Consider the following 50421-nt stretch of genomic DNA (forward strand, 5'->3'; position numbering starts at 1 on the left):
TGCTATACTATGAGGTATTAATCCAAATTTCTCTGGGCTATCCCTCTGTGAAAGGCAGATTGCATACGCGTTACGCACCCGTGCGCCGGTCTCAAGTTCCGAAGAACCCTACCCCTCGACTTGCATGTGTTAAGCCTGCCGCTAGCGTTCATCCTGAGCCAGGATCAAACTCTTCATCGTATATTTTAATATTATATTGCGATGAATACTTATCGGTTCTTTTCGAATCTATCGATTCTATTACTCTTATTCTTTTTGTCTCAATCTTTCGATTAAGACGGCTGTCAATTCAATATGTCTACGAACGTGTATTTCTTTTTGTTTTCGCTTGTTTCTCAAAGCGGGTGCAAAACTACAAATCTTATTTATAACTGGCAAACTTTTTTTGAAGTTTTTTTTAAGAAATTTTTCGTTCTTAATTTTCTTCTTTTGTTACCAGTTTGTCAATGAACTTGCTTGTTTAGCGGGGTGCAAAGATAGGTTCTTTATTTAGATTTCCAAGACTTTTGAGAGCGTTTTTTTAATCTTTTTTCACTCTTTTTTGTAACTCACTGATAACCCAAAACTTATATTTGAATCTTTTTTAATTTTTTTGGCAATTTTCTCAATGTTGTGGTTTTTTCATAATATCTTAAGTTAATAAATGATGGTTTTTAGAAACTTCTTAGCTTTATCTGCTACTTTATAACAATTATTCATATTCTATATATCCTTCTTTATATAGTATAAAATGTATGTATCTCTAGAAAGCTCTAAAGTTACCTACTATATATATGTAACAATAATAACATACGTTCCAAATGATTTACTTTTACTAAAAAAACAATAAAATACTGTAAATTAATAGATTAGGTTTTGTAAATTTAACCAATAATCAAAATTTATGCTGTTACAGGAAAATACAGGGTTATTACTTATTGATGTTCAGGGCAAACTTGCCCGTATTGTGCATGACAGTGAAAAATTGGTTTTCAATCTACAGAAACTTATTCGTGGGTGTCAAATATTAAAATTACCTATAATTTGGGTAGAGCAAAATCCTTCAGGACTTGGGTGTACGATTCCGGAATTGGAAATACTATTGCAAAATCTTAAACCAATTGAAAAATATTCTTTTAATGCTTTTGATAATGAAAACTTTCAACAAGCCATTAAAGAAACTCAGAGATCGCAATGGCTTGTCTGTGGCATTGAAGCTCATATTTGTGTTTATCAAACGGCTCTTGGCTTATTATCTAATAAGTTTGAAGTTGAAATTGTATCTGATTGTGTCTCTTCACGATCTGAAGACAGTATTTCTTTAGCATTGAAAAAATTAGAAAATAAAGGAGCGAGTTTAACCAATATTGAAATGTGTCTTTATGAATTGGTTAAAAATTCTAAAAATGAAATTTTCAAAGATATTCTAAACCTAATCAAATAATAATCATGGCAAAATCAAAAACAATAGTACTTATTCACGGAAATTTTGTAAACAGCGACACTTGGCAAGAATGGAAACAACATTATGAAGCAAAGGGCTACATCGTATATACACCTACAAACCCAGGTCACGAGGGTAATCCAACGGAACTTAGAACAAAGGTACATCCTGATCTGGTTAAAACAGGTTTTATTGATGTTGTAAACAATATCAATAGTTTATTAAATACTTTAACGGAGAAACCTTTAATTATTGGTCACTCTATGGCTGGAATGGCTGTATTGAAATTGGTTGAAATGGATAAAGCAGCTGCTGGTGTAAGTATTGATGGTGCACCGCCTAAAAATGTTTTTCCTCCGTTTCAGACTCTTAAAACTGTTTTACCTGCTTTTGGCTTTTTCTCTTCTAATAAATATTTTATGGGAAGCCGTGACTGGTATGATTATTCTTTTTTTAATACATTGCCTGAAATAGAGAAAAGATTAGCATTTGAAAAATTTGCTGTTCCTGAAAGTTATAAAGTGAGTCGTGAGCTGGTTTTGAATTCATTTTCGAATATAGACTTCAAAAAACCACACGCTCCTATTTTGTTTATTGGTGGTGCCAATGATAATATTTTCCCTCCTAGTCTCACAAAAACAATAGCTGGGAAATATAAAGATGCAAATAGTAAAGTCGATATAAAAATATTTGATGGTAAAAGTCATTTTATTTGCGGGCAACCAGGGTGGGAAGAAGTTGCCGACTATATTTTGAATTGGTATGAGGCTTTATAAAATGCTTATATTATAATAATTATACGAGTAAGCAGATTCTTTTAAATTTAATCTGCTTACTTCTTTATATAATTTACTTTTTAATAATTTCTGGAGCTATAATTTGATAGTTTCCGCTAAGGTGCATTAAACTAAAGAGATACATTAGCCCATCATAATACGGATCGAAATAGCCGTCTTCATAAGGTTCGAGTTTGGCATTCCAGACAGCACGAACAAAATCTATACTTTCTTTATCTGGATTAACTAATGATGCTGTTGCTGCTGTAGCTACTAACCCTATTGAATGTCTGAGTTTTTTGACTGGACCGGCCTGAAGAATAAAATCGGGAGTTGAGCCGTCTAGATTGAATTGATCTTCGTAAGTTTCTAAGCCTTTCGATCTTAGAAAATTTTGAAATTTTCTGGCATACTCTTCCTGCCACTTTTTATCTTTTCCATACCAAGTGTAATCCATAGCTATATTCATAGGAACGCGCCAGGAATCATAACGAAATCCTGCTGGCATCCAAGGTGTTGGATGTGGATCGCCATTAAATTCGGTATAATCTGAATTTAAACCTGTAACTGGATGACACGCTTTATGTAAAAAGTTACGAGAAACAGTAGCACATTCTTTATAAAAATTCTCGTGTCCATCTTTGGCGTAAAGTGCCCAAATTTCATAAAATGCAGGAACATGATACGAAGGGTCTGTCCAATTGTAACCGGCACCTTCTGGTACAAATGATATTAGTTTATGTTCGGTGTTTATAACATTATATATATTACCTGTGCCGTCTTTTTTCCACATGGCATCTAATATTTTTCTTGCTTCATTGTAATAATGTATTCTGGTGTTATTGCCCCATTTGTTTGAAGCAAAAAGCAGACTTGTTATATAATACAATTCTCCATCTGAAGCAGAACCGGGAGAATTTTGCTTTTTGGTCTGTGGGTTTACGCTCCACGCAAAATAGCCTTCTCTAGGTCCATCTTGATGTTGCATGTATTTTACAGACCATCGCCCGATACGATCAAAAACTTCTTTTTTATTGAACTGCACAGCGATCATCATTCCATAAGACATTCCTTCGGTACGTGCATCTTTGTTTTTGATATCAGAAACATATCCTAAAGAATCACCTTCTTCAAAATACACTTTGTTTGGTCCTTCAAAAACATCATAATAAGCTTTGGCTAATTTTTCATCAATCTCTTTTTGGCTATAACCTGCTTCTTTAAAAAGATTTCGGTATTGCGTCGTTTTTAATTCTGATTTTTCTGTTTTCTTTTTATTCTGGCTAATCATCAATAAAGGAATTATAAATAGGACTATCATTATTATAAACTGAGTTCTAATCAAACCTTTACTTCTGTACTTTATATTTATCATATTGGTTGTTGTTTTAATTATTAGAAAGCAGAACAAAAGTTTACTTGATTTTATTGACTCCTTTTGTAGTTTGTTTTATTTTTTGAATGCTGCCGTCTTTATTGTAATACATATAATCTACACAAATTGAGCGTCTGTAGCTTCCTCCTGTTGGCAGGCTTCCGTTGTGATAAAAAAAGTATGACTTTCCTTTATAGTCTATAATTCCGGGATGTGTTGTAAAGCTGTTTTGCACATTTTCCTGAATAATTCCCTGGTAAGTCCACGGTCCTTCTGGATTTTTGGCGGTACAGTATTCTATCATTTCGGGTTTTGTTCCTTCGCTTGCGTATACTAAATAGTAAATTTCTTTTCTTTTATAAACCCAAGGTCCTTCGATATAATTTTTAGGTTTGAATGTTGTGATAGCGCCATCGATTTCTGTCATATTATCCTTAAGTCTTACCCATTTACAACTTCCATTACCCCAAAACAGATAAGCTTTTCCATCATCATCAATAAATACGGTAGGGTCAATATCATCCCAGCCGTATTTCATATCTGTTGTCATTTCATTAATTATAAGCGCTTTACCAATTGCATCTTTAAAAGGACCAATAGGACTGTCTGAAACCGCAACTCCTATTGCGGCGCCTCCTTCGCTTACATTGTCTTTTTTATGAAACGTAGAAACAAACCAATAAAACTTTCCGTTTTTCTCTATGCATTGAGCTGCATAAGCATCACCTGTTGCCCAGGCAAATGTACTTGGCGAAAGTAATGCTCCATGATCTTTCCAAGTCTTCATATCTGTTGTGGAGAATACATGCCAATCTGCCATTTTATAATTTGTATCTTCTGGGGTTGCTACATCATGTCCGGTATATAGATACAGCGTATCATTATGTACTAACGGCGCTGGATCTGCAGTGAAAATGTTTTGAATTATTGGATTTTGAGCTTTAATCGCACTAAGTGATAAAATACAAATTAGCGTATATAGAATTTTGGTTTGGTCTTTCATTTTATTTTTTGACTGGTTATTAAAATTATCTGAAATTATACGATCAGGATTTATGCTTTAATTCTAAAAATTAGATTGGGAATTTTATCTAAATAACTTATAAAGCTTTTTCTTAGATAAGTGTATTTCAAACAAATATAATTAAAAATTAAAATACGCAACCGGTTGTAAAATTATTTTTTATCTGATATTAAAAATTAATCATCGTTGAAAATATTGTTGCATCAAATATGCTATTATAGGCTTCAAAAGTGATAATGTTTATATCAGCTTTCGGTCTATTTTTACATTTATCATTTGATTTAAATTGGATAAAACGGAAAATAGAATTATGTAATTAAAATGAATTCTAAAACAAGTTCAGGTCAGTTAGAATCAATAAAAGCAACTAAAAAGAATCAATCTATTTTTATGAGTAATACAACACAAAAACTTTCTGTTCTAGAAAAAATTGGTTATGGTTTGGGTGATTTTGCGGCGAATTTGATTTTTCAAACTTTGCTGACATTTTTAGCTTTTTTTTATACGGATGTTTATAAAATTCCTGCTGGAACGGCAAGTGTTATTATTTTTATTGGTGGCTTTCTCGGGGCTTTCTTTAATATTATTATGGGCGTTATTGCCGATCGTACGCATACACGATGGGGAAAGTTTAGACCGTGGCTATTATGGACGGCTTTTCCTTTTGGTATTGTTGCTGTACTTTCTTTTTTAACTCCGGATTTTGGAGCAAACGGAAAAATAATCTACGCATTGCTCACTTACTTTTTTCTGATGCTGTTATATGCTGCCAACAATTTGCCGTATGTTGCTTTAAGCGGTGTTTTAACTGGCGATATGAAAGAAAGAAATAGCCTTTCCTCCTATCGTTTTGTTGCGGTAATGATTGCTCAATTTATCATTCAATCGCTTTTACTTCCTTTGGTTTTAATTTTAGGAAATGGAGACAAAGCAGCTGGTTTTAAAAATACAATGATCGTATTTGCTGTTGCTGGCGTTATTTGTTTGCTTATTACTTTTTTTACGACTAAAGAAAGAATTATTCCCGCAGAACATCAGCAATCTTCGGTTAAACAGGATATTGCTGATTTGTGTAAAAATGGTCCGTGGCTGGTTCTGTTATTGGTTACTATTCTGGTGTTTATAACTTTGGCTCTAAAAGGCGGGATGTATGTTTTCTATTTTAAATATTATTTAGATCCTGCTGCGCAGATGGCATTTTTGAATGATATTGGTTTTACTTCATTTATTGAAATGATTAATAATGGATTATCAAAAATGGGATTTGTTGATTTTCAGTGGCCAAAAGATGCGCCAACCTCAGCTTTCAGTTTGTTTAATGCTGGCGGTATTCTTTTTATGATTTTTGGAATTCTGTTTTCAAAACCACTTGCCGATTCTTTCGGTAAAAGAAATATTTACATCACTTTTATATTTTTATCTGCTGTCAGTTTACTTCTTTTTAATTGTTACAGCAGAACGGCTATTGCCTTAGTTTTTTTAACGCAGTTATTACATGGGTTTATTTATGGAGTAACTATTCCTTTATTATGGGCCATGATTGCTGATGTGGCGGATTACAGCGAATGGAAAAACAATCGAAGAGCAACGGCTACTGTTTTTTCGGCTATGATTTTCGGATTAAAAATGGGAATTAGCATTGGCGGTGCATTGGGCGCGGCTTTTTTATCGAAGTATGGTTATGTTGCCGAAGAAGTTAATCAGGTGCCTGCTGCGGTAGAAGGAATTAAGCTTTCAATAAGTATCTATCCGGGTTTTATATTCATTATAAGTGCCATTTTGCTTTGTTTTTATGTTATTGATAAGAAAATGGAAATGGAAATCGAAACCGATTTATTAGAAAGAAGAAAAAGCTAATTAAGGAATTAAGCTTCTAGTCCAACTGCTTTACAATCCTTTCACAAATATTATTATCAGCTATATTTTATGGTCATTATTTTAAAAACATCAACGCTACACAATTATATAGAATAAAAAAACAGCGCATTATTAATGCGCTGTTTCTCAAAAATACTAACTAAAACTACCAAATTCAATTATCTTAATAACCAGGGTTGTTATCACTTGGTTTTATATTCGGATTTGAAGAGGTTTCTCTGTTTGGTATTGGCCATAATTCGCTTTTACCAACCGTAAAACCTGTCCCTTGCAGTTCGGTATTTGCAATACCCCATCTTACAACATCATCAAAACGAGATTGTTCGCCTGCAAATTCAACTTTACGTTCGTGAACAATTGCAGTAAAAACACCGTCTTTTGTAGCCGCAATATTAGTCGTTAAATTAGCTCTGTCCCTAACTTCTTTGATGTATGCAATTGCTGCTGTTTGAGAACCTCCAGTTCTTTGGTTTTCGCATTCGGCTTTCATAAGCAGTACATCAGCGTAACGCATCACTTTGAAGTTAATACTTGAGCGTGTCGCTTCATCTTCTCTGATATAATAATTTTGATATTTTTTCCAGCCTGCTCTTCTAATGCCTGCTGAAGTCGTAAAATTACTTGCCAGCATTACTTTCGTTCCTTTCAAATAGGTTGAGCCCGGTACATAAAAAGTGTCCCCAAAACGGTTATCGCCTACTTCGTATGAGTCTAACAAATTGTCTGACGGATATACATTGTACCAGCTTAAGTTACCATATTCCTGCCCTCTAAGTGTTGATTCTTCAAAACCAGTTCCTCCACTGTTACCAATATCAGCCCATTGATCTCCTGTTCCATTTTTTTCGTCAAACTCAATTTCAAAAATTGACTCTTTACCATGTTCTGTTTCTGCCATAAAATTGTTGTAAAAACTGCCTTTATCTTCAAGGCTGAATCCGGTTACATTATTAAAAGCAGCAAGAGCAGCGTCATATTTCTTTTCGTATAACAATACTTTACCCAAATAGGCATAAGCGGCTTCTTTATTAGCTCTTCCTGCTGCTTCTGCTCCTTTAGCCAAAAGATTTTGAGAAGCAAATGTCAGATCTTCTTCAATCAAAGTATAAACTTCTGCTTTAGGGCTTCTTGCATTCCCTACAATAGTACCCGTTTTATAAATTGGTATATCTCCAAAACGTTTCACTAAAAGGAAATAATAATAGGCTCTTAAAAAATGGGCTTCTCCTAAATATTTGTTCTTTTTCTCTTGTGATAAAACAGATTCTGGAAGTGCATTGATTTTTGCTTCATTATCCAGCACAAAATTAGCTCTGGATATTCCTATGTAACAAGATTCCCAATAATATTGAATGATGTCGTTACCTGCATTAAAAGAAAAATCCTGAAAAGGTTTTTTGTTTCCTTCTAACTGAGGGTTTCCCAAAGCATCCTGAGCCATAAGATCCATAGCAAAAGAAAAATTTCTTCCGTAAAGTCCTCTTGTCTGCAAATTTGCGTATGAAGCATTTACAGATGACTGCACCTGTGCTTCGGTTTTAAAGAAAGTGTCAGGTGATAAAGTGTTGGGATTAGTTAATTCTAATTCACCGCTGTCACAAGAAGTAATGGTTAAAACTCCGGACAGTACTATAAGTATATATTTTATTTTTCTCATTTTCTTTATATATTAAAATGTAACATCAAGTCCAAAAATTACAGATTTTGGCTGTGGGTATCTTCCTAAATCAATACCTGCAGAATTTGCGTTGGTATCTGCACGTGCAATCTCAGGATCTAAACCGTCATATTTTGTAACTGTAATAAGGTTCTGTCCGCTTACATAGAATCTTATTTTTGAAAAATAGGCCTTAAATGCATCGCCGGAAAATGTGTATCCTAAAGCTATATTTTTTAGTCTTGTATACGATCCATCCTGAATGTAGCGCTGGTTTGCAGAAGACCAGTTGATATCTGCTCCTTGTGCTCTTGGTAAAGTTGCAGACGGATTTGTAACAACGCCGTTGACCACAATTGCTCTGTCTAATACAGCAGTACTGGCATTAAACAAACGGTTCATTCCTTCTAAATCAAAGGTATTTGCGTTGTAAATATCGTTTCCTTGAACTCCAGATATAAAGCAGTTAAAATCAAAATTTTTGTAAGCTGCAGTAAGGTTTAAACCATAAGTAAAATCAGGGTATGGATTTCCGATATTAGTTTTGTCACCTGAATTAATAATCTTATTACCATCGCGGTCCACAATTTTAATATCACCTGGTTTTATAGTAGTTTGACCCGGACCAAAAACGGCATCTACTTCTGCTTGGTTTTGATAAATTCCGTTGGTTTGATATCCGTAAAAATAAAATAATGGCTGTCCTACTTCTAGTCTTGAGAAGTTTTCCAGACCCGCTCTTGCTACAGGCCCGCCTAAAACACTGGTTACTCCCGGAGCTAAACTTGTTACTTCATTTTTACTTGTTCCTAAGTTAGCTATAGCAGACCAGGTAAAATCTCCTTTTCTGTCGTTGTAACCTAATGAAACTTCAAATCCGCTTACTTTTACATCGGCAATATTTTGAATCTGAGTTCCACCACCGGCAGATCCTACAGAAGCAGGAAGAGGCACAGCAAAAAGAATATCACTACTTTTATTATTGAAATATTCAAAAGATCCTGTGAATTTTTCATCAAACAAACCAAAATCCAAACCTATATTTCTGTCTTGTTTTGATTCCCATTTTAGATCAGGATTTGAAGCAACTCCTAAAGAAACTCCGGGTGCATTTGCGCCGCCAATTGGATAATTATAATCTGCAATTAATGTCGCGCTGTATTGGTAATTGTCTATTCTGTCATTTCCTGTTGTTCCGATACTGGCTCTAAGCTTTAATGTGCTGAAAATAGAATTTGCCATGAAAGATTCTTTAGCAATATTCCATCCTAAAGCAGCGGAGTAGAAATTACCCCAACGGTTATTAGATCCAAAACGAGAAGAAGCGTCTCTTCTTCCAGAAAGAGCAAGCAGGTATTTTTCGTTATAATCATAATTGATACGGGCGATATAACCAATGTTTTTTTCTACAAAATTGGTCGAACCTAAACTTCCTTCATTATATCTTAACTGATCTACTTCGTCTGAAATACTATAACGGCTTCCTGCTGTTAAAGTTTGCGATTTGCCATCAATTTTAGTAATAACTCCTAATACTTCTATATTGTGTTTTTCTGCAATAGTAGTTTTATAGGTTAAACTGTTATCAAAAACAATGGTCTGACCCTGTCCGTTTATTTCATTTGTTGTAGAAAATGCTTGTTTATGATAAGAACCATCCTGATAACTAGGAATAAAAGTATGATCCTTACTTGTAAAATAATCTAAGGAAACTTGTGATCTGAATTTTAATCCTTTGTAAATTTCTAATTCTGCAAAGATGTTTCCTATTATAGATAATCCGTTTATTTTTTGATACCCTAAATTGGCTACACGTACAGGATTTTCTGCATCATTACCATCAATAGCACTTGGACCCTGATAGCCACCTAGGTTACTTGCATTATAAATGGGTAAATAAGGTGCTGATTTTATAGCGTGTTCTAATAATGTTCTACCTCCTGAGGCACGCTCCGGATTTGTTGTACTAAAGGATACTCCGATATTACTTCCTATTTTAAGTTTCCCAATATCCTGTGTGTTATTTGCTCTAAAAGAATAACGCTCGAAACCAGTGTTAACAATAGCGCCTTCTTGTTTCATATATTCAGCAGAATAACGGCTTGTAGAAGTTTCTGTACCATTAGAAAAACTTAAATTATAATCCTGCATTACACCAGTTTGAAAAATCTGATCCTGCCAATTGGTATTTGTATTTCCAAATTCAGCGGCTCTTGCTGTTAAATCACTTCCTAAATCTTTAGCATACTGAAGATACTGCTGTGTATTCATAACATCGTATCTTTTTGTAACGGTCTGTCCTCCTACATAGGTACTGAAACTTAGTTGTCCCGGGCCTTTTTTTCCTTTTTTAGTCGTTACTACAATAACTCCATTAAAAGCTTTTGAACCGTATAAAGCTGTTGTTGAAGCATCTTTTAAAACGGATATACTTTCAATATCATTAGGACTTAAACCCGAAAGATTACTAGTTAGAACTCCATCAATTACATACAATGGCGCACTGTTTCCCATTGTGGCTAAACCACGAATACTAACAGTAGGATTTGTACCTGGTGCTCCATTTACAACGGTAACACCCGCGGCGCGACCTTGTAAAGCAGATTCTGCATTCGTAATAGGTACAGCCGCAATATCTTTTGAAGTTACTGTTGAAATTGCTCCGGTAACTTTAGCTCTCTTTTGAGTACCATAAGCTACTACAACTTCATTTAAGTTTTGTGTGGATTGTACTAATGTTACATCAATTAAGCTTCTATTACCAGCGATAATGGTCTGCGAAATTAAGCCTACATAAGAATAAGTAATTTTATCTGTAGCGTTTACTCCTTTTAAAGAGTATTTACCATCAAAATCTGTTGATGCGCTATTTTGTGTTCCTTCTACATTGATACTGGCGCCGGGCAAAGGAAATCCTGAGGGATCTGTAACCACACCCTGTATGGTCTTTGATTGTGCCATTACATTCTGAATGCTAATTATTAGCAATGCGATAATTGCAAATTTTAATTTTAACATAATGTTAATTGGTTTTTTGATTAGTTAAATAGTTAAGTGGTTGTAAGTTTTTGTTATTTCATGCATTATGAAAATTAGCTTGGTAAACTAATTTTGGTTTTTACTTCATACTTTAAATGGTTTTAAAATGTTAATAATTCTTTCTAGATTATTAGAAATTGATTCATCCAAAAATATAGTGTTGGCTTAAATTTTAGGTATTAAAAATGATGCAAAAACTATCAATTTTGTAGCATGACAGCTACAAAAACCAGTAAATTCGGGATTTAAGGATGATTTAATGAGAAAAGCAAAAATTTGATATTGCTAATTTTGAAGCATAATTTTTTAGGATTTAAAAAATTGAAATATGCTTTTGTAAAGATTTAATAACTACTTAATTAAATCCTACGAGTAGTTTTTGTCATTTCGACAAAAGGAGAAATCACACTAGCTATTCCAGCGTTTGGGTTACGAGTGTGATTTCTCCTTTCGTCGAAATGACAAAGATTGGGAATATTTGGAATTTAAAAATTTGAATATTAAACCTTATTGCTTTGTGTAGGCAGAAACCCGTACTTTTCTTTGTAGCATTTTGTAAAATAAGAAGGCGAACTAAAACCGGTTTTAATACTAATTTCGGTTATATTATCATTGCCGAGTTCTATTAATTCCTTTGCTTTTTCTAAACGAACATTTCGGATAAACTCATTTACAGAAACTCCTGTAAGCGTTTTTATTTTTCGGTACAATTGACTTCTGCTCAAAAATACTTTCGAAGCCAGAACCTCGACGCTTAATTCGTATTCACTTATATTTTCATTAATGAAATTAAGTACATTTTTTATAAAATCATTATCCAATGTCGTCGTTTTTTCTTTTGCTTTTGGAGTAATTCCGTTATAGAATTTATTAAACATAATCTGCCTGCTGTTAATCAGCTGTACCAAACTAGATCTTAAAATATCCATATCAAACGGCTTGCTCAGATACATGTCTGCGCCAGAATCTATTCCCTCTATTCTATCTTTGATTAATGCTTTTGCAGACAGCATCATTAACGGAATATGACTGGTTTTTAAATCTGCTTTGATATTTTTACATAATTCTAAACCGCCCATAACCGGCATAATTACATCCGTCAGAATCAAATCAGGTAATTTCTGCATGGCCAGTTCTAAACCAATTTGACCATTTTCTGCTGTTAAAACTTTGTATTCTTTTTTGAGTTCATTTTTTAAATAATTCCGAAGTTCTACATTATCTTCAACAATTAGAATCGTATGAATTCTTTCTTGTTTTTCCTGATCTTCATTTGGCAGTATTTCTTCTTTATCTAATATTGGCGTAAAACTTATTCTTTTTTCTTTTTTAAATTCCTCAGGCAGTATTTCATTTTCATTAAAAAAATCTTTTCCAATAGGAAATAATAATTTAAAAGTCGTGCCAACTCCCAATTCGCTTTCTACTTCTATAATTCCTTTGTGCAATTCTACAAAACCGCGAACGACTTCCAGCCCAATCCCTGTACTTCCGTAATACGCTTTATTTAAATTATTTACCTGATAAAAACGATCAAAAATTCTCTTAATGTCTTTTTTATCCAATCCTGCGCCTGTGTCTTCCACAATAATTTCAAAAGAAGGATAAGTATTCTTTGCATTTATTAATGGAAAATAAACCAACTCTTCATTCACGACTAATTTTAAACTTATTTTTCCATTATCGGGAGTAACTTTAAAAGCATTCGAAACGACATTAAAAATTATTTTTTCAAACATTTTAGGATCTATCCAATCTTTTAATGTTGTTTTATTCGAATCAAATTTTAGCTGAATGCCACGGCTAAAAGCTTCTTCATCAAAATAACTCACAATTTCTTTTGTAAAACCTACAACCTCAATCAACTGCACTTTTAATGGCATTTTATTAAACTGAAGTTGATTAAAATCCATTAACTCATTGATTAATCTGGAAAGTCGGTCGGAGCTTTTCTGAATGGTTTGAAGTTTATTCAATACGCCTTCTGATAATTCCGAACAATTGTTCTTGATTATATCTCCTAAAGGATTTAAAATTAAGGTTAAAGGTGTTCTAAACTCATGCGAAATATTGGTAAAGAATTGTAATTTTTTATTGTTTAATTTTTCAATCTGCATCGCTTTTTTCTTTTCAAACTCAATCATTTGTTTTTGTTTAAAACGATTTTGATAGTATTGATTGGCAAAATGAACGGATGCTAATACCAACAAAGAATAGAATAAATACGCAAAAGATGTTTTCCACCACGGCGGCAGAATTTCAATTTTTAATTCTAATGGTTTTTGATTCCAAACTCCATTTTTTTCGGCTGCTTTAAGTTTAAAAACATAATGTCCCGGCGCTAAGTTTGTATAAGTTGCCGAACGTTTGTTGCCTACATAGTTCCAGGAATCCTCAAAACCTTCCAGATAATACGCAAATTCATTTCTGGCGGGATAAGAATAATTAATTCCAATAAAATCAATTGTAAATACTGACTGATCATGTTTTAGGATTATCTTTTTTGTCTCTGATATTACTTTTATTAAAGGAGAATTTTTTTCTAATGGCCCAACTGATTTATTAAAAAGTTTGAGATCGGTTAAGTAAATCGGAAGCTGTTTTTTGCTTTTATCTAAATTAGAAGGATTAAAGAAATTTAGACCTTCATAACTTCCAAAATAAAGAAATCCATTTTCATCTTTAAAAACAGAATTATTATTAAAATCATTTCCCAATAAACCGTCATAAGTAGCGTAATTAACGGTCGTATTCTTTTTTAAATCAAGTCTAGAAATTCCTTTTTTTCCACTAACCCAAATAGCGCCATCATTAGATTCTACAATAGACGAGATTGATTTTTCATGAAGTCCTTTAAAATTGATATACCATTTTAAGGAATTCGTTTTTTTATTATAACTAAACAATCCCGCGCCATCTGTACCAATCCAGATTTCTTTGTTTTTTGTTTCGTACAAAGTATTTATGGTATGTGTGCTTTTATGATTTTTAAGTTTTTCAGACATTTTATCTCGCAGCGAGGTCACAGAAAAAGTAACAAAATCATTCGTACTTACTTTGTATAAACCTGTTGTTGAACCTACCCAGATATTATCGTCAGAATCTGCTATAACTTTTCTAATGTCACAATTTGCAATTCCGTTGGTATAAAATGGTTTTGCATTACAATGATGAAACTGCCCGTCTGATGGTGTGTAATAATGTAATCCTTTAGCAAAAGTTCCTATCCAGATTACACCTCTGGAATCTTCGGTAATACTCATAATATTATCCGAAGCCAAATTGGGCGTATTTTTTGTGTTATAATTGACAAAATTTCTGCTTCCTTTTTTTAAAACAAAAATTCCCTCATTCCAGCTCGACAGCCAAACATTTTGTTTTTTATCAATATATACTTTTGTGATATTATCATTGGTAAGTCCAGAACAATAACTATTATCTGTCTTTGTGATGTGTTTAAAATTCTTTGTTTTAGGATTGTAAACGTCTACTCCGCCACCTTCCATAGAAATCCACAATTGTCCTTCGTGATCTTTGGCAATTCCGGTAACACAATTGGTTTGCAGAGATTGCGGATTTCCGGGCAGACTTTCGATACCTTTTATTTTGCTGTTTATTTTATCAAAAACGCCGAGGCCTTTATTATAATAACCCAGCCAGATTCTATTTTCTTTATCTAAAAATAAAGACCAAACCGAATTTGAACTTAAACTGCGAATATTGTATTTGCTGTTTACATATTTTTTCTGAACAATGCCCTTATCGTTTACAATAATTAAACCGTCATTTTCTGTGGCACAAAGAATGGTTTTAGCATCTGTTGCCAATATAGACATGATTCTTTTTTTGGTAATAGGATAAGAAACAGCCTGTTTTACTTTAGAATACAAATTTGTTTTGACCAGTCCTTTATATCCGTTGCCAATCCATAAATTTTGGTTAATGTCAAAAAACATAGACACAATTGTTCCCGATAGCAATTGGTTGTCATTGCCAATGTTTACTTTTTGAATTTCATTTTTTATTGGGTCAACAACTTTTAAACCATAATTAGTACCCAGATAAATAGTGCCTTTTTTATCTTTTGCCAAACAGTTGATTAGATAATTTGTAGTATTGGCAACGTCTGGTTTTATATTAGTAATTTCTCGTGACTTTGTATTTAGTTTTAGTAAACCAGCATTAAAAGTCCCTAAAAAAATATTGCCGTGATTGTCTTCAATTATACTTTTTACAGAAATTACCGTTTCTTTTTTTATTTTTTTATGAAGATCAATATTTTCAAAACTATTTAGATTTCGGTTATAAAGACATAATCCTTCATCTGTGCCAACCCATAATCTATTTTGCCTGTCTACATATGCAGCATAAATCAGATTGCTGTTAATAGATTTATTGTTGTTTGAGTTTTGCTCATAAGCTGTATAATTTATTCCATCATATTTATACAAGCCAGCGCCATTAGTACCAATCCACATAATTCCAAACTGATCTTGTGTAATGGTATATATACCGCTTTTTGAAGTTTCATTATCCAATAATCGAAATTGATGATCTTCAAATGTATTTTGAGAAAACAAGTTGTTTATTATAAAAAATAAGAAGACAATCAATCTAAAACATTTTTGTTGGGACATTATAAAAATGATTATTAAATTAAAATTCAATGCAACTATTAATCAATTCAACGATCTGTTTTTTGACATTTAATTATTAGTGGAATAAACAAATATAAACAAACAAATTATAAAACAATCGGTTGTGTTGATCTATTTTGAATTATTAATACTACATATCATACCATAAAGCGCTTTCTGAAATTTTTAAAATTAATTTTTGCTTAATAAAATATCTCATTGCAATCACTTTTGAAATAAAGTATTAATTTGAAAACCAATTGGCAGTCTTAAAATTGAACAATACGAAAAAGATTACTATCTTAGTATTATTAGGTTCCGAAAACTGCAATAAATAATAGACCTTAAATTATAAATTCAAATTTACAAATGAGAAAAATTATTATTTTGCAATTACTTCTCTTCGGCTATTCTGGCTGGTCGCAAACGAAAATGCAAAGTGACAGCATTGCTAAAGACACGGTACAAAATATTAAATTTAATTACAAACAGCTTATTATACCAGCAGTACTAATTGGCTACGGCTTTTGGGGAAATGAAAGCGGACAGATAAAAAGTTTTAATACACAGATTCGTGACGAATTTACAGAAGACATTGACCGAAAAGTCTCGATTGATGATTTTTCCAGATATGTTCCAGCAATTTCTGTTTACGCGCTTAATGCTTTTGGTGTAAAAGGCAAAAATAATATGAGAGATCGGTCGGTAATATTAGGTACTTCGCTTATTATTATGACGACAACAGTATTTACATTAAAATCAATTTCAAAAGTAGAACGACCAGATAAGACTTCTAATAACTCTTTTCCGTCCGGGCATACTGCGGTGGCTTTTGCCGGAGCAGAATTTTTATACCAGGAATATAAAGACCAATCTATATGGTATGGTGTTGGCGGTTATGCCGTTGCAACTGCGACAGGCGTTTTTAGAATGTACAATAATCGCCACTGGCTTACCGATGTTGCCACTGGTGCAGGTATAGGAATATTGAGTACGAAAATTGCTTATTGGATGAATCCCTATATTACCAGAAAATTGTTTAAGAATAAAGAAAATAAATCGACATCGTTTTTAGCCCCTGCTTATGACGGACAAAATTATATGATTTGCTACAGCAGAACATTTTAGTTTAACTAACCAAAAATACGACCAAACCCAGTAGACGCCTTATTATTTATGCTATTTTTTATTAAAGTTTATTTGATTTTATATTTATACACTTTACTTTTGACAACATGAATAATAAAGAGTTTCCAATACCACATAACGAACAGGAACGCCTACTTGCATTAAGGCGTTATAACATATTAGATACCCTGCCAGATACTGCTTTTGATGATGCTACAAAACTTGTTTCTTACATCTGTGGTGTGCCAATTGCGCACATTTCTTTTATAGATGAAAACCGACAATGGTTTAAATCTGAAATTGGAATTGGAGTTTCTGAAGTTCCAAGAGAAATTTCATTCTGTCAATATACCATTATGGACTCCAAAATGGTTGAAGTGCCCGATACTTTTTTAAACGATCAATTTAAAGATGATCCGAATGTTACCGGTGGTTTTAAAATAAGATTCTATGCCGGAATTCCGCTTACAACTCCAGATGGTTATAATATTGGAACGCTTTGCGCTATAGATCATGTTACCAAAGAGCTTAACGAAAATCAGCGTAATGCACTTTCGATTGTCGCAAAACACGTTATAAACCAATTAGAATTAGGAACAAAAAACTTTGAACTCGACGCTCAGAAAAGAATCGCTGAACGTGCCGTGTTGGCAAAAGATAGTTTTTTGGCTAATATGAGCCATGAAATCAGGACGCCATTAAATGCAATTATTGGATTTACAGATCTTTTGGCACAGACAAAACTAGATGAAATACAGCGTGATTATATTGACAGTGTACAAATAGCGGGAGAAAATTTACTGCTTATTGTGAATGATATTCTGGATCTTTCTAAAATTGAATCAGGAAATCTTGCTATTGAAAATCAACCTTTCAATCTAAAAAAGACACTTAAACACGTCTATAATTTACTAAAGGTTAAGGTTCGTAAAGACGTAGAATTCAATCTTTTTCTGGATGCTGATATGCCAGATATCGTAATTGGAGATCAGGGAAGATTAAACCAAATTCTGGTAAACCTTACCGGAAATGCACTTAAGTTTACAGAAGAAGGCGATGTTACGGTTTCGGTAAAAATGGTAGATGAAACAGACGATCATTATTCACTTCGATTCACAATAAAGGATACTGGTATAGGTATTCCTAAAAATAAACTCAACACTATTTTTGAGCGATTTACACAAGCCGAAGAAAGTACAACACGTAAATTTGGCGGTACAGGTCTTGGCTTAAATATCGTAAAACAACTTGTAGAATTGCACGATGCCAAAATTGAAGTAAAAAGTCAGGTTGGCCGTGGTTCAGAATTTTTCTTTGTTCTTTCTTATAAAAAAGCAGATACTTCAGAAAAGCCAGTAAAATCGGCATCTAAAAATAGTCTCGGAAAACTTAAAATATTGCTTTGCGAAGACAATGTTTTAAATCAAAAACTTGTAAAAAGTGTTATTCATAATTTTGGTTTTGAACTTGACATTGCCGACAATGGTGAAGCCGGAATAGAATTGTTGTCCAAAAATGAATATGATCTGGTACTTATGGATCTACAGATGCCTGTTAAGGATGGATATCAAACTACAGAATATATCCGTCATGAAATGAATTCGACTATTCCGATTATTGCTATGACAGCACATTCGCTTGTAGGCGAACAGGAACGCTGCTATGATGTTGGAATGGATGGTTATGTGCCTAAACCTTTTAAGCAGACCGCACTTTTAGAAACCATAAGAAAGGTAATGACAAAGGATAGTCTACAGCCCAAAAAGAGAAAAGTGGATCTTTCTTTTCTGGACGAAATGTCGTGCGGAGATGTAAACTTTATGAGGGAAATGATCAGTCTTTTTGTTGAAAAAATCCCGAATGATACTGCGCAGCTCGATGAAGCATTTAAAAATAATGATACAGATACGGTACAGAAAATAGCACATAATATGAGATCAAGTCTGGATATGTTTCTGCTCGATGATCTTAGTAAATGTTTGATTATTATTGAAGAAGAAGCCCGAAGCGGTCATTTTACGACTGAAACGGTAAATAGTTTAAATATTTTACAATGTGGAATTATTGAGGTAGTTAAAAACTTAAATGAGTTATGATATAAGAAAAATATGCTATATTTTTACATGACTACCTAAAATTGCAGATTTAAATTTGCCCCTAAAAGAATTAAAAATGAGAATAGTTTTAGCTGAAGATAATGATATATTAAGAAGATCACTATCATTCTTCTTAGAATCTAAAGGATTTACTGTTGACCAATTTGCTGATGGAAAAGATGCTATGAGTGCTATTGAAAAAAATAGTTACAATCTGATCCTGACCGATATAAATATGCCCGGTGTAAGCGGCATGGAAATTACACAACACGTAAGAAACAGCCTTGGCGCTGTTACCCCAATAATTATATTTACTTCTTCTGGTGTAGAACAAACCGAACTGGATTGTTTTGATATAGGTGCAAACGAATTTATTGCAAAACCGATAAGTCCGGCAGTACTTTTAGTTAGAATTAATAAATTATTAAATACAAGCTTTTAAATGAAGTTATTCTATTTTTTAATCGCCTTTTTGTTTATTTCTTCCGCAGTAATGGCGCAGGAAATTAATATCGATGCGACTATGGCAAAAGCTAAAAGTGAAGTTGAAAAGGAACATTACGATCAAGCACTTTCGCTGCTTGCTCCTTTACGCGAAAAATTCCCTGAAAATGAAGATCTAACAATATATACCGGACGCATTTACAGCTGGAAAAAAGACTATAACAAAGCTTTAGAAATATTAACTCCATTAACAGACAGAGCTAATCCTAATCCAGATGCGTTATTGGCTGTGATTAACATTTACTACTGGTCTGAACAATTGGAAAAATGCATTACTTATTGTGATAAATACTTAGCTATCGATCCCAATTCTACCGACGTATTACTAATTAAAGCGAATGCACTTGTAAGCTTAAATCGTGATGAAGAAGCTTCTGCCCTTTTAGAAAAAATATACGTTACGGATAACAGCACACAAAAAATTTCGGCACTTCGTACATTAATTGCGCATAAATCAAAAGATGCAGTAGCAATTTCTTATTTAAATATTTCTACTTACGATCCGGGACAAGCACCACAGCATTATGGTTATGTAGAATATGCACATAAATTTAGTAAATCATCATTGGTAGGTCGTGCTAACGTTGGGTATGTAAACAACGACACACAAATGTTGTTTGAGGCAGATTATTATCAAACCTTTTCTAAGAGAAATTATTTATATGTAAATACCGGCGTTTCTACAGGCAAAACTATATTTCCTGTTGCAAAGGCTGGATTAGAATATTATTTTGCTCCACTAAAAAGCTTTGATTTTTCGCTGGGACTTAAATATCTGCACTTTGATACTACAGACGTAACCTTGCTTACAGGACAAGCGGCCTATCGTACCGGCAGTTATACCCTCGCCTACAGACCATATTATGATACTGCAAACGAATTATTTTCGCATGTTTTAAGTATTCAGCATACCAATGAAGAAAAAGAAAACCTCATCAGGCTGGAATTACAATACGGAAATGTTCCTTATCTCTATCTTTATAACAACTTTATAGAGCCTCTAAAAGCGTATAGAATAGGCTTACAATACCAGCAGCGCATTGGCGATTCTTTTTTTGTACGACCAGTTCTTCTCTACGAATACGAAGAATATTTGCCATCTGAATACAGACACAGACTTAATGCTCAAATAATTATTACTAAACGTTTTTAATTATGACAAAACTGTGGGAACTTTATAAAAGCGGTGCATGGGTAGAACCTTTTCTTACCACATCAATCGATTTGTTTATAGCGGCAGCATTTATTCTTTATTTATTGATTATCTGGAGTCGTAATAAAAATATAAGAAGAGAAAGATTAAATATTGAATATACTGAAATTATTGAAAAATTAATGTTTTCGATGATTTTTCAGGATTTGTCTCTTTCAGAAATTAAGGAAGATAAAAATTATGCCCTTCTTCATAAAAAACCTTTTTTCAGATCTGTTTTAACAGCTTCTATTATAAACCTTCACAAAAATTACGAAGGTGTTTATGCTAAAAAACTGGAAGAATTTTACAAAGAATCAGGATTAATAGATCGATCGCATAAAAGACTTAAAAGTCTAAAATGGGAAAAGAAATGCAAAGGAATTACTGAACTCGCAGAAATGAATGTGACAGAAGCTTTTGAAACCATATTAAATTTTTCGAAAGCAAGAAATAAAACCCTAAAAATAACCGCATTAAATGCCTGTATAAAACTTGCTGGAACAAAAGGTATCGTACATCTTACAGAGCACCCTTACCCTATCGACGACTGGACTCAGATTAATATTATCAATGCTTTTAAGAAACATGATATAGGCGACACAAAAGGTGTTGAACTTTTACTGGAATCAAAAAATACTACTGTTATTGCGCTTGGGCTGAAACTTATTAAGGAACTAAAACTTTCTCAGAAAGTGCCATTCGTAGAAGAATTGGCGGCCAAAGCTCCCAATACACAAATACAATACGAAGCTCAAAATGTACTGCAGACATTCAACAGTTTAACAATATAAGAATGACCTTTTTTAATACCGAAATAACAGCCTTTTTTAATCTATATCTGCTCCTCATTCTGGGTTATGCAATATTGATCATGTCTTCGTACCTTATATTGGCGTATCTTTCTACAAAAGAATTAAGGAAATATCTCAAAAAAAATAGTTTTGTTGATTATAATGTGCTTCTTACAAGCGAATTTGCGCCAAAACTTTCGTTGATTGCCCCTGCTTATAATGAAGGTTTTACCATTGAAGAAAATGTAAAATCTTTACTTTCATTACATTATAACAACTACGAAGTAATTGTAGTCAATGATGGAAGTAAAGACAATTCGATGGAAATCCTGATCAAGAAATATGATCTTGTTCTTACGGATTTTAACATCAATTCAAAAATTGAAACAAAAAAGATCAAAGGTGTATATACATCCAGAAATGCTGCATACAAAAAACTTATAGTTGTAGACAAAGAAAATGGCGGTAAAGCCGATGCCTTAAATGTTGGACTAAATATTGCACAAAACCCTTATGTAGTATGCATTGATGTTGATTGTATTCTGGATAAAGATTCTTTGCTAAAATTGGCTAAACCATTTTTAGAATCTTTTGGTAAGCGCGTTATTGCAACTGGCGGTGTAGTCAGAATTGCCAATCAATGCATTATAAAAAATGGACGTCTCGTAGAGATAAATGTACCCGATGGTATGCTACCAAGAATACAGGTTTTAGAATACTTAAGAGCTTTTCTTTTGGGAAGAATGGCTTGGGGAAGACTCGACGGACTTTTATTAATAAGCGGTGCTTTTGGTGCTTTTGATAAAGAAATTGCTCTGTTGGCTGGCGGTTATGACACTAAAACTGTCGGCGAAGACATGGAGCTGGTTGTGAGAATGCGACGTTATATGCTTGAAAATAAATTACCTTATACCGTACGTTACATTCCTGATCCTCTTTGCTGGACAGAAGCACCAGAAGATTTCAAAATATTCAAAAAACAAAGAAGCCGATGGATGAGAGGAACTATAGAAACACTTGGCATCCACAAAAGAATGTTTCTAAATCCTAAATACAAATTACTGGGTATGGTAAGCGTTCCGTACTGGGCATTATTTGAATTTCTGGCTCCCGCAATAGAATTTACAGGGCTTTTTATAACGGTCTTATTTATTATATTCGGTCTGCTTCACTGGCACTTTTTTGTTATACTTGTACTATTTGTTTACTTCTTTGCTGTTTTATTTTCGGTAATGGCACTTTATAGTGAAGAAAAAACCTATCACAAATATCCAAAACAAGTTGATTTCTTAAAACTTTTATTGGCCGCTTTTATCGAGCCCGTATATTTTCATCCTCTAGCTGTATATGCAGCACTTGTGGGTTATAAAGAAAAAATCATGGGAACCAAAGGCTGGGGCGAAATGACGCGAAAAGGTTTTACTAAGAAAGAGTAACGGTTTATTGATTTTTCTGCCTACAGTTTGTATTTTTGCCCCATGAATGATAATTTTATAAATGAATATTTTGGGATCGGAATACAAAATGGTAAAACGCCCGAAAATTTAGGTGTTTTGTGGCGGTCTGCTCAAAACTTAGGGGCTACTTTTATATTTACCATAGGAAATCGATATGCCAAACAAGCGTCTGATACTCATGATGCTGTAAAAGCAATTCCTTATTTTCATTATGATACTTTTGAAGCTTTTTTTGAAAACTTACCAAAAGGAGCGCGATTAGTTGGTGTTGAATTAGACGAAAAAGCTTCTGACTTAGAAACCTTTGAACATCCAAGACGTTGTGTTTATTTATTAGGTGCAGAAGATCACGGCTTATCAAAAAAAGTAATGGCGAAATGCCATCATTTAGTAAAATTTAAATCCGAAAAAAGTTTAAATGTGGCCGTGGCAGGAACAATTATCATGTACGACAGAAACTTAGCTAAACCGCGTTCTTAAAACAAAATCTTAGCTTTTATAATTATACATTTTAAAATGCGCAATGTCTCTGACTTTGCGCATTTTTTGCATTTAGTATTTTTATATCATTCAAAAGTAGATTTTTGTCAAGGCCTAAATAAAATTTAAGGACTTACAGCTAAAGGCTGAGAAACAATTGCTGTAATGCGTTCTGCTGCATCCTGAGACTGATTTTTTCTCAAAGGAAATCCGCTGTAAAGCGAATATTCAGGTTCTTTTTCCGTAAATTTTATTCGTTCGATTTTACTGATTTTACCCGGAATATTAGCGCCATACCATAAAGAATCTGCTTTTTGTTCCCAGGTTACTTCATACAATAATGAACCTGACGGATAAACATTTCCCTCTTTTTGTTGCGCATAATGCATCGCTATTTTATTTCCGTATAAAGTAGACATCTTTTTTTGCTTCGGATTAATAGAAAAAGACATCGGGATAAGAAGCAACGGATTTTCAGGAAGTTGCTCTAAGGAATGAATAGAAGCTTCTTCATTTAAATTATTTTTGTTTGGTGAATGACAGCTTGCCAAAAATAGCGTGAATACTGCGATACTATATAGGGTAATTTTCATGGTGTTTTCTTTTTATTAGTTGTAATTTTTGTAATTCTTAGCATCAAAATGCAGCGGTAAAGTAAAAACATAGTCATTATTTTTTACCGGATTATGACATTGAATACATTCCTGATCAAAATGGGCATCCTCTCCATAAGGTTTTAAATTGTCGCCTTTCCAGCGCGCCCAGCCCCAGCCTTTTGTCGCTGCATATTTTTTAGCATCTTTAATCATAAATTCCACTTGAATAAATTTTCCAACCGAAATAGTTCCATCAGCAGCAATATTTTGTTTCCAGGCGGTTTTTGCAAAAATTACGCCATCAGGCCAAGGATTCGTCTGATGCTCTTTAATTGCTTTTACCGCTTTATCATTACCAAAAATGATTCTCATTGTGCCATTATCAAATCGGTCAGAAGTACTTATTGCTTTCCATCCTCTATAATCTGGGATATAAGCAATTCCATTAGGAGAAGGCAAAACATTTTTAGCGAGGTTTTTATCAGAATGAACTTCTTCTTTTACTGGTTTATTATCTGGTTTGTTATTCACTGCAATAGTGGCATTTCTTGGAGCAAGAGTTGTTATGTAGTTTTTTAAAACGTTTATATCTGCACTATTCAATTTAGCTTCGGTATGTACTGCCGTATAGCTAGCAAGTGGCATTTCTCCCGATAAGATTTTATTAAAACTATAATATAATGTAGCATTTTGCTGCGGTTTTTCCAGAGAATCCCAATTCGAAAAATTAAGCGCTTTACGGCCATCTTCAATATGAGAATTCACAACAATATTTGCAGGCGTTATTTTATCGTACCAGCTCAGTCTATTTTCATTAGAATGACAGGCAAAACAGGAATTTCTCAAAATAGCATTTACCTCTTTTGGTACATTGGTCAGGTCTTTTTGAGATGCCTGATATTCCAAATCTTTTGGTCTGTAAAATTGCACAACAGCAATTCCTGCCAAAATATAAAGTGTTATTTTTAAACCTTTTTTCATAAAACCATTTTTTAAAATTGTTATTTATGAGTTCAAAACTACAAGTATAGCGTCAATTCAGTTTAGGAAATTAAGGGGAAAGGGAAATTTTAAACCCTAAAGCCGAATATTTAAGTTTGGATAATTTGACTAATTTAGCTTTTAAGAAATAAAAGAGAGTCATTATAAAATTAATGAATCTTTTCAATATATAGAACCGAATTCCCAATGAATAAAACACGATTGTATACCCGTATTCTTATTGCAATCAGCAGTATCGTTTTGCTGATAAGTCTGGCATCTTCTATTTATCTATATTATGCAGCGAGAGAAGAATTGTGGAATAGTAAAATAACATCTGGAGAAAGAGAAACTAGAGAAATTGCAGCTCTTCTGGAACAACAGCTTAAAAGCGGCCTGACAAAAGCAAAGGTTATCGAAAATCTACAGCGAAGCATTGAAAATACCGATTTTAAAAGTGATTTTATTTGCATGTATAACCAAAAAGGAATTGAATTATGTCACCCTAATCCGGCGCTTATTGGTATTGTAATACAGGACGATAATTCGGAAATAAAAGTAACTTCAAATAAAACAAATGCTCCATTTAATTCTGTATTAAAAGGAGGGAAAAAAAGCAGCGGTTTGCGAACTTTTCCCAATAATAAAAACCGAAGTTCTGAAATTGTAAATGTTTATCCGGTCGCACAAACCGATTGGATGGTGGCCTCGCACGCCAACTTAAAAGTTTTGCAGGAGCAACTGTATAGTTTGTACTTGCAATTTTTTGTGACTTTACTTCTAAGCACTTTACTTATTACGTTTTCTTGTTATCTTATTATTCGACTTATTTATAAAAAATACGACACAGATATCGAACTGGAAATTAAAAATCTGAACAGTCAAGTTAGCGAGTTACAGATTTTGAATGAACATCTTAATAAATCTCAGGAAAGAATACAACATACGACAGATTATACCAATACTGAAGATAATAATCTACTAAGTATTGAATCTTCCAAAAAAAGGATAATTACCTATCATAAAGATGAACTTATAAAATTAGACATCAAGGAAATAGCTTATATTTTTCTAGAAAACGGAATTACTTATATCTGTACGTTTAAAGAACGTCAATACACCAGCAGTAACAGTCTTGACGAAATCATGAAATGGTTGGACAATTCAACCTTCTACAGGGCAAACAGACAATTTATTATTAATATAGAAGTTATACAAGCCATATTGCTGTACGGAAAAAATCAGTTGCAGCTAAAACTAAAAACTGCTGTTGCCACTGAAATTATTATCAGTAAAAATAAAGTCGCTGAATTTAAGCAATGGCTGGATCAATAAAATAGTAATTTTTATTTAAAGATATACTTCAAAAAAAAATCCAGATAGCTTACGTTATCTGGATTTTTTACTTTTATAAAATAATGTTTATTAATCTTCTTTTTCCGTAATGCTTTCAATACTCGGCGGAATCAATTTATACATTACCGGTGTTACAATTCTGGAAAGAATTGTAGAACTTATCAATCCTCCAATTAATACAATTGCCAAAGGTGCGATTAATGGATTTGAGTTTAAAGCCAGCGGAATCAATCCACAGATTGCTGTAATAGAAGTTAATACAACCGGAAGAAAACGTGTTTCGCCTGCAATGGCAATGGCTTCATCTATCGACTTTCCTTCTTGTCTAAGTTGATTTGTAAAATCTACCAGCAAGAGCGAGTTTTTTACCTGTATTCCGGAAAGACCGATAAAACCAATTATGGCGACCAATGACATCGGACTTCCGTTAATAATCAGCAATGTCACGCCTCCTAAAATTCCTAACGGAATAATCGACAACACAATTATAATCCCTTTAAATGTTTTAAACTGAAGCAATAAAACGGCAATAAACAAGAAGGTGCTTAAAATAATTACAGCCAAAAAGTTTCCTCCCAAAGCATCGCCTTCTGATTCTTTTTCTCCAGATAATTTATAATAATAGCCTTTTGGCATTTTTAATTTATCCAGTTTCGGAACTATATGCGTCAGCAAATCATTTGCATAATATCCTTTTTGTGATAGCGCACTTACTTTTGCAAAACGGGATTTATTAAAGTGATTAATTGCCGTTGGCGAAGTTTCAAAAGAAATTTCTGCAATCTGATTTAGCGCAATTGGCGTTCCCTGAATATTATTTACGTACAAGTTTTTTAACGCATCCAGATTCGAAAATTTATCTCTTGGCAAAGTAAGTGTTACATTTCGCGCGTCGCCTTGATCGTCTATGTAATCTCCGACAGTTAAACCTGCTACAGAAAGACGAATTACTTTATCTACTTCGCTGGTTAATACGCCCAATGTTCTGGCTTTTTCTTTGTTGATTTTTACTTTAACATCGGTTTTATACGTATTCAGCTCATTGTTAATGTAAACCGTTCCTTCTTGTTTTCGCAGAATACTTTCTACCTGAAAAGACAATTTTCTTAAAACTTCCTGATCTTCGCCAAACAACCGAACTACAATATTGGCTTCTAATGGCGTTCCTTGTTCAAAGTCTTTTACCTCGACTTTGGCGTAAGGCATGGTTTTAAATTTTGTTCGCAATTTTTCTATCAAATCGGTTTTGTCCGAAGGTTTTGCTTCATCATCCAATTGAACAAAAATCTGCGCAAAATCGGGTTTTCTGTCTTGTGGATGCACATTGTAATAAATCTGCGGATTTCCTTTTCCAACATTCGAAGTATAAAAAACAATTTCTTTATGATTTTTCAACTCTGCTTCTACAATCTTTGTTACTCTGTCGCTCTCCATTATATTTGCCTGAAGAGGTAATTTTATATTAATAAGAAACATTGGTTTTTCTGAAGTTGGAAACAATTTAAATCCCGTTACTTTAAACAATCCAAATGCAGTGATACTCAAAGCGATTGAAATAGCAATTGTAGTTCTTGGAAATTTTAATGCTTTTGGCATTATACGGCTGTAAGATCTTGTTAGAAATTTTTGCAGATATTGAAGAAAAATATTCCCTTCGTTATGTTCGTGTGTTTTTAAAAATCTGCTTCCCAAAAACGGAACCAATGTTAAGGCTACAATCATAGAAGCCAATACGCTGGTAATAACCGCCATTGGTAAACTTCTAATAAATTCGCCCGAAACATCTGGAAGAAAAGCCAGCGGTAAAAAGGCAATTATCAAAGTTGCTGTACAACCAACCACGGCAAGACCAATTTGTTTTGTTCCCATCAGGACCGCATCCATTTTAGAATGACCTTCTCTCAGCCAGCGCTCAATGTTTTCAACAACCACAATACTGTCGTCAACTAACAATCCTAAAGCAACTACCAGACCCACAATACTTAACTGATTTAAAGAATAACCAAAAGCATTCATCGCAATTAACCCTAGCGCCAATGATAACGGTATCGAAATCATCACAATTCCAGAAGCTCTTACTCCCAACGGCAATAATGTAATAATAACCAAAATGATAGCAAGTGCAAAATCAAAGCCTAGGTGTCCTAAACGCTGCGAAACCATATTGGCCTGGTCAAAGGTTTTTACCAGTTTGATATTTTGAGGCAGCTCTTTGGCGAATTCTTCTACGATGGGCATAAATTGTTTCTGAACATCGGTAATATTTACATTGTCTTTCATTCCTGCTGTAACCAGCACGCAACGGTGTCCGTTTATGCGGGTAATATGATCTACAACCTGAGATTTATAACCTACTTCGGCTACATCTTTCATGTAAATTATTTTTCCGTTGGCATTATAAATAACGGTATTGGCAACATCATCTGCGTTTTTAAATTTACCGCTGGTTTTTACATTAAAGACTTTACTGTCAAGATCTATGCTTCCTCCCGGAATATCGGCTGCTTCGCTTTGCAGACTTCCCATAACAACATTCAACGGAATTTTTAGTTGTGCTAATTTTTCCATTTGAAGGTCAATGCGGATTTCCTGCTCTGGAATTCCAGAATATTTTACATCTTTAAGATTGGTAATTTTTTCTATTCTTGTTTTTAGTTTATCGGCTTCATCACGAAGTTTTTTGTCGGATGCATTTTCTGAAACTAAAGCAACCTGCAGAATTTTTACATCTGAAGAAGCAATTTTTTCTGTTTTAATCTGATAAATATCTTTTGGAAGTTCGCTGTTTTTAAGTGCATTCATTTCCGTAGAAATCTCCTGATATTTATTATCAACATCTACTCCATACTTAAATTTTACCTGAAACGCTGCTACGCCATCTTCAACTGTGGTTAGTATTTTTTCAATGTTTTCGAGTCCGTAAATTTTATTTTCGATAGGTTTTACAACTTGTTCCTCCATATCTTTCGGACTTGTTCCAGGATAAATTACGGTAATCAGATATTGAGGCGGATGTGTTGATGGATCTTCTGCACGGGGCATTGTAAACAGCGTAAGATATCCTACGACGGCCACCAGAAGAAATATAATCAGTGTAAACTGATAATTTTTTACGGCAAAGTTTGTTATCTTCATGATGTATTATTTAATGATCTTGATCGTTGATTGTTCGTTGAGATAGGCGCTGTTAGAAATCACGATTTGATCTGTTTTCGCAAGTCCGTCTTTTATAAACACCTTGTTATTTTCAAATTTATTGATCGTAACAGGCTTACGTTTTACTTTGTTGTTTTCTACAATAAACACAAAAGCTTTGTTTCCATCTGCCTCTATAAGCGAGTTGTACGGTATAATGATAAAATCTTCTGTGTTAACTGATTTTATTTCGGCTTTGCCAAACATACCAACGGCTGGTTTGCTTTTCTCTAAATTCAGTTTTAACTCAACCTGAAAAGAGCCCAACGCAGCATCTGCAGCCTGTGACTTTCTAAAAACAAAAGCATCAAAATGTTCTTCAGGATAACCATCTAACGTTACGGTTGCTTTCTGCCCTATTTTTACAGCTGCCCATTCTTTGTCTGTCAAACCCACTTTTAATAGATAATTATTGTTTTGACTTGTTTCATTTATAGCCAGAATTGGAGATCCTGCGCCTACAACTTCTCCTTCGTTTGCTATTTTTTTGGATACAAAACCATTAGCAGCAGCATAAATTTTGGCATAACGGGCATTAAAAGCAACAGCGTCTTTCTGTTTTCTGGCAATGTCTAAACCTGTTTTTGTATTCTGAAGCTGTTCTAATGTATACACGCTGTCTTTATAAAGATTGTTGGCACGATTATAATCGCGTTCGTATTTTTTTACATTAAGATCAGTTTGGTTTAAACCTGCATTAATTTCGGTTGCGTCTAATGATGCTAAAAGCTGTCCTTTCTTAAAGAATTGTCCTTCTTCTATATAAATTTTGCTTACAATGCCACCAATTTTAAAACCATAATTAGCTTGATTTTCTGTTGTTACCAAACCAGAGGCACTTATGTTGTTTATAAGTCCTAAAGACTGAACCACAGCGGTTTTTATTGGAATTACATCTGCGGTTTCAAATGGTGTTTGTGCTTTTTTTTCTTCTTTACAAGCGTAAAAAAGAGGCAGTATTAAAAGTCCTAGTATAATTACTTTTTTACTCACAAGAGTAAATTTATTTTTTTGGTATTCGTGAATCTTCGATTTCATGATTTTTGGGTTTAATTAAAAGTAAATGTTGCGTTGGCTCTTTCTAATTCTGCGAAAGCGATCCAGGAATTGTAAAGTGAAATATTAGTATTAAGCTGGGCATTTACCCATTGATTTTGTGCGTCCAGAAGTTCTATATATATTGCCTGTCCTTCTTTGTATAATTTGGTAATATCGTCGTTGTATTTTTTTGCGGCTACTTTTTGATTTTTATCGGCGTTGAATTGTTCCAATGCAGCTTTTAAATTATTCTGCGAAACCTGAAATTGCAACAGTAACTGTTGTTTTACATTGTCGATCTGCGAACTGATTTTTTTGCTGTCTTCCTGTACTTGTTTTAGTTTGAATTTGTTTTTATTGCCCGAAAAAATATTCCATTCTAAACCTGCTCCCGCAAAATAATAACGAGACTGTTTATTGACTTCAAAATCAAAATCCTGAATTCCGAAATCTGCAAAACCACTTACTTTAGGAAACCAATACGAGTTGGTTAGTTTGCTTACATTTTCGTTTATTTCTTTTACCTGAGTCAATTTTTGTAACTCTTCTCTGTTTTGGGTATTTTCTGAAGTGGCTTCCGTAGGCAAAGCGTCACTTTCTTCTGCTTCTATTGAAGAATCCAATTTTTCATTTAATAAAAAATTAAAATAAGATCTGGCATTATTGCTCGTTTGCTTTGCCGTTTCTAAATTGGCGCTTATTCGTATTACTTCATTATCACTTCGTAAAACTGCGGTTCGGTTTATTTTATCATTTTTGAATAAAGATTGGTTGACTCTTTGATTTTCTTTAACCAAAACCAACGCATCCTGATAAATTTTAACTCCCTCAACAGACTGCAGGTATTTGTAGTAAGCAATTTTAATTTCTTTAACCAATTCCCTTTGATAAATTTCAAGTTCGATTTTTTGTAAAGAAGTCTGCTGGCTTTTAATTCTTTTGTTGTAAATGATTTCAAAATTCAGCAAAGGCATTGTGGTGTGAATCTTAGCATCATAAAAATTATCCGGATTAATCAATACAGACTGATTTGCTAAAGTTGGAAAAGCATTCGAATTTGTAATCTGATTTAAAGTATTGTAAACCGGATTGAGCAAATCGCCAATCGGAATATCAATTGTCCTTCCTCCATCTGCTTTGGTATAATTTCCGTTTAAGGAAACAGTAGGATAAAATAAGGCACGCGCTTCTTTTAGCGCATACATACTTTTGTTGATATCAAAATTATGCTGCTTTATTACTTCGTTATTTTTTAGACCAGTTTGTATGTAACTGTCTAATCTGCTTTGTGAATATCCCAGATATCCGAAACAGAGAATCGCAAAATTTACTATTATTTTCATTTATTATACATTGTTTATAATTTGAACAGTGTTCATTTTTTGGTTAAAAAATTTTTTAAAGCTTTTCTATTATTTTTAAAAATTCATTATATCCATCAAATAAGATGGTATCTGGATTAGTAAAATTTACGTTTTTAATTCTTTGGTGAATTTCCAGAGAGCTCATACCATGCACCAAACTCCAAATCATAAAAGATAACGGTTCTAAACTATGACCTTTAAAATAGCCTTTGTCTAAACATTCTCCAATCGTTCTTTTTACCAGGTCAAAGGCAGAACAACCTTCGTCCCAATCTTCATTTTCTGAGTTTTGCAGGAACTCTATTGGCGCTTTTAGGTTAAACATTAAATCGTACATTTCAGAATTTTCCAAAGCAAATTTTATATAGGTCAAGCCCATTTTTTTTATGCGTTCCTTTGGATCATCTATCGTTAACAATTCCTGAAAATAACCGTTTAATTCCTGAAAACCAATAGAATGAAGATCATGCAGGATATCATTTTTATCTTTAAAATAAACATATACTGTTCCTACGCTGTAGTTAATTTCTTCAGCTATGTTTCTTATAGTAGTCTGCTCAATTCCCTTTTCAACAAAAAGCTTTTTGGCACCTTTTAATATTAGTGCCTTTAATGCTTCTTTTTCTCGTGCTTTTCTATCAAGTGTACTCATAATTGTTTACAATTTAGGCAGAACAAAGTCAAAACCTTAGAGCAAAGATATAAATTATTTTGAACAACGTTCATTTTTTTTATTAAAGTTCATTTTTATTGAAATAAAAAGGTTAAGATTGCAATTTTTCACTTAAACCTTTTGGGTTTAATAATTTATAAGCCAATTTTGGAAAAAATCGATTCAACAAATAAATGGCTTTTGTATCTCCTACTCTAATCGTATAAGTATTGTTTTTCAGTCCTTTTATCAAAGCATTTATAAGTACATCTGTTGTAATAGATTTACCGTCCATACCTTCTGCCATATTTGTTTTTACTAATGGAGGTAATAATTCAAAAACTTTTACACTGCTTCTAATCATTGTTAAATGATCTCTCAAAGCTTCTGTATAAAAACGAACTGCCGCTTTTGATGCCGAATAAGTAGGAACAAGATTTGCCGGAGTATAACTTAATATAGACGATGTATTGATAATGGCCGCTTCCTTTCTGGATTTTAGCATATCCATAAAAAGATCATTCAACAGAATAACGCCCAAATAATTGGTATTGATTTCTATTGCAGCTTTCTCAAAATGTTTAGGATTGCTAATGCCTAAATTATCCTTACCATACACAATTCCAGCATTATTATACAAAATGTCAATACCTCCTAGTTGGTTTATTTCATTGTATAATGCAACTGCTGCTTCCTGGCTCGAAGCATCACTTTTGATTGCTGTAATAGAAGGATATAATTTCTTAGCCTGATCTAATTTTTTCTGATCTCTTCCTGTAATAATTACTTTAGCTCCCTCTTCAATAAATTGTTTTGCTGCCTCTAATCCTATTCCGGCAGAACCGCCGGTAATCAATATTGTTTTTCCTTTTAAGTCCATAATTTCTTGGTTTAATTTATTATTAGTATATTTGCTTGCGAAATGCAAGTGCAAATATAAAACCACTTACTTGTAAAATGCAAGTGATTTTAAATTTATTTTATGAAAGATCAAAAAAAGAGGTCAGACTGTCCCGTAAGTTATTCGCTTGAAGCCTTTGGCGACAAGTGGTCACTGTTGATTGTAAGGGATTTAATGATGAAAAAAAAATGTACTTACGGAGAATTTATTAAGTCGGATGAAAAAATAGCAACCAATATTTTAGCTGCAAGATTGCTTTCATTAGAAGAAAATGGAATAATTCAGAAACTGGAACATCCAGAAAGTAAAGCCAAAGTTTTATATCAATTAACCCAAAAAGGAATAGATTTAGTACCAATAATTGTTGAGATAAATTTATGGGCAGAAAAATATACGGAAATCCCAGAAGTTAGAAAAGGAATATTGGCAGCAATGAATACTGATAAAGAAGCATTTATTAAGAATGCTATTAATGAGCTTAAAATTAGTTAATAGATAACTTATTAGCTGTTTTTAGGGCTTGGAGTTACTTTATAGTTTCAAATTGCGAAGTTTTGCGATCTGGAATAATTTATTTTATAATCTATTGAAAAATCTTACTTTTGTAATTAATGATTACCTCATAAATTAGTAAGAATAAAAGTTTTACAAAATAATTGTACTTAGCTATAAACTAAAATAATCCAAAAATATGCAGTTGACCGTTCTTGAAAAACTATGGAAACGCAGTACAAATCCTGCAAGTGTTTCTACTACAGATGAAACTCACACTTGGGACAACGAGGTTAAAACCCTATACGAGTTGGGAATTGGAATGGAAGATACTTTACAGTTTTTATATTTTGAAAAACCTGATCTTGAAACTTTCAAAATTTGGATTAATAACAGAACAAAAAACAAGAATACAGAATCTGAAGATGTAACAGAAAATGTGTTATCGGAAGAAGATCTTATATTTTGGAAAACTAACGGATACATCATCATTAAAAAAGCTGTTTCAAAAAATGACTGCGAAAATACAGAGCAGGCAATTTGGAATTACTTAGAAATGGATCCCGACAAAAAAGAAACCTGGTATAACAGACATGAAAACCAAAAAGGCTTAATGCTTAATTTTTCTGATCATGAAACTTTAAATAAAAACCGGTTCTCGCCAAGAATAAAAAAAGCCTATGAACAGCTTTACAATACAACTCATATTTACAAAACTATAGATAAAGTAAGCTTTAGTCCTCCAGAAACCAAAGAATTTACTTTTTTAGGAAGTGCACTGCATTGGGACACCAGTTTAAAACAGCCTATTCCGTTTGCACTTCAGGGACTACTCTACCTCACTGATTGCGGTATTGCTGACGGCGCTTTTCATTGCGTTCCGGGATTTCATAACCAAATAAACCAATGGCTTGACAATCTCAACCCAGACGAAAACCCCAGAGAGACAGCACTTAAAACATTAAAACCGGAACCAATAGCGGGTAATGCGGGAGATTTTGTAATCTGGGATAACAGACTGCCCCATTGCGCAACGCCAAATAAAGGAAAAAGCCCAAGAATGGTGCAATATCTTACCTATTTACCAAATGATTATAGTACTTCTGGAGAATGGATTTAATGAATTGCTAATCTAAAAATTTCATTTTCCTGTAAAAAATAAAAGTACAGTATTAACTGTACTTTTTTATTTATCGCTCCGCGCAGAATTAATTTTTCTTAATATAAACCGTTTTCTTATTCACAAATTCCTGAATGCCATCAGTCGAAAGTTCACGACCGTATCCTGAATTTTTAGTTCCGCCGAAAGGTAGTCTTTGATCACTTTTTACAAGTTCGTTTACAAACACAGCACCGTCATCAAATTTAGGTATCAGTTTAGTAGCTTTTTCAAAGTTTTCTGTAAAAATCGTAACACCTAAACCAAAGGGACTGGAATTAGCAAGTTCAACAGCTTCTTCTTCATTCTCAAAAGTGGTAATACCGATAACGGGGCCAAAGATTTCTTCTTTAAAAATAGACATTTCTTTTGTAACGTCCGTAACTACGGTTGGCTCAAAAAAAGCTTTATCTCGCTGACCTCCCAATAGCAATGTTGCTCCGTCACTTAATGTTGCATCAAGTTGCTTTTGAAGTTCTTCGGCAAGATCTTCACGTGCCATCGTGCCAATTGTGGTTTTAGTAACTAAAGGATCTCCTGCTTTAAGATTCCCGACAGCTCCCAGAAAAGCTTTTGTAAATTCCTCCGTGATAGAAGCTTCTACCAAAAGACGTTTACCAGCGATACAGCTTTGCCCTGCATTTTGAAAACGGGCTTCTACACACGTCTTAACAGTTTGCTCTAAATTACAATCTGCAAAAACAACTAAAGCATTGCTCCCACCCAATTCCAATACCGTTTTTTTGATTTCACTTCCGGCAATTGCTGCTACAGATCTTCCTGCTGTTTCGCTTCCGGTTAGGGTAACCGCTTTTACTTTAGGATTTCTTATAATACTTTCTACCATTTTACTGCCAATAGGAAGATTCGTAAAGCATCCTTCAGGAAATCCTGCCTTTGCAAATACCTGTTCTATACTCTCGGCGCATTTCATTACATTACTGGCATGTTTAAGAATCCCAGTATTTCCTACCATAAGTGCCGGAACTGCAAAACGCATTACCTGCCAAAAAGGATAATTCCAAGGCATAATAGCCAATACAACACCTATGGGTTCATAACTTACATAACTTTTATGAGCTTCTGTTTCAATTGGTTTATCTGCAAGCTGATTTACAGCATGCTCGGCGTAATAATCACAAAGCGCCGCACACTTTTCTACTTCTGCTAATGCTTGTGTAATTGGTTTTCCCATTTCACTTGTAATGATAGAAGCATAATGCTGAGAGAAAGTTCTGAGTTCAACTGCAGCAGCTTTCATTAGTTTAGAACGTTCTGCAAAAGATACCGTTTTCCAGTTTTTAAACTGCTCATCTGCTTTATCAATCGCATTTTCAATTTCTTTGCTATCAAATTCTTTAACTTCAAATACTACCTTTTGGGTATATGGATTTATAGATTGTATCATACTATTATATTTATAACCTTAGTTCATCAAGGGTTCTAAAAAGGTACAAATTATTCTTCCTTTTTTTAAATTAGAAGGCTTTTTTTAACATGATTTTCTGCTGATGACTGGAAATACCAACATCAGGTGCGTCGGTACTGCCAAGAATCAACATTACTTTCTGTCAGCTTAAAGTGATTTAACCCAAGATTCGTAAAAGTTTTATTAAAGCCATAATCATAGAAGCATATTCTGATTGATGATTGTTCATCATCAATCAGAATATCCAAGACAGGAAACTGACATCCAAAAAAGATCTACAGACAAAAGTTAAACCATTTAATCCTGCTGTTTATGAAACTGTTTCTGCTTTCTAAACTGATAAATCGAACCTGCGACAAAAAGCAGTAATAAAACAAGAAGTGTGTTTCCAATTACCGGATCTTTAATATCTTTTGCCAAAGGATGCCCTACGGGAATTCTGGTAAAAGTTTCATTAACTGTTGGAACGAGTGACAGAAAAAAACTAAAAGACAGCAAGAAGTTTTCAAAATAACGGGCTCTTCTGCTCTTTTCTCTTTTTAAGTTTAAATAATATGCCCCTAAAACCAAAAAAATGATAAAAATCGAAAATGCATGACCCGGATTAAAGCCGCCGTGTTTTGAAATACCTAATGAGGTAAACGATGTAATGATTGTTCCGTAAAAATATATTTTGCCGGACAATGTGTTCAAATTAATTTTACCGTATTTAATAAAAGCTATTAAAGCCGCTATAATTGCAGCAACACCTATAATGGTGTGAAAAATTCCCAGACCTGATAATCCCATTTTTTATTGATTTAAAGTTGTTTGAAATACATTGCAAACTTCCGATAGATCTTGAAAAATGGTTTTGCTGATTCGTCCAATTATTTGGCAATTTGGTTCACAAAAAAAAGCATCGTCAAAATAAATCATAACGATGCTTTAAAAATTATCCACAAAGAGGTTTACAATTATAATTTATTATTTAGTTTCTGGCGGTAATTTGTCGGACTGATATTGTATCTGCTTGTAAAACTTTTTGTGAAATTTGCCAGATCATTAAAACCGCAGTCAAAGGCTATTTCGGTAATGCGGTGCTCTGTAAACTCTAACAGTTCGGCAGCTTTTTCCAGCTTTTTAGCTTTAATATAATTGGCGGGAGAATCATTGTATATTTTGGAAAATTCACGCTTGAATGATGAAACGCTCAAATTGTTTTGCTGTGCGAGTTCTTCTATTGTAAGCTGCGAAAACAAATTTGCTTCAATTATTTGTTTGAAAGTATAAACTGCAGGCGAAAAAAGCTGTGATAATATTAACTGTACTGATTCTGAATTTTGTGTCTGAGACAATAAAAGTATAATTTCCTTTACTTTGAGAATTAATATATCTTCATTAATCAGAGAAGGATTTTCGAAATAAAATAATAATCCTTCGATGTACTTTTGAATTAAAAAATCATTATTTATTTTTTCGCTTGATTTATTTGAAATAACATCTTTAGGTTTCTGAAGCAGTAATGGAAGTTCCCTGTCATATATTTTTTTTAATATCTCTGGATAGAAAGTAACAATCACAATTTCACAATTATTATCTGATTTTGAATTTTGCAGCTGTTTACCAGACTGCATACAGTTTAATAATAACGAGTAATTGGTAGCTATGTTTATTTGTTCGTCATCAACCTGATATTCAATCTCTCCTTCTTTCACATACAAAAAACAGGCCTGCTCTGTAACCGGAAAGTCAAAATTAAACGGCGGAATTAATTCAATTTTTTGAATGAGTGTTTTCCCATACAGATCGTGCTTTTTATAATTGTTTATCATAATTTTTTATTTGTATTTTACACTATCAGATTTTTTTGCACTTAAGCTCCCTGTATTGATCGTTGGTAAAAATACATCTTATTGCTAGAAAGACGGCACAACAGAAAAAAAGCTATACAAATTCAGAGAATCTGTACAGCTTTAATTAATTCTCAATAATTGAAATTGCTGTATTATAAGGGATATCTATTTTATTTTTAAATCTTCCAGCATCGTCGGGATAAGCTCACTGACTGTAGGATGAATATGCACTGCATCACGCAAAATGGTGTAAGGCTGTTTGGCATACATTAAATTGGTGATTCCGTTAATAATTTCGTCCCCGCCGACTCCCAAAACGCAAGCTCCTAAAAAAAGATTGGTTTTGGCATCAATCAACGCTTCCATAAAACCCAGGCTTTCTCCTTTTTCTTTGGCACGCCCTACTTTTGTCATTGGGCGATGACCCACCAAAATTTCGTAGCCTTTATCAATAGCCTCTTTCCGGGTCATGCCTATCCTGCCCAGCGGCGGGTCTATAAATAAACCGTAAGTGGTAATCCGGTCGCTGATTTTTCTTGCTTTCTTGCCAGATAGAAAACTCTCTACAATTTGATAATCATTGTATGAAGTATGCGTAAAAGCGCCTTTTCCGTTACAGTCGCCAATGGCAAAAATGCCTTCCACATTGGTCTGGCAATAATCATCAACTTTTATGTAGTTTCTTTCATCCACTGCTATATTTGTATTCTCTATATGCAGCGTATCGGTATTGGGCAGACGGCCTATTGCAAGCAGAAGATGAGATCCCTTTATTTCCTTGTTGTATATCCTGATCGTAATGCCCTGTTCATTGTTTTCAGAAGCACTGATTTCCTTTGCATTAAAAACAAGCTTTATACCTTCTTTTTTCATTATTTCAGCTACCGTGTCACTGACTGAATCATCTTCCCTGCTTATTAATTTTTCGCTACGTTCAATAATAGTAACCTCGCTACCGAACCTTCGAAACATCTGTCCAAATTCCAAACCAATGTAGCTCCCGCCAATAATGATCAGATGTTTGGGAATATCTGTAATTTCCAAAATATTTTCGTTGGTGTAAAAACGAACATTTGCATATTCCTGCGGAACTAATGCTCTTGCACCTGCATTTATGAATATTTTTTTTGAAGAAAGTATGGTATCTCCAACCTGTATTACATAATCACTCAAAAAATGCGCTGTGCCTCTGTATAAAGTAATTTTTTCATTTGAGGAAATGCCTTTTTCAATCCCCGACCGGGAATCTTTAACCAACTTATCCTTTCGTTCCTTAATTTTTTTGAGATTAGCTTTGCTTCCCTGCGGAATTTCGATACCCAATTCATCTCCATGAAAGGCATCCCATATTCTGCGGGCACTTGCTACATAGGCTTTGGTGGGAATACAGCCATTATTGACACATGTTCCGCCTATAAAACTCTTTTCAATAAGCGCTACCGTTCCTTTTTTCGATAAGCTAAATGCCAAAGGAGAACCTGCCTGACCGCTTCCTATAATAATATAATCAAAGTTTTTCATACTAGTTTGGCTTTTATGACGTATTGATTTTTAAAAATTTTATTTGCTGCTTGTAATCCAAAAAACTGCAAAATCGTACAATAAGAAAAAATAGAATTTTTAAACAGTTTAGGACAATTTTACCCCACAACAGTTGCTTTAGCATTTAAATTTACACATAAATAACTGATTTTTAATAAAATAAAGCAAATAAATAACAAACTAAGAAACCAATGGGTGACAATTAAAAAGCAACAAAAAAATAAGAAAATTACTTTTATTATACAGCAGATTCAAAACACAATTCAATAAAAAAAGAGTTAAAATGTTAATTATAAACATTCTAACTCTTTTTGTTATTTTTGTTTTGTGATTCTTTGTGCCTTCTATTTCCCGATGCAGAAATTAACTTTCCTTATTCTATAAGGGCTAAGCTAAGTCGAGGTACAAATAAGGTACAAATTTATTGATGCAAAAATCTTACAAAACAAATTATCAAAAAGAGTTGTATTTCTGGAAAACAATCATGTTAATCAGAACATTTTTAAGATAGTAGTTAAGCAAATATAAAAATTAAAACAATTAATAAATCGGTAAACGATTATTTAACAACTACTTCCACGTAATTTATTTGAACTTCAAAAATTCGGCTGTCAAATATCAGCTGATACAGTCCTTAAATAGATGAGAGAGCTAAATCTCTATGTTTCAAAAAAACTAGAACTTAAAAAATTCATGACGCTGTTGATTTTCAATATAAAATAAAAAACCTGCAGATCTGCAGGTTTAAAGAAAGAGAGTCTTACTTAATGCATCTCTGATTGACATCTCGTTGTATTTCTCTGATTGTTTTTATCCGCCCGGATTTAATCCAGTCCAGAAGTTCTGATTTTATAAAATATAATTTTTTTCCCTGCTTATTTACAGGAATTTCATTTCGGCATACTTTAGAATAAATGGTTGCAACAGAAAGATTGATCAGCTTGGAAGCTTGTAGTATAGTTAAGAGTTCTGGATCAAAATCTTCAGAATTTCTGCCATTTTTTATTTCTTTTACCAGACGTTCAATATTTTCGACACGCATGACAAGTGTTCCGAGAATGTTAGGAAGGTCTTCAAAAGTAAAAGGTTTCATCACTGTATAATTTTACGTATTTCAAAGTCAAAAAAATAAATCCTGCTGCCTCTTGTTTTTTTAAACGAAGGCTCGTAGCGCAGATAACCGTATTCATGCAGTTCCTGCAGACACTTATGGTAGGTATATTTGGAAGATATTTTGGCAAAGGGTGATAATTCTACCCTGAAAATCTCAATAGGATTGCTAAAACCCTTAACGGCTCTAAAACACAACAAAGCAGTATAAATGGCAGTATGCGTGCTACTGATTCGATAATCTTTTTCAATAATTGAAAAAAAATCTGTTAAGGGTTTAAGGTTTTCCATGATCAATGGCTGTTAAATCGATTGTGATTTTTTCTTCTCCTTTTTAGTTTCTTTTTGTCCCGAGCTCTCATCATCATTCTCCGAAGCTTTCTTCTGTGATTTAGAGATAGTTTTATCTTGCGAATCTTTCTGTTTTTGATCTTTGCTCTCACGATCATTTATACGGAGCATTGCGTGGTCATAGACCTTCACAGTCTTAAACTGCGGATTGGCTTCTACAAATCGTTTTTTTTCCTCGCCTCCCACTACAAAAGTCACAGACTGTATATTTCCTTTCTTTAATGAATTGATCAGGTCCTCTTTAAACTTAGGAGTATCCAATCCTTTTATGGAATGTTTCTCCAGTGCCGCTTCCAGATTATAGCCGTAATTCTGATGATAATGGGTCATTTTAAAGTTACCATTTGGCTCGGCATCTTTAAAGTCGAGTTTGATCCGAAAGAAGCGCAACTAAAAGAGGAGAAAAAAAGAGAACAAATTTTAAGAGAACAAAGAAATCAATTACAAATTTCAGAAAGTAACCAAAATGATTTTTCTTTTAAGTTTCCAAAATTTGCAGTTATATTATTGATATTCCTAATACTTTTCACTTGTGGCTCTAGGAAAAGAGTTGGAGCGATATGTAACGATGGAACATCATCTTACTCTACTAGCAGTGGAACTTGTTCACATCATAATGGAGTAAGAAGCTGGAGATATGAATATTGGTGGGATTAAAAAACATTTCCTAACAGCGGTTTTAAAAATTGGGGACACACTAATGGCTGTGGTTACTTTTGTATACAAAAAGTTGAAGCAGATTTTTTATAATTTGCAAAGCTCAAGCTTTGGCAGAAGGATCGTGGCACATTTTTTTCAGAAGCTAAAATCTTAGCAGTAGCAAAATCTGCCTATGTCAGGCTCGGGCGAATGTATATCTGCCTAAAGAATTGGTTAAAAATTCGAGGTACACTTTTTTTTCTGTACCTGCTCTCATATAACATACGAAATCCAGTAATTACTACTCTTCTTAATAAATAAAAGCGGAACCTCTTCCTCTGCAAACTTTTTCATCATAAACCAGACATCTTCCAACCGATCTTCCCAGCACCAGCCTAAATCATATTAAAACTATCTAACAGAAATAAAAAAATCATCCCATTACAATCCTAAAACAAATCACCGACAGCAAAGGCACTGACAAAAAATTTATCGTATTTTTATAAAAAATCCTGCCTTTACAGTCCATACTCTTGAAAGCAAGACTCAAGACCTAACAGTAAAAACTTAAACTAATCTTATAAAATGCAAAAGATAGAAAACAAGACAGCCTATATAACCGGAGCGGCAAAAGGCATTGGTTTTGGCATAGCAGAAACTTTAGTCAAAAACGGTGTAAAAGTAGCTATTTCAGGCAGGGATATCCAAGCTCTTGAAAAAGCACAGCAGGCATTAGGAAACCAGAATGTACTGATCCTAAAGTCTGATGTCAGAAATTTTGATGACGAGCTCAAAGCCGTTGAGCAGATTGTATCGAAATTCGGAAGACTCGATATTGTCATTGCCAATGCAGGGGTGGGAAAATTTGCACCTATAGATGAAATGTCTCTTGAGGACTGGAATACAATGATTGACACCAATCTCACGGGAGCTTTTCATACCTTGAAAGCCACTGCAGGACAGCTCAAAGAAAACAAAGGTTACTACATTTCAATTGCGTCTCTAGCAGGAGCAAATTTCTTTGCTAACGGCGCCGCCTATAATGCCTCAAAATTCGGTCTGGTGGGTTTTACACAGGCTGCTATGCTGGACCTTCGGGACTATGATATAAAGTGCACCACTATTATGCCTGGATCAGTCTCTTCCAACTTTAACGGCCATACGCCCGGTGAAGCTGATAATTGGAAGATCCAGCCGTCAGACATCGGACAGATGGTCGTGGATCTTTTAAGAATGAACCCGAATGTACTGCCAAGCAAAATAGAAGTCCGTCCGACAAAAACAAAATAATCTGCTTCAATTCAAATCCTAATACGTAAATGACAATTAATGAAGAAGAACTAGTCCGCATAAAGTTATTGGAAAATTCCATACAGCTCTTTTCTGATTTCCTGAGTGTGTTATCAGACGGGTATAATCCGGCAGTTATCCACATAAGGATCAACACAGGCGGAAAATTAAATGACCAGGATCATTTTATATTTTCCTCTCCAAACAATACCGGTACGGATTTTTTTTTCACCGAAAAGATACAGCCTACAAAAAAAATTGTTGAAAACATCAATGAGAGAATAAATGAGAATTTTTCATGGTGCCTTAACCATTTAGCCTTATTCAATACAGCACCAGATCTATTCAAAAGTAATTATCATATTGACCGCCTGAATCAATTAGCAGAAAAAGTAAAAAGCAACATTTTTAATCTGACGGACTTATGGGACGCAGACAGTTATGAATATCTGATTGATAATCAAGACGGGAGCTTAACCAGAGTTCTTTTTATCCATTCCGATAACAAATCATTGATTTTAGACTTTGGAAATTATATGCATTGAAATTGCTGCTGTAAAAACTTTTTGACTATACCACCTGAGTGTTTTTCAATAAATGGAAAAGCTTAAACAAATAAATAAAAATAAAAGCTTCAAATTTCTCTGAAGCTTTTATGCCATTCTTTTCAATAATAAATCTTCAATTGTTAATTGAATAATATTCTGGTTAGATCTAATTTATAAGCGTGATATGCATAATTAATGTCAACGGAAACACCTTCACCTACCTTAATACTATTTTTAGCATATATGTATTTAATTATCCTGCTCTTTTTTTGGCTGGCACTACTTCCTCGTATATAAACAGTTTCACTAATTTTACACAAGTAAATTTCCCGTTTTTGTCAAAATTACATTTTATTTTCATGACCTAATTTGAAACACTAAGGCAAGGTAAAATCATTTTAATACATATTAAAAGACAAAAAACGAAAGAGGCGACCTATCGGTCGCCTCTTTTTTCTATTCAATAATTAATATTTTTATTCTTTTTCAGCACTTTACACTGTTATTTCATAAAGACACCTAATACGTAACACTCGCTACCGGCATTACCACCATGCTATCTTTTTTGTGAGCAAATCAAATCTTGATTTTACTACTATTCCGACTTCATTTTCATTCATAATAAGTTCTTTTCTATAATCATTAGAGTCTTCAAATCTAGCTAATATTGTATAATCTTTATTAAGTATTAAATTTTCTTTTTTAGGTTCGGATCCTTCTTCGTTATAATAAATTTTATAAACATTTTTATAGCCTTTGAAATTTATAATTCCTTTAGTACACAAGAAAAAAATTTCGAGTTTTCTATCTACAAAAAGACAAGTGTCTTTTTTTGTTCTTCTAAAATATAAGTATTTATTGGTATCATTTTTTACATTTGAAAAAATAAAAAGATCTGATCCTTGCTTATAAAATACTTGTCTAAATGCAATTAGTTTTTTTCCTCTTAAATTAGTTGATATATATTTTTCTATAATTGAATCGTTCTTAAATTGATACTCCCTTAGGCAAAAACCAATCAAACTATCTTCGTGAGAGCTAATTTTATAATATATTTTCTTTTCTACTGTTTGATTTTCTCTTTTGTTACAACAAAGAAAAATAGAGGACATAACCATTAAACAAAATGTCAATATTGTTCTTTTCATTTTATTTCTTTTTTTTAGGATTATCATTTTGACCTTCAGCATAGGACATGTTAATGTCTCTGTTAACCATTTTTTGCACTTGAGAAGGATTTAGAACAGTTTTTAATTGAGATATATAATCAAAAAAAAATTTAGCGCGTCCTTCTTTATCATTTTTCATAGGTTGGGAGTATTGATAATTAAAAAAACTTTTCTTCTAAAAATCCAAAAAATATATAAAAACCAAAAAGCCACTCCATACTGAAGTGGCTTTTTTGTTTGGACAACCCGATGGTTGTTGCAATTTTACTGCGATATAACTGTAATCTTTGATAATATGTAAATGTAAGATGGAATTATTAAACACCAACACATCTCATACATTACTAAGGTTCTAAATCTATTTATAAGAATACATGTAAGAAACTCCTAAAAGACTTTTAATAGTTTTTAAATCATTATTCTTATTATCATCTAAATATTCGCTATAATTATGGGAAAGATATTTTGAGATAATTTTCCCTTCTCTCTTAATAATTAGAAGATAAATAAAATCTGTAGAATCTTTGTTACATTGCTCATAGTAAAAAGTACTAGATTCTTTAATTAATTCTATTCCATTAATTATTATTTGTCTGTCTTTATCATTTACATTTACTTTTTTACTCAAATCTTTTGAAATATTTTGGCAATAGATTTTTGAATCTTCTTCAGTAAAAATTGTAAAATATCCAAACTTATTACCTGAAGTTAATTTGTAAAATAGAACTCCATCTTTTGTATTTTCAAAATTCTTAAGTGCATTATTGAATAATTTCGTAGTATCAATACTTTTAATCAATGAATCAAACTCTTTTAAATCTTGCGTTTTTATGACATTACATTCGTAATTTAAAATATTATTCTTCTGGCTTTGACATGAATAACTGAAAATAGCAAATAAAATTACAATCAACTTTTTCATTTTTTTGGTGTTGGAAGGTTATACGTTTTGTTTAAATACCCTTGAGCACTATATGGATTATTTTGCAATAATTTTAATGCGGAGGTTTGAAAGTCATATTTAAAAAGAGAACCACCTGTATATTGGAGAGTTTGACCATGATATGTTGAGCTTAGATTCATATTTTTCGCACCATTAGAAATTAACTCTCCCCTGATAATATTTTCGATATGCGATGCTCCACGTTCACGTTTTTCGTAATAACTATTATAAATTGCTACATCTAAGCTATTTGCCGTTGACATATTCGGTGCACTTTTTTCTGTTTCTAAACCATTCATCTTTAACCATGCATGTCCTCCTTCGTGTCCAATCTGTGCTTGAATGTTAGCTTCATTACTACTTATGCCATCTAGGAAATTATTTGAACCGTCACCTATACCTATTTTGATATTACTTCCTCCATTTTCGGTAACAGTTGTTGCTCCGCCAGTATCTTTAGTTGCATAAATTGTATGTGTCGCAGAATCATCTTTTAAATCTTGGTAAATTGCTGACGCTGTTTCTGAATTTTTCATAGTCTCTCTATACTGTTTTTTAAGCTCTCTTCTTGCTTCCCTATATTCTTTTCTTGAAGAGAATTGTTCACTCAATTTCTTATCATTCTTTACGTCATTCCAGCTTGCCCATTTTATACGCATGCCATCTGGGTCAATAAAAAATATAGGGTTGTTAATTGTGTAAACGTACGGTGAAAAATTATCATATTTCTCAGCAAGAGGGTCAATATTCATCCAACGCCCAAGTGCAGGGTCATAATTTCGCGCCCCATAGTCATATATATTAAGTTGATTCCCACCAATATTCTCATCTTGAAGCTCCTTTCCGTTATACTTATACTTATTATTACTTTCAGGCAAAGCAACATACCCAGTATGTTTTAATCCAAAAGGATAATAATGTGTTTCATCCAAGATCTCAGTAACACCAATTGTGTTTTTAAAATAGCTTACGCGCACATTTCCTAAATGATCTTTGTACTGAAAAACATAAGAAAGTGTACCTGCATTATTTTTAACATAGCCTTCTGCTGTCGGGAAAAACTCCAAAACACTGTCTTTGTACTGGAAACCATCTAAATAATTTGTATTTACTGTAACATTACTCTGAGTTACATTTTTCTCCACTTTCTGTCCCGATGCGTTGTAAATATACTCAATACTGCCCGATGTCCCAAATGTAATTTTCTTAGGCAGATTTAATTGATTATAATCAATAGCGGTAATATTTTTGTTTTTGTCCGTAATTAAATTACCATTGGCATCATAACTGTAATCATCTCCATTTTTATTAAAATCATTAAATCCTCCTGGGATATTGTAAGCATCAATCACAGAAAAAAGCTGATTTGAATTTGGCGGATAATTATATGTTAAATCATCCAAATCAAACGGCTGCAATTGAGCGTCCCGATTGCCTTTTCTATTTAGCAGCTTAATATTACCATTCTTATCATAGGTCAAATTTTCATTGTACATACCTGTAAGCACCGAACTCTTTTCATAAACAGCATCTTTCAATCGGTTAAGTTTATCGTACTTATAACCATAACCTCTTATTAAGGGGCTGGATGCTGTTGTCCAGAGTGTTTCAGAAATATTACCGTTATATAAGCCGCTGACACCGGTAACAGACTGAGGTGTATCGTAATTAATCTTAAAAGCAAATAAATCGTTCTGCAGGTCATTTACATTATTTATCCCGGTAAGCCAGCCTCTGATATTATAAGTAAAGTCAACTTTTTGCAGAGGGCTTCCTATATTGTTTCCTACTTTTTTACTTTCAAGCTGTCCTAACGCATCATATTTATTATCAGACATCAGCTGTTCGACTCCATTGATTTTATGGGTATGGGTTAATAATCGATCTTGAGCAGTATAGCTGAAATTTTCTTCAATCTGTATTACTGTTCCTCCAGAGCGCTGATGTTCTGTTTTGGCAGTTAAAGTTTTACCTGAAAAATCAAGCAGATTATCGATCTGCAGATAACCGCCTAAATGATTTTTCTTACAACTGCTTATAGGACGTGCCCTGCTGTCATAAAAAGTTGTCGTGGTTTCTCCTAACATGGCAGATGCCGTTGTAGCAGCTCTTGCCCATGTACCGGTAGCAAGTCCTTTTGTATTCACTAAAACAGTCTGTCCTAATATTGTTGTGGGTGGTGTTTTTACATTCGGAAATGCGTAATTATCGTAATAGTTTACCGTTAAAAGTTTAAAATTCGTAGGAACATTGGCGTTAGTGTAATATGCCGCAATACCGTCTATAGATTTTGTTACATCTTTGCTTTCATAGACTGGCGCACTATCCTGAGCATTTTGTAATGTTTTCCTTGCTGCAGAACTAGAAGCCTGATTCATCCAGCCTGTATAGATCGGCCTTCCAAAAACATCGTATTTGGTAATTATCCATCCAACAGAAGAATCATCTTTAAATGGAGAGAATGCAGGACCTGTTGCTGCCGGCCTGTCTAATTTATCATACACTATAAATTCCCACTGTTTTCCCGGAAGCTTTTTCTCTACTAATCTATTACGATTATCGTATTTATACTGGTAGCATAAACCGTTTAAAACTTCATCGTTTATCGCACCGTCAGCTTTTGGAGGAATTACATAGGTCAGGTTGCCATACGTATCATAAACATAATAGGTATCATGTTTATCACTGGCGTCATAAGTTCGTTTCAGTACTACCTGCCCTTCTTTATTCTTAAATTCTACTGTTGAACCTAATAGTTCACTGCCGGGTACTGGATTTGCAGCTGCATTTTCATCATAGGTAATTGTCTTGTAAAGCTGGTTTTCTCCATAACTGCCGCCATCTACAAAAGTAATGGAATACATACCTAATCCTACATCCCAGGCGGTAGTTACTTTATACAATTTAACTTCACTTGCAGTGTTGGTTTGATAATCAAATTTTATCTCATGACCGCTATTCATTGCCCAGGCAGTTCCCGGTGCTGCCTGTTTTAAGACTCTGTTTAACGGAGACGTTTCTAACTTCTTTTCCGAGAAAGGATTTGAAGTATTTTGATAATTAGGTGAACTATAAAATGAAATTGCTGCATTTACCGCAGCAGCAGGATCTATTTTTAGATAACTTGTACCTCCATTAACCACCGGATAAGCAAGATATTCTTTGATCTGCCTGCCAAATCCATCGTACTGCACAGGTGTGATCATATCTTCTCCATTTCCCCCCTGTCCTACTGCTGTGGTCTGCACAGGACGTCCGAGCCCGTCAAAATAAGTAACGCTCTGGTTAATTTCATCTTTTGTCAAAGTGTTATAACTCGCTGATTGTACCGGCTTTTTTGGTGATGCTGTATAGATAAAATTATCATCACTGAAAGTCTGGGCCTGTAAGCTCATACTTGCAAATGATAAAAAAATCAATAATAATATATATTTTTTCATGTAGGTTGCTTTTATATTTTTCAAATAGAATTATTGAATGATATAGGATTGAATTGTTGGCGCTCCTACAAAATTGAGCGATACCTGGAAAGTTACACTTGTCTTATTAGCTGCAAAAGCGAGCTGTTTTGTTATGTAAGAGGTTTGATTAACAGGATATTTATATGCAATCGTAGGAGAAATCGTCCTTGCAGGATGACTTGAAGAATTACAAGTAACCGTTATCCAGATCGTTGACATATTGGAATCATAATCATCCATAGAAACACTATAAGTTTCGGATGAACATGTTCCAATTGAATTTATGTATGTCTGATAATTAACACTAACATCGAATTGAGCTCTTTGATCTGCATCAAGCTGGCTTGAAGTGGAACTGTAAGTTCCTGCCGGAACTGTATAAGTACCAGGTGAGCCATATTTTCCTGCAGCACAATCATTTTTATTAGCTGTCATTGATTTAGCAGTATTCCAGAAAGTACATATTGCATTGTTATTTGCATAGGTCTGTCCGTTATTGTTAATTTCTGTTTGGGCTTGAGCATCTGCGGCAGCCTGAGAAACATCAGAACTATAACGGCCTGCTGGAACTGTATAAGTTGCACTTCCAGATGTACTGCCAAAGGTGCAGTTGTTTCTTGTAATAACAGCACTTGATGCAGTATTCCAAAAAATACATTTTGCATTATTGTTATCATTAGCAAATGCCTGTCCATTAGCATTAATCTCATTCTGTGCCTGCGCATCTGCGTCTGCCTGAGAGCTGTTTGAACTGTAGCGTCCTGCTGGAACAGTATAGGTAGCATTTTGAGGACTGCCTCCGGATGCACAGTTGTTTCTGGTAAATACACTGCTTTTTACAACATTAGTAAAAATACATTTTGCATTGTTGTTATCATTGGCAAATGCCTGCCCGTTAGCATTTATCTCA

General features: G+C 33.6%; 40 protein-coding genes and 1 rRNA gene. 16 read left to right on the forward strand and 25 right to left on the reverse strand.

Annotation, left to right across the window (positions count from 1 at the left end):
* Positions 1–180, reverse strand: a 16S ribosomal RNA gene (locus EV144_RS14920); the annotation flags it as partial.
* Between the two features lie 703 nt (positions 181–883).
* On the opposite strand from EV144_RS14920, the gene EV144_RS14925 reads away from it, so the two are divergent.
* Together EV144_RS14925 and EV144_RS14930 are read left to right on the forward strand one after the other, a co-directional pair.
* Positions 884–1423: a hydrolase gene (locus EV144_RS14925; RefSeq protein WP_134149971.1), complete on the forward strand. Its 540-nt coding sequence runs from the start codon at positions 884–886 to the stop codon at positions 1421–1423.
* Positions 1424–1428: 5 nt separating this feature from the next.
* Complete coding sequence (locus tag EV144_RS14930) at positions 1429–2199, forward strand: alpha/beta hydrolase (RefSeq protein WP_134149972.1); 771 nt, start codon at positions 1429–1431, stop codon at positions 2197–2199.
* Between the two features lie 73 nt (positions 2200–2272).
* Here EV144_RS14930 and EV144_RS14935 read toward each other — a convergent pair whose 3' ends face one another.
* Both EV144_RS14935 and EV144_RS14940 read right to left on the reverse strand, forming a co-directional pair.
* A complete protein-coding gene (locus tag EV144_RS14935; RefSeq protein WP_134149973.1) occupies positions 2273–3574 on the reverse strand; it encodes a glycosyl hydrolase family 8 in 1302 nt (433 codons plus the stop codon).
* A 40-nt stretch (positions 3575–3614) separates the two neighbouring features.
* Positions 3615–4577: a glycoside hydrolase family 43 protein gene (locus tag EV144_RS14940; RefSeq protein WP_134149974.1), complete on the reverse strand. Its 963-nt coding sequence runs from the start codon at positions 4575–4577 to the stop codon at positions 3615–3617.
* Between the two features lie 411 nt (positions 4578–4988).
* Here EV144_RS14940 and EV144_RS14945 point away from each other — a divergent pair, with 411 nt between their 5' ends.
* Entirely contained in the window at positions 4989–6455 is a 1467-nt protein-coding gene (locus tag EV144_RS14945) for an MFS transporter (protein WP_134150388.1), read from the forward strand.
* 184 nt (positions 6456–6639) lie between these two features.
* Here the strand turns inward: EV144_RS14945 and EV144_RS14950 are convergent, their stop codons facing one another.
* The 3 genes from EV144_RS14950 to EV144_RS14960 form a co-directional block, all read right to left on the reverse strand.
* Positions 6640–8133, reverse strand: coding sequence for a RagB/SusD family nutrient uptake outer membrane protein (locus EV144_RS14950; protein WP_134149975.1), 1494 nt, complete (start codon positions 8131–8133; stop codon positions 6640–6642).
* 12 nt (positions 8134–8145) lie between these two features.
* Entirely contained in the window at positions 8146–11151 is a 3006-nt protein-coding gene (locus tag EV144_RS14955; RefSeq protein ID WP_243854672.1) for a SusC/RagA family TonB-linked outer membrane protein, read from the reverse strand.
* 521 nt (positions 11152–11672) lie between these two features.
* Entirely contained in the window at positions 11673–15785 is a 4113-nt protein-coding gene (locus EV144_RS14960; RefSeq protein ID WP_243854673.1) for a two-component regulator propeller domain-containing protein, read from the reverse strand.
* 393 nt (positions 15786–16178) lie between these two features.
* Here EV144_RS14960 and EV144_RS14965 point away from each other — a divergent pair, with 393 nt between their 5' ends.
* From EV144_RS14965 to EV144_RS14995, 7 genes are all read left to right on the forward strand, one after another.
* On the forward strand, positions 16179–16937 hold the full coding sequence (locus tag EV144_RS14965) for a phosphatase PAP2 family protein (RefSeq protein WP_134149978.1): 759 nt from the start codon (positions 16179–16181) through the stop codon (positions 16935–16937).
* A 107-nt stretch (positions 16938–17044) separates the two neighbouring features.
* Positions 17045–19033 (forward strand): GAF domain-containing hybrid sensor histidine kinase/response regulator, encoded by a 1989-nt coding sequence (locus EV144_RS14970; protein ID WP_134149979.1) that lies wholly within the window; start codon positions 17045–17047, stop codon positions 19031–19033.
* 76 nt (positions 19034–19109) lie between these two features.
* The gene (locus tag EV144_RS14975) at positions 19110–19475 is read left to right on the forward strand and encodes a response regulator transcription factor (RefSeq protein ID WP_134149980.1); all 366 of its coding nucleotides are present in this window, start codon (positions 19110–19112) and stop codon (positions 19473–19475) included.
* Entirely contained in the window at positions 19476–20690 is a 1215-nt protein-coding gene (locus EV144_RS14980) for a YaiO family outer membrane beta-barrel protein (protein ID WP_134149981.1), read from the forward strand.
* 2 nt (positions 20691–20692) lie between these two features.
* Positions 20693–21523, forward strand: a complete 831-nt coding sequence (locus tag EV144_RS14985) for a hypothetical protein (protein ID WP_134149982.1) — start codon at positions 20693–20695, stop codon at positions 21521–21523.
* 2 nt (positions 21524–21525) lie between these two features.
* Complete coding sequence (locus tag EV144_RS14990) at positions 21526–22959, forward strand: glycosyltransferase family 2 protein (RefSeq protein WP_134149983.1); 1434 nt, start codon at positions 21526–21528, stop codon at positions 22957–22959.
* 42 nt (positions 22960–23001) lie between these two features.
* The gene (locus EV144_RS14995) at positions 23002–23460 is read left to right on the forward strand and encodes an RNA methyltransferase (protein ID WP_134149984.1); all 459 of its coding nucleotides are present in this window, start codon (positions 23002–23004) and stop codon (positions 23458–23460) included.
* A gap of 125 nt (positions 23461–23585) precedes the next feature.
* Here the strand turns inward: EV144_RS14995 and EV144_RS15000 are convergent, their stop codons facing one another.
* Together EV144_RS15000 and EV144_RS15005 are read right to left on the reverse strand one after the other, a co-directional pair.
* The gene (locus tag EV144_RS15000) at positions 23586–24053 is read right to left on the reverse strand and encodes a cytochrome P460 family protein (RefSeq protein WP_134149985.1); all 468 of its coding nucleotides are present in this window, start codon (positions 24051–24053) and stop codon (positions 23586–23588) included.
* Between the two features lie 15 nt (positions 24054–24068).
* Complete coding sequence (locus tag EV144_RS15005; RefSeq protein ID WP_134149986.1) at positions 24069–25037, reverse strand: heme-binding domain-containing protein; 969 nt, start codon at positions 25035–25037, stop codon at positions 24069–24071.
* Between the two features lie 207 nt (positions 25038–25244).
* On the opposite strand from EV144_RS15005, the gene EV144_RS15010 reads away from it, so the two are divergent.
* Positions 25245–26372: a LytR/AlgR family response regulator transcription factor gene (locus tag EV144_RS15010; RefSeq protein WP_134149987.1), complete on the forward strand. Its 1128-nt coding sequence runs from the start codon at positions 25245–25247 to the stop codon at positions 26370–26372.
* A gap of 90 nt (positions 26373–26462) precedes the next feature.
* Here EV144_RS15010 and EV144_RS15015 read toward each other — a convergent pair whose 3' ends face one another.
* The 5 genes from EV144_RS15015 to EV144_RS15035 form a co-directional block, all read right to left on the reverse strand.
* Positions 26463–29528 (reverse strand): efflux RND transporter permease subunit, encoded by a 3066-nt coding sequence (locus EV144_RS15015; protein ID WP_134149988.1) that lies wholly within the window; start codon positions 29526–29528, stop codon positions 26463–26465.
* Positions 29529–29534: 6 nt separating this feature from the next.
* On the reverse strand, positions 29535–30626 hold the full coding sequence (locus EV144_RS15020; protein WP_134149989.1) for an efflux RND transporter periplasmic adaptor subunit: 1092 nt from the start codon (positions 30624–30626) through the stop codon (positions 29535–29537).
* A gap of 11 nt (positions 30627–30637) precedes the next feature.
* Complete coding sequence (locus tag EV144_RS15025; RefSeq protein WP_134149990.1) at positions 30638–31969, reverse strand: TolC family protein; 1332 nt, start codon at positions 31967–31969, stop codon at positions 30638–30640.
* Positions 31970–32024: 55 nt separating this feature from the next.
* Positions 32025–32642, reverse strand: a complete 618-nt coding sequence (locus EV144_RS15030) for a TetR/AcrR family transcriptional regulator (protein WP_134149991.1) — start codon at positions 32640–32642, stop codon at positions 32025–32027.
* A 112-nt stretch (positions 32643–32754) separates the two neighbouring features.
* Positions 32755–33522, reverse strand: a complete 768-nt coding sequence (locus EV144_RS15035; protein ID WP_134149992.1) for an SDR family oxidoreductase — start codon at positions 33520–33522, stop codon at positions 32755–32757.
* Positions 33523–33624: 102 nt separating this feature from the next.
* Here EV144_RS15035 and EV144_RS15040 point away from each other — a divergent pair, with 102 nt between their 5' ends.
* Positions 33625–34035, forward strand: a complete 411-nt coding sequence (locus EV144_RS15040; protein ID WP_134149993.1) for a winged helix-turn-helix transcriptional regulator — start codon at positions 33625–33627, stop codon at positions 34033–34035.
* A 199-nt stretch (positions 34036–34234) separates the two neighbouring features.
* The gene (locus EV144_RS15045) at positions 34235–35155 is read left to right on the forward strand and encodes a phytanoyl-CoA dioxygenase family protein (RefSeq protein ID WP_134149994.1); all 921 of its coding nucleotides are present in this window, start codon (positions 34235–34237) and stop codon (positions 35153–35155) included.
* Between the two features lie 88 nt (positions 35156–35243).
* Here EV144_RS15045 and EV144_RS15050 read toward each other — a convergent pair whose 3' ends face one another.
* The 7 genes from EV144_RS15050 to EV144_RS15080 form a co-directional block, all read right to left on the reverse strand.
* The gene (locus EV144_RS15050; RefSeq protein WP_134149995.1) at positions 35244–36602 is read right to left on the reverse strand and encodes an NAD-dependent succinate-semialdehyde dehydrogenase; all 1359 of its coding nucleotides are present in this window, start codon (positions 36600–36602) and stop codon (positions 35244–35246) included.
* A 318-nt stretch (positions 36603–36920) separates the two neighbouring features.
* Positions 36921–37412 (reverse strand): hypothetical protein, encoded by a 492-nt coding sequence (locus EV144_RS15055; RefSeq protein WP_134149996.1) that lies wholly within the window; start codon positions 37410–37412, stop codon positions 36921–36923.
* Positions 37413–37579: 167 nt separating this feature from the next.
* A complete protein-coding gene (locus EV144_RS15060) occupies positions 37580–38437 on the reverse strand; it encodes a helix-turn-helix domain-containing protein (RefSeq protein ID WP_134149997.1) in 858 nt (285 codons plus the stop codon).
* Positions 38438–38623: 186 nt separating this feature from the next.
* Positions 38624–39979: a mercuric reductase gene (locus EV144_RS15065; RefSeq protein ID WP_134149998.1), complete on the reverse strand. Its 1356-nt coding sequence runs from the start codon at positions 39977–39979 to the stop codon at positions 38624–38626.
* A gap of 781 nt (positions 39980–40760) precedes the next feature.
* Complete coding sequence (locus tag EV144_RS15070) at positions 40761–41093, reverse strand: helix-turn-helix domain-containing protein (protein WP_134149999.1); 333 nt, start codon at positions 41091–41093, stop codon at positions 40761–40763.
* Positions 41093–41401 carry a hypothetical protein gene (locus EV144_RS15075; protein ID WP_134150000.1) on the reverse strand — a complete coding sequence of 103 codons (309 nt, stop codon included), beginning with the start codon at positions 41399–41401 and terminating at the stop codon, positions 41093–41095. The genes EV144_RS15070 and EV144_RS15075 overlap by 1 nt, the downstream gene beginning before the upstream one ends.
* A 12-nt stretch (positions 41402–41413) precedes the next feature.
* A complete protein-coding gene (locus tag EV144_RS15080) occupies positions 41414–41791 on the reverse strand; it encodes a hypothetical protein (RefSeq protein ID WP_134150001.1) in 378 nt (125 codons plus the stop codon).
* On the opposite strand from EV144_RS15080, the gene EV144_RS15085 reads away from it, so the two are divergent.
* From EV144_RS15085 to EV144_RS15095, 3 genes are all read left to right on the forward strand, one after another.
* On the forward strand, positions 41783–42118 hold the full coding sequence (locus tag EV144_RS15085; RefSeq protein ID WP_134150002.1) for a DUF3761 domain-containing protein: 336 nt from the start codon (positions 41783–41785) through the stop codon (positions 42116–42118). The genes EV144_RS15080 and EV144_RS15085 overlap by 9 nt on opposite strands.
* A 567-nt stretch (positions 42119–42685) precedes the next feature.
* Entirely contained in the window at positions 42686–43390 is a 705-nt protein-coding gene (locus EV144_RS15090) for an SDR family oxidoreductase (protein WP_134150003.1), read from the forward strand.
* Positions 43391–43458: 68 nt separating this feature from the next.
* On the forward strand, positions 43459–43935 hold the full coding sequence (locus tag EV144_RS15095; protein ID WP_134150004.1) for a hypothetical protein: 477 nt from the start codon (positions 43459–43461) through the stop codon (positions 43933–43935).
* 548 nt (positions 43936–44483) lie between these two features.
* Here EV144_RS15095 and EV144_RS15100 read toward each other — a convergent pair.
* The 5 genes from EV144_RS15100 to EV144_RS24185 form a co-directional block, all read right to left on the reverse strand.
* Positions 44484–45086: a hypothetical protein gene (locus EV144_RS15100; protein ID WP_134150005.1), complete on the reverse strand. Its 603-nt coding sequence runs from the start codon at positions 45084–45086 to the stop codon at positions 44484–44486.
* A gap of 1 nt (position 45087) precedes the next feature.
* A complete protein-coding gene (locus EV144_RS24180; RefSeq protein WP_166670583.1) occupies positions 45088–45246 on the reverse strand; it encodes a hypothetical protein in 159 nt (52 codons plus the stop codon).
* Between the two features lie 219 nt (positions 45247–45465).
* Positions 45466–46029, reverse strand: coding sequence for a hypothetical protein (locus tag EV144_RS15105; protein ID WP_134150006.1), 564 nt, complete (start codon positions 46027–46029; stop codon positions 45466–45468).
* Entirely contained in the window at positions 46026–49490 is a 3465-nt protein-coding gene (locus EV144_RS15110; RefSeq protein WP_134150007.1) for a DUF6443 domain-containing protein, read from the reverse strand. The genes EV144_RS15105 and EV144_RS15110 overlap by 4 nt, the downstream gene beginning before the upstream one ends.
* A 30-nt stretch (positions 49491–49520) precedes the next feature.
* On the reverse strand, positions 49521–50421 hold a 901-nt coding region (locus EV144_RS24185), incomplete at its 5' end, for a DUF5977 domain-containing protein (protein WP_243854674.1).

The organism is Flavobacterium sp. 270, from assembly GCF_004368785.1.
Lineage (GTDB): Bacteria > Bacteroidota > Bacteroidia > Flavobacteriales > Flavobacteriaceae > Flavobacterium.

What these genes read in the sequence shown, in the direction of transcription:
- EV144_RS15050 (WP_134149995.1), bottom strand. Translation starts at nt 36,602, where the DNA reads ATGATACAATCTATAAATCCATATACCCAAAAGGTAGTATTTGAAGTT.
- EV144_RS15105 (WP_134150006.1), bottom strand. Translation starts at nt 46,029, where the DNA reads ATGAAAAAGTTGATTGTAATTTTATTTGCTATTTTCAGTTATTCATGT.
- EV144_RS15010 (WP_134149987.1), top strand. Translation starts at nt 25,245, where the DNA reads ATGAATAAAACACGATTGTATACCCGTATTCTTATTGCAATCAGCAGT.
- EV144_RS14940 (WP_134149974.1), bottom strand. Translation starts at nt 4,577, where the DNA reads ATGAAAGACCAAACCAAAATTCTATATACGCTAATTTGTATTTTATCA.
- EV144_RS15090 (WP_134150003.1), top strand. Translation starts at nt 42,686, where the DNA reads ATGCAAAAGATAGAAAACAAGACAGCCTATATAACCGGAGCGGCAAAA.
- EV144_RS15110 (WP_134150007.1), bottom strand. Translation starts at nt 49,490, where the DNA reads ATGAAAAAATATATATTATTATTGATTTTTTTATCATTTGCAAGTATG.
- EV144_RS14955 (WP_243854672.1), bottom strand. Translation starts at nt 11,151, where the DNA reads ATGTTAAAATTAAAATTTGCAATTATCGCATTGCTAATAATTAGCATT.
- EV144_RS14935 (WP_134149973.1), bottom strand. Translation starts at nt 3,574, where the DNA reads ATGATAAATATAAAGTACAGAAGTAAAGGTTTGATTAGAACTCAGTTT.
- EV144_RS15000 (WP_134149985.1), bottom strand. Translation starts at nt 24,053, where the DNA reads ATGAAAATTACCCTATATAGTATCGCAGTATTCACGCTATTTTTGGCA.
- EV144_RS14970 (WP_134149979.1), top strand. Translation starts at nt 17,045, where the DNA reads ATGAATAATAAAGAGTTTCCAATACCACATAACGAACAGGAACGCCTA.
- EV144_RS15015 (WP_134149988.1), bottom strand. Translation starts at nt 29,528, where the DNA reads ATGAAGATAACAAACTTTGCCGTAAAAAATTATCAGTTTACACTGATT.
- EV144_RS14950 (WP_134149975.1), bottom strand. Translation starts at nt 8,133, where the DNA reads ATGAGAAAAATAAAATATATACTTATAGTACTGTCCGGAGTTTTAACC.
- EV144_RS15040 (WP_134149993.1), top strand. Translation starts at nt 33,625, where the DNA reads ATGAAAGATCAAAAAAAGAGGTCAGACTGTCCCGTAAGTTATTCGCTT.
- EV144_RS15080 (WP_134150001.1), bottom strand. Translation starts at nt 41,791, where the DNA reads ATGACCCATTATCATCAGAATTACGGCTATAATCTGGAAGCGGCACTG.
- EV144_RS14965 (WP_134149978.1), top strand. Translation starts at nt 16,179, where the DNA reads ATGAGAAAAATTATTATTTTGCAATTACTTCTCTTCGGCTATTCTGGC.
- EV144_RS15030 (WP_134149991.1), bottom strand. Translation starts at nt 32,642, where the DNA reads ATGAGTACACTTGATAGAAAAGCACGAGAAAAAGAAGCATTAAAGGCA.
- EV144_RS14980 (WP_134149981.1), top strand. Translation starts at nt 19,476, where the DNA reads ATGAAGTTATTCTATTTTTTAATCGCCTTTTTGTTTATTTCTTCCGCA.
- EV144_RS14930 (WP_134149972.1), top strand. Translation starts at nt 1,429, where the DNA reads ATGGCAAAATCAAAAACAATAGTACTTATTCACGGAAATTTTGTAAAC.
- EV144_RS14985 (WP_134149982.1), top strand. Translation starts at nt 20,693, where the DNA reads ATGACAAAACTGTGGGAACTTTATAAAAGCGGTGCATGGGTAGAACCT.
- EV144_RS14945 (WP_134150388.1), top strand. Translation starts at nt 4,989, where the DNA reads ATGAGTAATACAACACAAAAACTTTCTGTTCTAGAAAAAATTGGTTAT.
- EV144_RS15005 (WP_134149986.1), bottom strand. Translation starts at nt 25,037, where the DNA reads ATGAAAAAAGGTTTAAAAATAACACTTTATATTTTGGCAGGAATTGCT.
- EV144_RS15085 (WP_134150002.1), top strand. Translation starts at nt 41,783, where the DNA reads ATGGGTCATTTTAAAGTTACCATTTGGCTCGGCATCTTTAAAGTCGAG.
- EV144_RS14925 (WP_134149971.1), top strand. Translation starts at nt 884, where the DNA reads ATGCTGTTACAGGAAAATACAGGGTTATTACTTATTGATGTTCAGGGC.
- EV144_RS15060 (WP_134149997.1), bottom strand. Translation starts at nt 38,437, where the DNA reads ATGATAAACAATTATAAAAAGCACGATCTGTATGGGAAAACACTCATT.
- EV144_RS14990 (WP_134149983.1), top strand. Translation starts at nt 21,526, where the DNA reads ATGACCTTTTTTAATACCGAAATAACAGCCTTTTTTAATCTATATCTG.
- EV144_RS14975 (WP_134149980.1), top strand. Translation starts at nt 19,110, where the DNA reads ATGAGAATAGTTTTAGCTGAAGATAATGATATATTAAGAAGATCACTA.
- EV144_RS15035 (WP_134149992.1), bottom strand. Translation starts at nt 33,522, where the DNA reads ATGGACTTAAAAGGAAAAACAATATTGATTACCGGCGGTTCTGCCGGA.
- EV144_RS15055 (WP_134149996.1), bottom strand. Translation starts at nt 37,412, where the DNA reads ATGGGATTATCAGGTCTGGGAATTTTTCACACCATTATAGGTGTTGCT.
- EV144_RS15075 (WP_134150000.1), bottom strand. Translation starts at nt 41,401, where the DNA reads ATGGAAAACCTTAAACCCTTAACAGATTTTTTTTCAATTATTGAAAAA.
- EV144_RS15100 (WP_134150005.1), bottom strand. Translation starts at nt 45,086, where the DNA reads ATGAAAAGAACAATATTGACATTTTGTTTAATGGTTATGTCCTCTATT.
- EV144_RS15045 (WP_134149994.1), top strand. Translation starts at nt 34,235, where the DNA reads ATGCAGTTGACCGTTCTTGAAAAACTATGGAAACGCAGTACAAATCCT.
- EV144_RS15065 (WP_134149998.1), bottom strand. Translation starts at nt 39,979, where the DNA reads ATGAAAAACTTTGATTATATTATTATAGGAAGCGGTCAGGCAGGTTCT.
- EV144_RS14995 (WP_134149984.1), top strand. Translation starts at nt 23,002, where the DNA reads ATGAATGATAATTTTATAAATGAATATTTTGGGATCGGAATACAAAAT.
- EV144_RS15025 (WP_134149990.1), bottom strand. Translation starts at nt 31,969, where the DNA reads ATGAAAATAATAGTAAATTTTGCGATTCTCTGTTTCGGATATCTGGGA.
- EV144_RS24180 (WP_166670583.1), bottom strand. Translation starts at nt 45,246, where the DNA reads ATGAAAAATGATAAAGAAGGACGCGCTAAATTTTTTTTTGATTATATA.
- EV144_RS15020 (WP_134149989.1), bottom strand. Translation starts at nt 30,626, where the DNA reads ATGAAATCGAAGATTCACGAATACCAAAAAAATAAATTTACTCTTGTG.
- EV144_RS15070 (WP_134149999.1), bottom strand. Translation starts at nt 41,093, where the DNA reads ATGAAACCTTTTACTTTTGAAGACCTTCCTAACATTCTCGGAACACTT.